Here is a 55,541-nt window from a genome sequence, read left to right as displayed (position 1 = left end):
AATCCTTCATGGCGGCTCCGGGAAGATGCTCCAGGATCGCATGAACTCGGGTTTACGGCTCTGGACGGAGTCGTGCCGCCAGGGCCAGGAATCCGCCCAGGGTCTTGTCCACGGAGGCGGCACTGCGGGGATCCGTCGGTGCTCCGTGCTCATCGAGCTGCTGGTCCGCATGAGGGACCGTGATCGCCCCGGGATAAGCCAGCGCGCCCATGTTCGCCAGGGTCGCCCGCCATGCCACGAGGCCGCGGGCACCACCGAAGGCGCCCGGGCTGGCCGCGCACAGCAGGACCGGCAGGCCTTGCCAGGGGCTGGGCCCCATGGTGCTGATCCAGTCCACCGCGTTCTTCAGGTGACCCGGGATGCCCGAGTTGTATTCCGGCGAAACGATCACCAGACCCTGGGCCTGTCGAAGAGCCTCATGAAGGACCTGGGCCCCCTCCGGAGCTGCCAGGCCTTCCTCATAGAGGGGCAAGCGCAAGGCCTCGCCCACGAAAGTGGAGACCTCCCGACCCTGGGCCTCCAGCAAGCCGGCCAGATGGTGAAGCAGACGGGCATTCAGGGAAGCGGGACGGAGGCTTCCGCCCATCAGGGCCACGTGCATGACTCCTCCTCATGATCGTGAATTGTGACCTGGATCAATCTTTACTTAATCGGTAAACTTTAAGGCCCGAGGAGGAAGTCGTGTCGAACTATCCCGAATACATGGTCGCCCCGATGCGTGAGGAACTGGTCCGGGAAGGCTTCCAACAGCTCCTGACCCCCGGCCAGGTGGATGAAGCGCTTCAGCGCCCAGGCACCACCCTGCTGGTGGTGAACAGCGTCTGCGGCTGCGCTGCGGCGGGTGCCCGGCCTGGTGTCACCGAAGCTCTGCGGTCCCAGGGCCTGCGTTTCGACAATCTGGTTACGGTCTTCGCGGGTATGGAGAAGGAGGCCACCGCCCAGGCGCGGGAGTACTTCGAGGGCGCCATGCCCACCAGCCCCCAGGCCGCCATCTTCAAGGACGGCCAGCTGGTCCACCTCATGCAGCGCCAGGATTTCCTGGCCCACACTCCCGAGGAGATCGCCACCACACTGACCACGGCCTACCGCCGGACCGTGGCCGCCAGCTGATCCCCCGCGGGCACATGAAGTAGGCTGGGTGGCGGAGAACCCGATGCCCAAGCCCTTGTCCCACTTCAGGATCGTGGATCTGTCCTGCGTACTCGCAGGCCCATTTTCGACCCAGCTGCTGGCGGACTTCGGCGCCGAGGTGCAGAAACTGGAACCCCCGGAGGGGGACCCCACCCGCGGCTGGGGCCCCCCCTTCGAGGATGGCGACAGCGGGGAGAGCGCCTACTTCCGCTGTGCCAACCGGGGCAAACGGAGCGGCACCATCGATCTGCACACCGAGGAAGGCAGGGCCGGCCTCTTCGACCTGCTGAAGGACGCGGATGTGCTGGTGGAGAATTTCCGCGCCGATTCCGCGGATCGCCTGGGTCTGGGCTGGAAGCGCCTCCACGCGAAGTTCCCCAAGCTCATCCTGGCCTCCGTGCGCGGCTTCGCCTCAGATGTCACGGCCTCCCGCCGGGCCGGCTACGACTTCATCATCCAGGCAGAAAGTGGCTGGATGGCCATCACCGGGGAACCTGAAGGCCGCCCCATGAAGGTGGGCGTGGCCCTGGTCGACGTATTGGCCGGGCTCTACTGCGCCAATGGCATCCAAGCCGCCCTGCTCCACCGCGAGCGCACCGGCGAGGCCATCCATATCGAGGTCCCCCTCATGGAGGCTGCCCTGGCGGGGCTGGTGAACGTCGCCGCCGGGTCCCTCATGACCGGCAAGGCTCCGCAACGCTGGGGCAATGCCCATGCCCAGATCGTGCCCTACCAGTCGTTCCGCTGCACCGATGGCGATGTGGCCATCGCCGTGGGCAGCGACCGGCAGTTCGAGGTGCTGGCCATGTGGCTGGGCCTGGATCTGGAGAAGCGTCCCGAATGGCGGAAGAACCGGGGCCGCGTGAAGGACCGAGAGGAGCTCGTGGCGCTCATCGAGGCGCGCACCCTCGCCAGCACCGTCGGGGAGGTGCTCGCCTTCTGCGAACCCAACGCCATTCCCGCCAGCCGCGTGCGGAGCGTGGACGAGGTGCTGTTCCGCCATGGCGGCGAGCTCCACAACCTGCTCCAGCCCTTGTTCGAACCCGGGACCAATGCCATGGTCCCCACCCTCGCCACCCCCATTTTGCTTAATGGCGAACGGGCCTGCGCCCCCCTGTCCCCGCCCCGCTGGAAGCCCTGATGACCAACCGCCGTCGCATGCCGCGCCTGGTGCCCCTGGGGGCTCGCCAGCCCGATCAGAAGGCCCTGGCCCGCCTCCGCCAGGCCTGGTCCTTCGTCGTCGGACCCGCCTTGGCCGACCGCACCCGCCCTCTGCGCGTAGAGCGGAACGTGCTCGTGATGGGCTGCTGGGAACTGACCCGCATCGGTCCCCTCCGCGAGGCCGCCACCGCCGTGTGGCCCCAGATCCGCGACCGCATCCAGCGCGCCCTGGGTCTCGGCCTGACCGGCCTCCAGATCGTGCCCTGCGACCCACCCGAGGAAAAGCCGGTCCAACCCGAGGACCCCGATCCCCTCCGCCGCGCCCTGCGCCTCCTTGAAGCCCGCCGCAAAGAGCGCATCCGCCTCGGCCTCGAGCAGGAATAGAGCCAGACTGGACGCCCCCGACCGTTTCCAGTAAAGTCAAACCTTCGTCGGGGCGTGGCTCAGCCTGGTAGAGCGCTCGGTTCGGGACCGAGAGGTCGGAGGTTCGAATCCTCTCGCCCCGACCAGATAGTCAAAGGGGGGTGCCCGCAGGCACCCCCCTTTGACTATCTGGATGAAACGAAAAAATGATTCGAACCTCCGAGTGGGATCGTGGAGGCGCGACTAGATGTCGCGCCGGAGCGAGACCGGCGGCTGGCGCAGCCAGACGCAGTTCGAATCCCGACCGGGTGGGCCAAAACCCTAGAAGGGTAAGCGACCGACCTCCGAGTGGGATTTAGGAGACAGAGCTGGGCACAGCCAGTGCGCGCCCGCGGTCAGACCACCCAAATGCCCCAGACAGGCCACCTGGCCTTTCGTGATCCGCCTTGGCCCCGCTCCCAAGCTACAATGACCGGTTCCGCCCGCCGGGCGGGGAGCCCACCCGATGAGCGACGCCTGCACCATCATGACCACCTGTGGCAGCGAGGAGACAGCCCTGACCATCGCCGCCGCCCTGGTGGATCAGGCCTATGCCGCCTGCGTGAACATCGTCCCCAGCATCAAGAGCTATTACTACTTCAAAGGCGAGACCCACCTGGATGAAGAGGTGATGCTCATCATCAAGACCACCCGGGAACTCTTCCCCCAGGTGTCGGAAGTGATTTCTGACCTGCATACCTACGAAGTCCCGGAGATTCTGATGTTTCCCGTGGAGGCCGGGTCCGAGGGCTTCCTCGAGTGGATTCACCAGAGCGTGAACCGACTCGCCTGACCTTGCCTCGACCAGCCTCCCCGGGAGCCCCCATGGAACAGACCCTGTCCCTCGAATTCCTGCGTGTGGTGGAACAGGCCGCCATCGCCTGTTCCTCCTCCATCGGCCATGGCCGGCGCAAGCACAGCGACAAGCTGGCGGTGGAGGCCATGCGCCACGCCATGGAGACTGTCCGCATGGACGGCACCATCGTCATCGGCGAAGGTGAGCGGGACGAGGCGCCGATGCTCTACATCGGCGAGAAGGTGGGGATGGGGGCAGATCTGGATGGTGACCACCCGGCCGTGGACATCGCGGTGGATCCCCTCGAAGGCACCAACCTCTGCGCTACCGGCGCCCCCAACGCCATCGCGGTGTTGGCGGCCACGGAGAAGGGCGGCCTGCTGCACGCCCCGGATCTCTACATGGAGAAGCTGGTGGTGGGCCCCGCGGCCAAGGGCAAGGTGAGCCTCGACGCCCCCGTGCAGGAGAACCTCGACATCATCGCCAAGTCCCTGGATCGCAAGGTCGAGGAGATCACCGTCACCGTCCTCGACCGGGAGCGCCACGCCCAGCTCATCGCCGACATCCGCAAGGCCGGCGCCCGCATCCAGCTCATCGGTGACGGCGATCTCAGCGCCGCCATCAGCGCCGCCGTCAGCGGCACGGGCATCCACGCGGTCATGGGTACCGGCGGGGCTCCCGAGGGCGTGCTGTCCGCCGCCGCCCTGAAGTGCCTCAACGGCGAGATCCAGGGCCGCCTCAAGGTGGACACCAACACCGCCAGCCGGGAGAAGGCCGAGGCCATGGGCGTGGATTTCAACCGCATCTACTTCACCGATGACCTCTGCCCCGGCAAGCAGATCGTCTTCGCCGCCTGCGGCGTGACCCAAGGCAACCTCCTGAAGGGGGTGTTGCACTTCGGCCATGGCGTCCGGACTTCCAGCCTCATCCTCACCTACGGCGCGCGCCAGGTCCGCTTCATCGACACCGTGCACATGAAGGAAGGCGAGAAGGTCACGGTCCGGTTCTAGCTGCCTCGAATCCCTTGCGCGAATCCTTCCGCACCCGCCTCTACCGCTGGGCGTTCAACGTCTGGCCCTGCTTCCGGGGCACGGGCGCCCGGGTGACCTTCATCGCCTCCGACTGGTCCGAGGTCCGCGTGCGCCTGCCCCTCTCCTGGCGGACCCGGAACTACGTGGGCACCATCTTCGGCGGCAGCCTCTACGCCGCGGTCGATCCCTTCTACATGCTCATGCTGATCCACCGGCTGGGGCCCGAGTACGTCGTATGGGACAAGGCCGCCTCCATCCGCTTCCGCAAGCCGGGCCGCGGCACCCTCTTCGCCACCTTCCGGGTGGATGAGGCCGAGGTGGCCGAGATCCGCCGCCTGCTCGAGGAACAGCCCAAGGTGGACCGCACCTACCCGGTCGAGTTGCGCGACGACCAGGGCGTCGTGCATTCGGAAGTGCAGAAAGTGATCCACATATCCCTTCGCGCACCTTCCTGATAGGCTTTTACCCTCATCTTACGAGGTTGTTCATGGCGTCCCCCCTCCGAGCCTCTCTCTACCTCTGCCTGGGCCTGGCAGCCTTCTCCCTCGTCGCCCAGTCCAAGCTCGGCGTCGACCCCGCCAACCTCGACACCACCGTGAAGCCCTGCGACGACTTCTACCGGTTCGCCAACGGCGGCTGGCTCAAGTCCCACAGCCTCCCCGCGGACAAGTCCCGCTATGGCGCCATGGAGGAACTGAGCGAGCGGAACCGGGCCATCCTCCAGAAGATCCTGAACGAGACCAGCGCGAAGACCGCCTGGGCCAAGGGCAGCGTCCAGCAGAAGGTGGGCGACTTCTACGCCTCCGGCATGAACGAGGGCGCCATCGAGAGGCGCGGCCTGGCGCCCATGAAGCCCATCTTCGCCACCATCGACGGCCTCAAGGACACGAAACAGCTCCCGGCTCTGCTGGCCAAGCTGCACGCCCAGGGCCTGCCCGGCGGCTTCGGCTTCTTCGTGCGCCAGGACGCCAAGGCCTCCACCCAGTACCTGGGCTACCTGGGCCAGGGAGGCACGGGCCTGCCCGACCGCGACTACTACCTGAAGGACGACGCCCGCAGCCGGGACATCCGCGCCAAGTACGAGGCCCACATCGCCAGGATGCTGGAACTGGCCGGCGACGCCCCTGCTCTCGCCCGGGTCCGCGCCAAGGTGGTGCTGGACCTGGAAACCCGCCTGGCCCAAGCCCAGTGGACCCGCGTGGAGCTGCGGAACCCCCAGAAGACCTACAACAAGCGGACCCTCGACCAGATGGTGGCCGAGGCCTCCGGGTTCGACTGGAAGGGCTATTTCGCGGCCCGCGGCGTCAAGCTCGCCGACCTGAACCTCAGCCAGCCCTCCTTCTTCCAGGCCTTCGGCAAGCTGGCCTCCGAGGTGCCCGCCCCCCAGTGGCGCACCTACCTGCGCTGGCATGCCCTCAGCGCCACCGCCAACCTGCTGCCCAAGGCTTTTGGCGAAGAAGCCTTCGCCTTCCACGGCAAGGTGCTGAACGGCACCCCCGAGCGGGAGCCCCACGCCAAGCGCATCGAGGCCATGACGGACGGCACCCTGGGCGAGGCCCTGGGCCAGCTCTACGTGAAGGTGGCCTTCCCCCCCGAAGCCAAGAAGAAGGTTCTCGAGCTGGTGGAGAACCTCCGCGTGGCCCTGCGGGAGCGCATCACGAACCTGGACTGGATGAGCCCCGAGACCAAGCAGCAGGCCCTCACGAAGCTCAATGCCTTCGGGGTGAAGATCGGCTATCCCGACAAGTGGAAGACCTATGCCTTCGACATCAAGCGGGATGACTACTTCGGCAACGTGCGCCGGGCGGCCGCCTTCCGCATCCAGGAAAACCTGGCGAAGCTGGGTAAACCCATCGACCGCACGGAGTGGGGCATGACGCCGCCCACCGTGAATGCCTATTACAGCCCCACCATGAACGAGATCGTGTTCCCGGCCGGCATCCTCCAGCCGCCCTTCTTCGACGCGAAGGCGGATGACGCCGTGAACTACGGGGCCCTGGGCTTTGTCATCGGCCACGAGATGACCCATGGCTTCGACGACAGCGGCAGCCAGTTCGACGCGGAAGGCAACCTCAAGAACTGGTGGACCGAGGCGGACAAGCAGGCCTACCAGTCGCGCACGGACCTGGTGGTGAAGCAGTACGACGCCTACGAACCCCTCAAGGGCGAACACGTGAACGGCAAGCTCACCCTCGGCGAGAACATCGCCGACATCGGCGGCCTGAAGATCGCCTTCGCCGCCTACCAGAACAGCCTGAAGGGCAAGCCCGTTCCCGTCCCCATCGACGGGTTCACCGGGCCCCAGCGCTTCTTCCTGGGTGCCGCGGCGGTGTGGCGCAACCACATCCGCGAGGCCGCGCTCTCCGTGCGCCTCAAGACCGATCCCCACAGCCCCGGCCGGGAGCGTGTGATCGGCCCCCTGTCCAACCTGCCGGAGTTCTACGACGCCTTCGGCTGCACCGACGGCCAGCCCATGAAGCGGGACGTCAAGGTGCGGCCGGCCATCTGGTAGCCCCTGCTCCGGAAGGTTGCGCCTTCCGGAGATCGATAAAAGGAAATGGTGTGAACACTCGATCCGCACTTCTCGCCCTGGCGCTGATGGCACCGCTATCTGCCCAGCTGCCTTACAAGGGCTTCAATCCCGCGAACCTCGATTCCACCGTGAAGCCCTGCCAGGACTTCTTCCAGTACGCCGTGGGTGGTTGGGCGAAACGCACGGCCATCCCCGCCGAATACGAGCGCTACGGCGTGGACCAGGAAATCGACACCCGGACCCACCAGATCCTGCGGGAGATCATGGAAGCCGCGGCAGCCGCCAAGGCCGCTCCGGGTTCCGAAACGCGGAAGGTCGGGGACTTCTACGCCAGCGGCATGGACGAGGCGGGCATCGAGGCCGCGGGGCTCAAGCCCTTGGCTCCGCTGTTCGCGCGCATCGACGGGGTGACGAATGCGATCACCCTGGTGGCCGCGCTGGCGGATCTGCACCGGCAGGGCGCATCTGCGGGTTTCTATTTCGGCGTCGAGCAGGACGACAAGGAGAGCAGCCGTTATTCCATGGTGTTGGCCCAGGGCGGCCTCGGCCTGCCGGATCGGGACTACTACCTGAAAGACGACCCCAAGTCGAAGGAGCTCCTCGCCAGCTACCGGGCCCATGTCGCGAAAATGATGACCATGGCCGGCTTCCAGGCCGGAGACGCCGACCGCATCCTGGCCCTGGAGACGCGTCTCGCCAGAGCGAGCATGACCCGGGTGGAGCAGCGGGACCCCAACGCCATCTACCACGCCATGACGCCCGGGCAGCTCCAGTCCGCCGCGCCGGGCTTCCCCGTGGAGCTCTACCTGAAGGCCCAGGGCGTGATTGCGCCGGACCGGTTCGTGGTGCGGCAGCCCCTCTTCATGGCCGAGCTTGGGCGGATGATGCGGGAGGTGCCAGCGGAGGAGTGGCGCGTCTACCTGCGCTGGACGCTCCTCCACGAAGCGGCCCCAGCCCTGCCCAAGGCCTTCGAGCAGGAGGATTTCACCTTCTTCGGGACGAAGCTCCAGGGCACCACCGCCCAGCACCCCCGCTGGAAGCGCGTGATGTTCGCCGCAGATCGCGGCCTGGGGGAGACCCTGGGCAAGCTCTATGTCCAACGCGCCTTCCCGGCCAGCAGCAAGGCCAAGGTACTGGCGATGGTGGAGAACCTGCGCACGGCCCTGGGAGCCCGCATCGACGGCCTCGAATGGATGAGCGCTCCCACCAAGGCGAGGGCTCGGCAGAAGCTGGCCGCCATGCGCGTGAAAATCGGCTATCCCGATGTCTGGCGCGACTACGCCAGGCTGGAAGTCAAGCGCCAGCCCTACGTCCTCAACTACCTCGAGACGCACCGCTTCGAGTTCCAGCGGCGCCTGGCGAAGCTCGGCCGACCCATCGACCGCAACGAATGGAGCATGACGCCCCAGACCAACAACGCCTACTACAGCCCCACCATGAACGAGATCGTGTTCCCGGCGGGCATCCTCCAGCCGCCCTACTTCGACGCCACGGCCGACGATGCCGTCAACTACGGGAACATCGGCGCCACCATCGGCCATGAAATGACCCACGGCTTCGATGACGAGGGCCGCCAGTACGACGCCGATGGCAATCTGAAGAGCTGGTGGACGCCCGAAGACGAGAAGGCCTACAACACCCGCGCCGAGCTGGTGGTGAAGCAGTTCGACGCCTTCGAGCCCCTGCCCGGTCTCCATCTCAACGGGAAGCTCACGCTGGGCGAGAACATCGCCGATCTGGGCGGCCTCAAGATCGCCTGGGATGCCTGGCAGCTGAGCCAGAAGGGCAAAGCCCCGGTCGGAAAAATCGGGGGCTTCACTCCGGGGCAGCGCTTCTTCCTGGGCTACGCCGAGACCTGGCGCACCCTCACCCGCGAGGAGGCCATCCGCCTCCGAGCCGTCACCGATCCCCACAGCCCCGCCAAATTCCGTGTCAACGGGCCCCTGGCCAATCTTCCCGAGTTCTACGAAGCCTTCGGCTGCAAGGATGGAGATCCCATGAAGCGGCCGGAGAAGGTCCGGCCGGCCATCTGGTAGCCTTCCCACATGAGATTCCCAGCCCTTCCACTCCTGCTTGTCACCGCGGCCCTGGCCCTCCCTGCCCAGGAGAACCCGGGGGGCAACCGCTTCGGCATCGGACTCGCCGTGATCCAGCCCACCAGCGAGTGGGGCTCGTACTTCGACCCCGGATTCCAGGCCGGCATCCAGGTCCACTTCAACCGGGAGAGCCGCTTCCTCAGCCGACTCCGGATCGACTACCTGCGGGCGGATTCCTCCGGATCGATCCAGCGGGGCCTCACCACCGCCTGGAACGGCAGCACCTGGGTCACCGTACCGAACCTGGTGCGCAGCCGCATGGAGGCCTATACCGTCGCCTATGAATGGATGCCCCACCTGGAGGACCATAGCCGGAGCGGGCTCTTCGGCATCCTCGGCGTGGGCGGGACCCTCTGGAACGAAACCCGGCGAGGCGCTGAACCAGGCACGGGGACCGACACCGACACGGAATGGAGCCTGACCTTCTCCGCGGGGGCCGGATGGCGGTTCAATCCCCATGCCACCCTGGAACTCCGCTATGTCCACGGTGACATGTCGTCCTTCTGGGGCCATCGCGTCGACTACGGCCCGACCCGCGCCCTCGTTTCACTCGGCACCAGCCTTCGCTTCTGACCCACCCTCATTTCAAGGATCTCCATGCGTCTCCGCCCCATCGTCCTACTCGCCACCCTCCTGACCGCCGGCGCGGCCCTGGAGGCCTGCACCAACCTGTTGATCACCAAGGGCGCGAGCAAGGACGGCTCGACCATGATCACCTACGCCGCCGACAGCCACACCCTCTACGGCGAGCTCTATTTCAAGCCCGGCGCGAAGCACAGCCCAGGCGAAGTCCGCGTGATCCGGGAGTGGGACAGCGGCTTCACCTTCGACACGGGCAAGGTGCTGGGCAGCATTCCTGAAGCCCCCGTGACCTACACCCGTGTCGGCAACATGAACGAGCACCAGGTCACCATCGCCGAGACCACCTTCGGCGGGCGGAAGGAGCTGCAGGTGCCCAGCGGCATCGTGGACTACGGCAGCCTCATCTACATCGGCCTGGAACGCGCCAAGACCGCCCGCGAGGCCATCCAGGTCATGACCAGTCTGGCCGAGACCTATGGCTACGCCTCAGAGGGCGAGAGCTTCTCCATCGCCGACCCCAACGAAGTCTGGATCCTCGAGATGATCGGCAAGGGCAAGGGCCAGAAGGGGGCCCTGTGGGTCGCCTACAAGCTGCCCGACGGCACCATCAGCGCCCATGCCAACCAGGCCCGCATCCGCCAGTTCCCCCTGAATGATCCCAACGCCGCCCTCTACAGCAAGGACCTCATCCCCTTCGCCCGGGAGAAGGGCTACTTCAAGGGCGAGGACAAGGATTTCAGCTTCGCCGACACCTACGCGCCCCTGAGCTTCGGCGCCCTGCGCGCCTGCGAGGCCCGCGTGTGGAGCCTGTTCCGCCGCGCCGCGCCCAGCCTGAACCTCTCCATCGACTACGTGAAGGCGGTGAAGGGCGCCAAACCCATGCCGCTCTTCATCAAGCCGGACCAGAAGCTGGATGTGCATGACGCCATGCAGCTCATGCGCGACCACTTCGAAGGCACCGAGTTCGACATGACCAAGGACGTGGGCGCCGGGCCCTACAAGCTGCCCTACCGCTGGCGTCCCATGACCTGGAAGGTGGATGGCCAGGAGTACCTCCACGAGCGCGCCATCAGCACGCAGCAGACCGGCTTCTCCTTCGTGAGCCAGGCCCGCGGCTGGATGCCCGGCCCCGTGGGCGGCATCCTCTGGTTCGGCGTGGACGACACCTACACCACGGTCTACCAGCCCATCTCCTGCGGCATCACCGCTCCCCCCAAGGCCTTCGCCATCGGCACGGGCAACTTCGACGCCTTCAGCTGGGACAGCGCCTTCTGGACCTTCAACTTCGTGAGCAACTACACCTACACCCGCTGGAGCGACATGATCGTGGATGTCCAGAAGGTGCAGCGCGAATTCGAAGGCCGCTATCTGACCGAGCAGGCGGACGTGGACCGCAAGGCCCTGGACCTCTACAAGCAGGACCCCGCCCAGGCTCAGGCCTACCTCACTCAGCGCGCCGCCAACCAGTCCGAGGAGCTCATGGGCCGGTGGAAGAAGCTGGGCGAATCCCTCATCTGGAAATACCTCGACGGCAACGTGCGCAACGGGAAGGGCGAGGTCACCCATCCCAAGGCCCCCGAGGACTGGCTGCGCTGCATCGTCCAGGATCACGGCGATGTCATCAAGATGAAGAAGGTGGAAGGACTGGCGCCGGACGAGGAATAGGGCTCAAATCAACGCATGGGGAAAGACACCTCCCATTTCGCCACGGGCATCTGGGGATCTCCACCTCCTCTGAAACTCGCCGCCTTCCGCAGGCAGAACAGCATCCTCATCCTGCTCAGCCTGGGGGTGCTGCTCTGCCTGCTTGGCATCCACCTGGTCTTCCGCCCCCTCCTCGGGTCCCTGCCCTTCGCCATCGCACTGGCGCTCTGCCTTCGGTTCCTGCTCCTCCTCGGCGAGCTCTGGCTCATGTCCGGTCGGGAGTGGCTGCGGCCAGGCACCTTCGCGCGAGTTTCGGTGGCCGTGCATCTCCTGTTCGCGGTCATCCTCGCGAGGATCAACTCTGGGCAGGAGAGCCACTATGTGGTCCTGCTCGTCATCCCGGTCCTGGCCTCGGCGTTTTGGTTATCCCTGGCCGGTTTGGCAGCCACGGTGCTGGTGGCCAGCGGCCTCACCATCTTCCAAGTTTGGACTCCCGCGGGGTCCACGCCAGCGGGGGCGCTCGTCGAATACTTCGAGGCCACCACCGTGGCGCTCATCTTCCTTCTGTTCGCCATCATCGTCCGCCTGCTCGTGGTCCAGCAGTGGCACCAGGAAGCCGAAGTGCGCGCCGGCATGGCCGAGCTGGCCCGGACCCGGGACCGCCTGGTCCAGGAGGAGAAGCTGGCGGCGATCGGCCGGCTGTCCGGGGCCATCGCCCATGAGATCCGCAACCCAGTCGCCATGATCCGCACGGCGCTCACGGCGACCAGCCGCCCCGACGCCTCGCCGGAGAACCGGGATGAATTCTTCTCGATCCTGGCCCAGGAATCCCTGCGCCTGGAGCGGCTCACGGAGGATTTCCTGGCATATGCCCGGCAGCGGCCGCCTGAGCGAAGGAGCGTGGAGATCGCCACGGCCCTCGGTTCGGCCGCTGGGCTGGCCAGGGCCAGGGCCGAGGAGGCGGGGCTGCAACTGGAGGTCGCTCCCTCCGAAGACCGGTTGGCCAATCTGGACCCGTTCCAGGTCCAGCAGGCCCTGCTCAACCTGCTCCTCAATGCCATCGACGCCACGCCCCGCGGGCGCCGGATCCGCATGGGCGTCCGGCAGGAGGCGGAATGCTCGGTCTTCTTCGTGGAAAACGAAGGCGATGCGATCCCTCCTGCCGTGGCCGCCCGGCTGGGAGAGCCCTTCTTCACCACCAAGCCGCGGGGAACCGGGCTCGGCCTGGCGATCGCCCGTTCCATGGCACGTGGACATGGGGGGGATCTGCTCCTGGAGGAGAACCGGGTGGGCTGCGTCCGTTTCGGCCTGCGGATCCCTGAGGAGGACGCCCCATGGGCACCATCCTGATCGTGGACGACGAGGCCAACCTGCGCCGACTCCTGCGGATGGTGCTGCAGGAAGCAGGGCACCGGGTGGTGGAGGCGGCGTCGGTTGCCGAGGCCAGGCAGCGCCTGGAGGACGAGGCACCGGACCTGGTGATCACCGACCAGAAGCTCGGCGATGGCGAGGGCCTCGACGTCATGGCGGCCGCCTGGCAGGGAGAGGACGCCGTCCCCATCGTCTTCCTCACGGCCTACGCCACCGTCGAACTGGCCGTGGCGGCCATGCGTCAAGGGGCCTTCGACGTGGTGCAGAAACCCTTCGATCCCGAGGGGATCAAAGCCGCCGTGCACCGGGCGCTTGAGCATGGTGGGCTCCTGAAGGAGAACCGCCGCCTGCGTCGGCAGGCGGGCCACCCGGAAGGGCTCCGCGGCCTGCTGGGCCTCAGCGCCCCCATGACCCAGCTCCGGGACACCCTCCAGCGTGTAGCCCCCACCCAGGCGACGGCGCTGATCACCGGTGAGACGGGGACGGGCAAAGAACTCGTGGCGCGGGCGCTCCATGCGCTGAGCCCGCGGGCCCCGAAACCCTTCGTCGCCGTGAACTGCGCCGCGATGCCCGAAACGCTCCTCGAGAGCGAACTCTTTGGCCATGAGCGGGGGGCCTTCACCGGGGCCGACCGGGCCCGCGAGGGGCTCTTCGAGGCTGCCCACGGCGGGACTCTGTTCCTGGACGAGGCCGGGGAGATGCCGTCTTCTCTCCAGGCCAAGCTGCTCCGGGTGATGATGGACGGGATGGTCCAGCGCGTGGGCAGCCGGACCCCCCGCCATGTGGATGTCCGGTTGATCGCGGCCACCCACCGCGATCTGCCGGCGCGGGTGCGGGAGGGCTTGTTCCGCGAGGACCTTTACTTCCGCCTCGCCGTGGTGCCCATCCGGGTCCCTCCCTTGCGCGAGCACATGGAGGATCTCCCGGATTTGTGCACCCACTTCCTCAGCCATGCGATCCGGGACATGGGCCTGCCGCGCCGTTCCCTGACCACCGGGGCCCTGGCCCGGCTGCAGGCCTATCCGTTCCCCGGCAACATCCGGGAACTCCGGAACCTCATCGAGCGGGCCTGCATTCTGGCGAAGGGCCCCGACATCGGGGCGGAGGATTTCCCCCTCGAGTCCAGTCTGGGCGCGGCGAACCCGCCCGACCTCGAGACCTTCGCGGGGGGGCTCCCCCTGCCGACGGACATGCCGGCGCTGGTTTCAGCCCTGGAGGAACAGCTGGTCGACCGGGCCCTTCACGAAAGCCGGGGTGTGCAGGCCGAAGCCGCCCGGCGCTTGGGCATCTCGCGGAGCGATCTGCACTACCGGCTGAAGCGCCGCAGCGTTCAAGAATCCTGACAATCGTTCGAAGATTGGTACGGGTACCGGGGTAGATCCTCGTGGGCATCGGTACGTAAATCTTGGAATTTCGAAGCATCCAGGCCTCTGGGACTTCTGGCACGCGCCCTGCACAATCCGGTCCGGGCCGTGCCCCACACCGGAGGACCTCCATGATCCGATTCCGATCCGCTTTTCTTAGCCCCCTGGCCTTGGGCGCCACCCTCCTGTCGGCCGCCGGCCCCGCCAACCCCACTCCCCAGACCGGCACCTTGAACGACCTGCAGGCGGCCTACAACGGCGAGTCCAATGCCCGTGCCACCTACCTGGCCTACGCGACGAAGGCCCAGAAGGAGGGCTACGCCAAGGCCGCTGCGCTCTTCCGGGCTGCCGCGAAGGCCGAGGAGATCCACGCCGCCAACCACGCCCAGGTGATCAAGACTCTGGGTGCCGAACCGAAGGCCGACATCAAAGCACCCGAGGTCAAGTCCACCCGCGAGAACCTCCAGGCCGCCATCAAGGGGGAGACCTACGAACGGGATGTGATGTACCCGGGATTCCTCACCCAGGCCCGCAAGGAGGGCAAGGTGGACGCCATCCGAACCTTCAACTACGCCAAGACAGCGGAGGCGGAGCACGCCCGGCTCTACCAGGAGGCCCTTAACAACCTGGATGGCTGGAAGACCCAGAACGCCAGCTTCTATGTCTGCCCGGTCTGCGGGTACACGAGCACCACCCGCCCGCAGGAGAAGTGCCCGTCCTCCTTCACCGCGAGCGCCCGTTTCCTCACCATCGGCTGAGGTGGTCACCATGCCTCCCTTGCCCACCTGGACCAGCCTCCATCCCCTGATCATCCATTTCCCGATCGCACTGCTCTACGTCGCCCCCCTCTTCATCCTGGCGGCGATCTTCTGGCGCCGGGCCCGGGAGGGCTGGTCCCTGGCGGCGCTGGTCTTGATGGGGCTCGGGACCCTCAGCCTGTTCCTGGCCGTGGCCACGGGGGAGGCCGCCGGCCGGCTTGCGGAACGCACGCCGCAGATCACCGCCGCCCTGGAGCGCCACGAGTCCCTGGCGGAGACTGGGCAGGTCGTGTTCAGTTTCCTCACCCTGGCCTTCGCGATCCTGGTGCTCGTCCCTCTCGTGCTCAAGTGGGAGCCCAGGGCCTGGCTCCGGCAGACCGTGTCGGTGGTGTTCCTGTTCGCCTACCTCGTCGGCCTGGGCCAACTCACCCGAGTGGCCCACGAAGGAGGGCGGCTCGTCCACGAATTCGGCGTCCATTCGATCGTGACCGCCACGGGCCCGGATGCGACGACGCCGAGCCCGGAAGCACCCCGGGAGGAGCCCCACGAGCGTGACGATCACTGAATCGTCCACCGCCACCTTTTTCTTACAGAGGCCCCGCTCGCGGGGCCTCCTAGTTGTGACGCTTGCCAATCGGGGCCCCGTGGGATGATGGCGGGTCTCCCGAGGTCCCCATGCACCGCCCTGATCCGCATTCCTACTACGATGCTGCCCAGCCCAAGGCCCGGCGCCTGCGTCTGAAGCTGGGGGTGGACTTCGCCGCCAAGCGCATCGACGGGGAGGTGGTGCTGGAGTTCGGCGAGGCGGTGTCGGGTCCGCTGGACCTGGATACCAAGGGCCTCGAGATCCGCGCCGTGCAGGTACCCGGCCACGGCCCCATCGCCTGGGTGCTGGGGGAGGTGGACGCGATCCTGGGCCAGCGTCTGCGGCTGGAGGTGCCCGCGGGCACCCGGGAAGTGGCCATCACCTACCGGACGGGCGCGGACGCCATGGCCCTCCAGTGGCTGGATCCCGAGCAGACCGAGGGCAAGGTCGCGCCCTACCTGTTCAGCCAGTGCCAGCAGATCCACGCCCGCACCATGGTGCCCTGCCAGGACACGCCCATCGCACGCATCGCCTACCAGGCGGAGGTGACGGTGCCCGAGGGCCTCACCGCCGTGATGTCCGCTGGGCCCACGGGGAATGAAGCCACCGGCGACGGCCGCCACAGCTTCCGTTTCACGATGCCCCAACCCATCCCCTCCTACCTCCTGGCCCTGGCCGTGGGACGACTGGAATCTCGCGATCTCAGCCCCCGGGCCCGGGTGTGGGCCGAGCCGGAAACGGTGGCCGCGGCCGCCTGGGAGTTCGAGGGTGTGGAGGCCATGATCCTGAAGGCCGAGGGGCTCTTCGGGCCCTACCCCTGGGACCGCTACGACATGCTGGTGCTGCCGCCCTCCTTCCCCTACGGCGGGATGGAGAACCCCCGCATGACCTTCCTCACGCCCACGCTGCTGGCGGGGGACCGCAGCCTGGTGGACGTGGTGGCCCATGAGCTGGCCCACAGCTGGACCGGCAACCTCGTCACCAACGCCAGCATGGAGCACTTCTGGCTGAACGAGGGCTTCACCGTCTGGGCCGAGCGCAAGATCCTCCGCACCCTCCACGGCGACGACGCTGCCGCCCTGGGCTGGGCCATGGGTCAGAAGGCCCTGGAGGACAGCCTCGAGCGGTTCAAGAACGAACCCCACCTCACCGTTCTGCGCCTGCATCTCGAAGGCATCGATCCCGACGATGCCTTCTCCAGCATCCCCTACGAGAAGGGCGCCCGCATGGTGGCGGCCTTGGAACATCAGGTGGGCGAGGCGGACTTCCAGCGCTTCCTCCGCGACTACATGGACGCCTTCCGCTTCACCTCCATCACCACCGAGCAGTTCTGCGCCTTCGTGGACCAGAAGCTGCCCGGCGCCCTGGCGGCCGTGAACGCCAAGGCCTACCTGGACGAACCCGGGATCCCGGCCACCGCGCCCCAGTTCCGCAGCGCCCAACTGGACAACCTCACGGCCCTGGCGGAAAGCTGGGCTGCGGGCGGGCGGCCCGCCCCCCAGCAGATCGTCGCCTGGACACCCGCGGAACTGCAGGTCTACCTCCAGAAGCTGCCACGTCAGCTCTCCGTGGCCGACTGCGCCTGGCTGGATGAGCATTTCCAGCTCATGGGCCGGGGCAACCACGAAATCCTGGTGGAGTGGCTCACGCTGGCCGCCGCCGCCGACTACGAACCCGCCTTCCCCCGCATCCGCGAGGTGCTGATCCGGGTGGGCCGCATGAAGTACCTGCGGCCGCTCTACGGCGCCCTGGGCCAGCATCCCCGCACCCGCGCCCTGGCCCGCGAGATCTTCGCCGCCGCCAGCCCCGGCTACCACGGCCTGTCGCGCCGCGTGGTGGCGTCCGTTCTCGAAGCCTATCCCGCCTAGCCGGCCAGGAGTCAGCGATGTCCCACGGATCTGAACCCCAGGAGATCAAGGGCCTGCCCTTGAATGCGCGACGGCCGCTGAACCCCGGTGAAGCCTACGTGCCCCTCGTTCCCCAGGACGGGGTGCCGGAAACCACCCCCCGCGCCATCACCATGGGCCTCATCTTCTGCGCCATCTTCAGCATGGCCGCCGCCTACCTCGCATTGAAGCTGGGCCAGGGCATCGAGGCCGCCATCCCCATCGCCATCCTCGCCGTGGGCCTCAGCCGCTTCTTCCCCCGCAAGAACACGATTCTCGAGAACGTCATCGTCCAGAGCATCGGCGCCAACAGCAGCCACGTGGTGAGCGGCGCCGCCTTCACCATCCCCGCCCTCTACATCCTGGCCCAGACGCCCGGCAGCGGCGTGCCCACACCCACGCTGTGGCAGGTGGTGCTGGTGAGCTTCCTGGGCGGCTGCATCGGCATCCTGTTCGTGGTGCCCCTGCGCCATCACTTCATGGTGGAAAACCACGGCATCTTTCCCTGGCCCGAAGCCACCGCCACGGCCGAGATCCTGGTGACGGGTGAGAAGGCGGGCAATCAGGCCAAGGAGCTGGCCGTGGCCGCCGGCATCGGCGCCGCCTACGACGGCATCACCTCGATCTTCCGCGGCATGGGCGAATACCTCCGCCTGGAGCACGTCTGGGTGGGCCGGGCCCTGCGCGACAAGTTCATGTCCTTCAATTTCCTGAACAGCGCGGCCACGCTCGGCATCGGCTACATCATCGGCCTGCGCTACTCCGCCGTCATCGCCGCGGGCTCCTTCTTCAGCATGTTCGTGCTGGTGCCCCTCTTCCACGCCATCGGCCAGCATGTGCCGGTGATCGTGCCGCCGGGCGCCAAGCTCATCGCGGACATGACGCCGGAGCAGGTCTTCTTCGCCTACGTGCGCATCATCGGCGTGGGCGCCATCGCGGGCGCGGGCGTCATGGGCGTGCTGGCCTCCATGCCCAACATGATCCGCAGCATCATCAGCAACATGAAGGCCCTCATGAACCGCGATGCGGCCGCCGAATCCCCCAAGGTGGCCGTCCGCACGGAGCGCAGCCTAGCCGGCTCCATGATCGCCGTGGGTCTCGTCACCAGCATGGTGGGCACGATGGCCTTCCTCAGCTTCGGTCTCGGCATCCAGCAGGCCCTGATGCCCGCTCTGGTCGCCACGGTCGTGGTCATGATCATTTCCTTCTTCTTCGCCCCCGTGGCGGCCCGCGCCATCGCCACCATCGGCACCAACCCCATCAGCGGCATGACCATGCTGACGCTCGTCATCACGGGCGTGCTCATGCTCAAGCTGAACTTCACCGGCGGCTACGGCATGTTCCTCACCATGATGGTGGGTGGCATCGTGTGCACGGCCCTGGCGGCCTCCGGCGCCTTCAGCACCGACCTCAAGATCGGCCACTGGATCGGCTCGACCCCCGCCCGGCAGATCGGCTGGAAGTTCGTGGGCACCTTCGTGGCGGCGCTCTTCACCGGCATCGCCATGTGGCTCATGGCCAAGCAGCTGAACCTGGACGGCACCATGGCCCTGGGCACCTCCATCCCTGCGCCCCAGGCCAGCGCCATGAAGGCCATCCTCGAAGGCATCTTCGGCACCGTGTCCATGCCCCTGCGCTGGTATGCCTTCGGCCTCGGCGTCATGCTCTCCCTCGTGCTGCGCATGGTGGAGCTGCCCGCCCTGGGTTTCGCCCTGGGCATGTACCTGCCCATCGAGCTGAACACGCCCCTCTTCCTGGGCGGCATCCTGGCGCACCTGGTGAACCGGGCCAAGCCCGGCACCAGCGAAGCCGACGCCAAGGCCCGGGAGAACCGCGGCGTCCTCATCGCCAGCGGCCTCATGGCCGGCGGCGCCATCATGGGCGTGGTGGCCAGCTTCGTGAAGCTCAAGTGGACCGAGGGTTTCCCCATCCTCTCGGTACACCAAGCCGAAGGCGCCCTGGGCGAATGGCTGGGTCTCGCAGCCCTGGTGGCGCTCTGCCTCTACGTCGTCGTCTACAGCCGGCGGGCCAAGGGCGAGGCGTAGTCGTCCACCAGACAAAAGGAATCTGATAAGCGGAGGAGAGCAGAGAGGCTAAGGAAAGCGGAGAAAAGATTTCTGGATTTCTTTTCCTCCGCTCTCCTCCGCACTTCAAATTCCGTTCATTCGTTCAGGTCTTTTCAAGCCTTCAGGCATTCGAGCAGCTCCGGCTGCACACCCCGGGTTCCCGTCACCAGGCTTCCGCTCTGGAACCACCCCTGGCCGCCCTCCCAGTCGGTGATGACGCCGCCGGCTTCCTGCACCAGGAGGGCGCCGGCGGCGATGTCCCAGGGCTTTAGACCCAGCTCGAAGTAGCCGTCGAAGATGCCGCAGGCGACATGGGCCAGGTCCAGGGCGGCGCTGCCGGCGCGGCGGATGCCCTTGGCCCTCGGAAACACTCGGCCCAGGGCGGCGTTGAAGGCCGGCCAGCGCTCGCCCAGCTGGAAGGCGAAGCCCGTGGCCAGGAAGGCGCCATCCAGGCCTGCCTGCTGCGATACGTGCATGGGCTTGCCGTTCCAGGTGGCGCCCATGCCCCGCACGGCCAGGAAGCAGTCCTCCCGCAGGGGATCCAGCACGCAGCCCACCACGGGGCCCTCGGCGTCCCACAGGGCCACGGACACGCACCAGTGGGGGAAGCCCTGGACGAAGTTCAGGGTGCCGTCCAGGGGATCGACAATCCAGCGGCGCTCGGTGTCTCCGGAAGCGCCACCCTCTTCACCCACAAAACCGTACTGCGGGAAGCGGAAGTCCAGTTCCGCCTGAATGGCCGCTTCGGCGGCGCGATCGGCATCGCTCACGAAGTCGTTCTTGGTCTTCTCGGTGATGGCGGCCAGATCGAGCTTGCGGAAATACCCGAAGAGCACCTTCCCGCCGGCCTGGGCTGCGGCCAGGCAGGCATCCCGTTGTGCGTCATACATGTCAGGCTCCCGGAGAGGTCATAGCAAGGCCCCACGGGGCCGCGCGAGAGGCGCCGGGCGAGCGAGGCGAGGAATGCGAGGAGACGCGTAGCAGGTACTACGCGCGACGAGCATGACGCTGCATGGAGACGCCCGCCGTCCCTCGCCCGTGGGGATGAACCCAGGCAGGCGCCCCGCGGCGTCAGGGCCCTTGAACAACGAGCCACGTTGCCCTGCGGGCCCTTCCTTGCGGTGCATCCTGCCTGGGTTCATCGCGGCTCCGTCGGGCCATGTTATGACCTCTCAGATTCTGCCATGGCCGCCTCGGCCCGCTTCTTCAGCGCCCGGATCATGCCGGGAAAGACAAAGAGGTGGAAGGGGAGCATCGAGTACCAGTAGATCAGGCCGAGCACCCCGTGGGGCTCGAAGAAGGCCATCTGTTCCAGGCGCGAGCCCTCCCCTTCCGGCCGCACCGTGAACTGGAGCCAGGCATGGCCGTCCAGTTTCATCTCGGACCGGAGCCGGAGGAGGCGGTCCTCCTCCAGGGCCTCCACCCGCCAGAAGTCCACGGGATCGCCCACCCGGAGCTGCCGTGGATGTCGTCGGCCCCGGCGCATGCCCATGCCCCGGAAAGCCCGGTCCAGGAGGCCCCGGATCTGCCACAGCCAGTTGCCGGCGGGCCAGCCGTTCTCCCCGCCCAGGGCGCAGAAGGTGTCGAATACCACCGACGGCGGGGCCTTGACGTGCCGGTGGTGGCGCTCCAGGAACATGCCCTCGTGGGAGCCGAGGACCTGCTCCTCCTGCTCGCTGGAGAGGCTCGTGGCCCAGGTGGTCTCCACCGCATCCTCATCCAGGCGCTCCAGGGCCAAGGCCAGAGCCTCCCTGTAGGCCATGGGCCGCACCCGGAAGACCTCCAGGGCCCGGGGATCCCGGACCACCACCTCCGTGGTCATCCCTTCGATCAGGGGCTTCACGAGCTCCAGCGGGATCGGGGTGACCAGATCCACCCACAGCGCTGAGAGGATCGGCAGCGGCACCCGCATGGGGACGATGAGGCGGCGCAGGCCCCGGGCCTCGGCGTAGCCCAGCATCATCCGCCGGTAGTCGAGGACGTCCCGGCCTCCGATCTCGAAGATGCCCGACACGTCCGGGTGCTCCAGGGCCTCGGTGAGGTAGCCCAGCACGTTGCGCACGCCGATGGGCTGGCAGCGGGTATTGACCCAGCGCGGGGTGATCATGATGGGCAGGCGCTCCGTCAGGTGGCGGATCATCTCGAAGCTGGCGCTGCCACTGCCCACGATGACGGCCGCCCGGAACTCCAGCACCGGCACGCCCGTGGAGCCTAGGGCAGCCCCCACCTCCTGTCGGCTGGCCAGGTGCTCGCTGCGCTGGCGGGCGGGATCCCCCAGGCCGCCCAGGTAGATGATCCGCTGCACGCCAGCCTTGGCGCAGGCCGCCGCGAAGATCAGGGCGTGGCCCAGATCCCGGTCGCGGAAATCAGGCCGATCCTCCCCCATGGCGTGGACCAGGTAGTAGGCCTGGGACACGCCCTTCAGGGCCACCTCCAGCGAGGCTGGATCGCCCACGTCCCCCTTCACCGCCTCCACCCCCACCCAGGGACGGCCGGCCAGCCGGTCGGGGTTGCGGGCGAGGCAACGGATTCGCTGGCCCGCGGCGAGCAGGCGGGGCACCAGGCGCCCCCCGATGTAGCCCGTGGCGCCCGTCACAAGGATGAGCGGCCTGCCGGGATCCATCAGGCTCGCCCCCGTGGCCTGCGGCGTCATGCGGGCACCAGATCGGCGAAGACGAACCCGTCCCGTTCCACGACTTCGCCCCGCCGGATCAGCACCGGATGGCGGAACATGGGGCCATCCCAGGCGAAGGTGTGGAATTCCCCCCGCTCGCCGCAGGGATCCACCGAGGCGGGCAGGTCCGCCAGCAAGGGGGCGTCGAAGTCGCGCCCGGCAAAGGAGGCATCCAGGGTTCGGGGATCCACGCAGGTGAGGGTGGCCCTCAGGCCGGCGGCCACCATGTCCTGGGCCAGGGCGGCCGTGCCCAGGCCCCAGATGGGGAAGAGGGGCCTCAGGCCCGTGCCCGCCAGTTTCTGGATGCGGTAGTCCCTCACCTCCTCCAGGAAGAGATCGCCGAAGGCCATGACCTCGATCCCCTCGGATACGGCCTGGGCGCAGGCTTGGGCCATGAGGGCTTCGTAGGCCTCGTTCGGGCAGGGCCAAGGGAGGGGCACCGTCCGGAGGGGCAGCCCGGCGGCTTCGGCCTGGGTCTCCAGCAGGGACTCCCGCACTCCATGCATGGCCACCCGGTCGAAGGCGGCGTTCGTGGTGGTGAGCAGGCCCACCACGTCCACCTCGGCCCTCTGCCGGAGGACGTGGAGGGCCCAGGCGGCGTCCTTGCCGCTGGACCAGCTCAGGAGAGCCTTGGGTCGGATCATGCCCAAAGGATACGGCTCGAAAATCCTGACGAATTTGGTAAACTTTGTTGGGAGCCGTCCATGCCCAAGGTCATCAACATCGAGCCCACCCCCAATCCAGACGCCCTGAAGTTCCTGGTGCATCCGGCGATCCTCAAGGCCGGCTCCCGGTCCTTCAAGGATTTCGGTGCGGCCGTGGGCGATCCGTTGGGCTCGGCCCTCTTCGCCCTGGGCAAGGTGACCTCCGTGTTCTACATGGACCGCTTCGTGACGGTGAACAAGGAACCCTCGGCCGAGTGGACCGACCTCATCGACCCCATCTGCGAATCCATCGAGGATCTGAAGCTGCCGGAGAACGACACGGGCGATGCGGCAGGACTGACGCCCGGCGGCGACGCCGATGCCACCCTGGAGCGCATCAACCAGCTGCTGGACAGCCGCATCCGCCCCGGCCTGGCCGGTGATGGCGGCGGGTTGGAAGTCATCTCCTTCGACGGGCAGACCCTCCAAATCAGCTACCACGGCGCCTGCGGCTCCTGCCCCTCCTCCACCAGCGGCACCTTGCGCTACATCGAGGGGCTGCTCCAGGAGGAGATCAGTCCCAGCATCCGGGTGGTGAGCTGGTAGACCGGCTTTGTACCTCCGCCCTTGCGCTGTGGGAAAAGTCCGGCACCCTAGGGTTACCTTCTGGAGACATGTGTGAGCCCTGGGAAGGCGGTCAAGCGTCGCAGTGCCAAGGGAAACCATCTCGCCGCGCTGGCGGATCTGCTCAATGCCAGCCGGACGGACCCGGCGCGCCTCTTCGAACATGGGCTCGCCCTGCTGGTGGACCGCCTGGGCGTGGACCGGGCTCTGCTCACCCGCATAACGGGGCTGGGCTACGAGGTCTTCTGGTGGGCCGTGGCGGACGGCGCCAACATGAACGGCGTGTTCGAGGCCCCCGAAAAAGGGTTCTGCCCCTGGGTCATGGCCCATCCGGACCGCCCGCTCACCATCCGCGACGCCTCCCTGGAACCGCGCTGGCGGAAGAGCGATGGCTATCTGGAACTCGGCATCCGGGCCTACTCCGGCGTGGCCCTGAAGGAAGGCGAGAACGTGGTGGGGACGCTGTGCGTGCAGCACCACGGCCCCAAGCCCTTCGACCGCAGCGAGACCGAACTGATCCGCGCCATGGGCCATCTCATGGCTCGCACCCTGGAATCCGAGAGCATGAAGCAGGAGCTGCACGGGGCCCTGGATGCGCTGGAGCTCAGTGGCGCCATCGTGGAGGACAGCGCCCTGCAGAGCGCCCGCTCCGGCCTGCCCAACCGCCGCTACCTCGACATCTGGCTCCGGGCCTCGCTGTTCATGGCCCGGCGGCGCAAGGAGCCTATCGCCTTGGCGCTCTGGTCCCAGCCCCTGGTCACGGGCACGCGGGGCCGCCTGGCCGCGGCCGCGGCCCGGCTGCGCGGCGAGGATCTGCTCATCGAGCTGTCGGCGGATCAGTACCTGCTGATCATGCCGCACACCAGCGAGGAGGGTGCGGAAGTCCTGATCACGCGGCTTCGCGGGATCCTTGGAGAGCACCCCACCGGCGCCACACTGTGGTTTCCGGGAGAGGACGACATGACCTTGAAGTCAGCTTTGACGCGCGCCGCCAAAGCCTTCACAGAGGCCAATCGAGAGGGCGCAGCGCTGATCTGGACCCATCACCGGGGCTGATCCGCGGCCTGCGCGCTGGCCCGTCAGACAGGTCCATGGGATGATGAAAGGCTCTGGTACAGCCGGTGGAAGCTGGCTTCGTGGAGGTGGATGTTGGAAACTCCGACCCTGGTGAAAGCGGCCCTGAACGCGCTGGATGGTGGATCCGCCCCCAGCCATGAGGAGCTCTGCCACTGGTATGAACTGATGCAGCTCGGACGCCTGTTGGATGACAAGGCCCCGAACTACCTGAAGCAGGCCATCGGCTGGTCGTATCACGCGCCCTGCGCGGGCCACGACGGCATCCAGCTGGCCGCGGGCCTGGCTTTCCGCGCCGGCCAGGATTTCCTGTTCCCGTACTACCGCGACATGATGACCTGCCTCGCCGCCGGCCTCACGCCCGAGGAGATCATCCTCAACGGCATCTCCAAGGCCACGGATGTCGCCAGCGGCGGCCGCCACATGAGCAACCACTTCGCGAAGCCGTCCATCGGCATCCAGAACGTGTCCAGCCTCACGGGCAACCACACCCAGCACGCCGTGGGCCTGGCCCGCGCCGTCAAGTACTACGGCCGCGACAGCGTAGTGTTCTGCAGCCAGGGCGAATCCTCACTGTCCGAAGGCTACTGCTCCGAGAGCATCAACGGCGCCGACCGCGAGCAGCTGCCCGTGGTCTTCATCGTCCAGGACAACGGCTACGGCATCTCCGTGCCCAAGCATGACCAGAGCGCCAATGACCAGATCTGCGACAACTTCAGCGGCTACTCGAACCTGAAGATCATCAAGTGCGATGGGCTCGACCTCCTGGATTCCATGCGCGCCATGGCGGAAGCCATCGCCTACATCCGCACCGGCAATGGCCCGGCCATGGTCTACGCCATGTGCGTGCGCATCGGCAGCCACTCGAACTCGGACCGCCACGAGCTCTACCGGGACGATGCCGAGCGGGCCGCGGCGAAGGCGAAGGACCCCCTGCCCCGGTTCCGCGCCTACTGCCTGGCGCACGGGCTGAGCGAGGATGAACTCAAGGCCATCGAGACGGAGAACCAGGCCCGCTACCTGGCCGCCCACGACAAAGCCATGGCCGCCCCGAGCCCCGATCCCGCCACCATCCATGACTTCGTCATCCCCGAGGGCTGGATCTCCGCGCAGTATCCGGACGGCACGCACCAGGCCGAGGGCACGCCCGTCAGCGTGATCACGGCTCTGAACCAAACCCTGAGAGAGGAGTTCCGGCTCAACCCCGACACCTTCATCTGGGGCCAGGACATGGCCAACAAGGAGAAGGGCGGCATCTTCAACGTCTCGAAGGGCCTGCAGCAGGAGTTCGGTGAGAAGCGCGTCTTCAACGCCCCCATCGCCGAGGACTTCATCGTCGGCACCGCCAACGGCTTCTCCCGCCTCGACGACAAGATCCGCGTGGTGGTGGAGGGCGCCGAGTTCGCCGACTACATCTGGCCCGCCGCCGAGCAGATCGTGGAATGCAGCCACGACTACTGGCGCAGCAACGGCCAGTTCTCGCCCAATGTCACCATCCGCCTGGCCTCCGGCGGCTACATCGGCGGCGGCCTCTACCACTCGCAGAACGTCGAAGGCTGGCTCACCACCCTGCCCGGCATCCGCGTGGTGGTGCCCGCCTTCGCGGATGACGCCGCGGGCCTTCTGCGCACGGCCCTGCGCAGTCGCGGGACCACCCTCTACCTCGAACCGAAGTTCCTCTACAACGCGAAGATGGCCCAGACCGCGGTACCGCCGGACTTCGCCGTGCCCTTCGGCAAGGCCCGCGTCCGCCGCGAGGGCACGGATCTCACCATCCTCGCCTACGGCACGCCGGTGCACTTCGCCCTCGAGGCCGCCGCCAAGCTGGAGAAGGAAGGCAAGTCCGCCGAGGTGATCGACCTCCGCAGCCTCAGCCCCCTGGACACGCCCGCCATCCTGAAGTCCGTGAAGAAGACCCACCGCGTGCTCATCGCCCACGAGGACAAGGTCTTCGGCGGCTTCGGCGGCGAGCTGGCGGCCATCTGCGCCTCCGAGTGCTTCGTCTGGCTGGATGCGCCGGTAGAGCGCGTGGGCTCCGAGTTCACACCCGTGGGCTTCAACCGCATCCTCGAGCGCGCCGTCCTCCCCAACGCCGACAAGGTGCTGGCCGCCGCGCGCAAGGTCCTCGCCTTCTAGGAAGCAGTAACCGCGAAAAACGCGAAGCCCTGCGGGCACGCGAAAAGCATCCAAGGCATGGGCCTTTGCCCTTTCTTTCTTTTGCGCCCATTCGCGTCTTTCGCGGTTCCAGTCCCTTCCCCTGAGGAGTCACCCATGCAGTTCGGTCCCTGGGATGTCCAGATCGTCAGCGGCGGCACCTTCCGGTTGGATGGCGGCGCCATGTTCGGCACCGTTCCTAAAGTCGTGTGGAACAAGCTCTACCCCGCCGACGAGGAGAACCAGATCCTCATGGCCACCAACTGCCTGCTGATCCGCGGCGAGGTGGACGGGAGGAGGCACGTCATCCTCGTGGACAACGGCAACGGTGACAAGGAGAGCGACGACTTCATGGCCCGCTTCAAGTTCGAGGGCCGAGGCGTGCTGGACGCCAACCTCGCGAAGCACGGCGTGCAGCCGACTGACATCACCCTCGCCATCCTCACTCACCTGCACTTCGACCATGCGGGCGGCAGCACGCGCTTCGGCTCTGACGGCAAGCCCGTCCCCAGCTTCCCCAATGCCCGCTACGTGGTGCAGGCCAAGGACCTCGCCGACGCGAAGCATCCCCACTTGCGCGTGAAGGCCAGCTACCTGCCCCAGAACTGGGAACCCCTGGAGGCCGCGGGCCTCCTCGATACCGTCAACGGCATCGCGGAGCTCCTGCCCGGCATTTCCGTGCGTCCCGCTCCCGGCCACATCGAAGGCCTTCAGAACGTCATCGTCGAGGGCGGCGGCAACCGCCTGGTCTATCTGGCCGACCTCATCCCCACCGCCCGCCACATCCAGCCCGCCTGGGTCATGGGCTACGATCTCGACGTGGTCACCTGCGTGAATGAGCGTCAGAAGCTGCTCGACGAAGTGACCGGCACCGGCACCGTCTGCGTCTTCGAGCACGATCCCGACTTCCCCGCCGGCACCGTCAGCCGCGATGCGAAGGGGAAGTACGCCGTGGTGCCGGTCCAGGTCTAGCAGGCGCACCCAGGTCTGGCTTGGCCGGCGACCAGGAAAAATCGTCATTCCTGACGGTTATCCGATGGCGATTGATACCGGAATGGCACACACTCCTGCCATCCGCCATGACCACTACCACCGCCACGACCCCTTTGACGCTCCTCCTCCCGGGGCGCCCGCCTCTGCTCCTCCGGGGAGAGGAGGGCCAAGCCTGGCATTTCGGGCGCTCCCACGAGAACGAACTGGTCTTCCTGGACGGGGGGCTCAGCCGCAGGCACGCCCGCATCGCGCTCCAGGACGGCGTCCCCTGGCTGGAGGACCTCGGCTCCCGGAATGGCACCTTCGTCAACGATGAGCAGATCCAGGCCCCGCGCCCGCTCCGGGGCGGGGACGAGCTGCGGATGGGTTCGGTGCGGATCCGCGTGACCCAGGGTTCCCAGGGGCCCGATGTGCGGATCCAGGCCGGGGACCAGTCGGATTCCCAGCAGAGCCTCATCCTGCCCCTGGACCAGGCCCGGAAGGCCTGGATGCACGGCGTCCACGACCCTGATCGGACGGGCGCCGTCATCCGGGCGCTCCAGGAGCTGAGCCTCGAGCTCATCAAGGACGTGCCCGCGGATGCCCTGCTGGCGCAGGTACTCGATCACCTGTGGGTGCTGCTGCGCCCCTGGCGGGCGGCGATCCTGATGAAGGAAGCCTCCGGCGAGCTCCGCCTGGCCGTGTCCCGCGCGGACGAGGGCCAGGCCCCCATCCTGCTCTCCCGGAACCTGGTGGAATCCGCCCTCGGGCGCAAGGAGGCGGTCCTGTTCCGGGAATTTGGCCTGGACCTGGCCAGTCCCTCGATCCTGCTCAGCGGCATCACCACCGCCATCGTGACGCCCCTGGAATACGAAGGGGCCGTGCTGGGGCTGCTCTACCTCGATGCCCGGCCGCCGCGGGGTCCCTTCAACGAGCAGGACCTGGGCCTCGCCTCCACCTTTGCCCACATGGCCTCCGCCAAGCTCGAGCAGGCCCGCCTGCGCGAAGCGGAACTGGGGCGGCGAAAGCTGGATCACGAACTGGATCTCGCCCGCCACATCCAGCAGGGACTCCTGCCGGGCCTCCCCCCGGTGATCCCGGGCTACCAGCTCTACGGCAACAACCTCCCGAGCCGCCAGGTCAGCGGCGACCTGTTCGGGTGGTGGCCCCGCGGGGACGGTCGCTGGCTCCTCGCGCTCGCGGACGTGAGCGGGAAGGGCCTGGGACCTGGGCTCGTGATGGCCAGCCTCGCCGCGTTCCTGGAGGCCTGGGCCGGGCGGGATGTCTCGACGGAGACGCTGGCATTCCACCTCTCCAAGGCCCTGGCGCGCCATACGGACGGCCGGCGTTTCGTGACCGCCTTCCTCGCCCTGCTGGACCCGGCCACGGGGGCCGTGACCTACACCAATGCCGGCCACAATCCCGGGTTCCTGCTGCTCCCCGATGGGTCCTGCCTCGAACTGGAATCCCAGGGCCTCCCCCTGGCCATGCTGCCCGGCCAGGCCTATGGTTCCGCCACCATTTCCCTCCCACCCGGCGGGCTCCTCGCGCTCTACACGGACGGCATCACCGAGGCGGCCAATCCCAAGGATGAGGAATACACCCCGGAACGGCTCAAGGCCTTCCTCATGGCGAGGGCAATGGCGCCCGTCGAGGCCGTGGACGCCGAGCTCATGGCCGAGCTGGAAGCCCATGCCCAGGGCACGCCCTTCGCGGACGACCGCACGCTACTGCTGCTGCGGCGGTCCTGAACAGGACGGTGGGAACGCGCTCTGCGCGTCGGGCCGAGCGGATCCGCCGCCGAGAGAATAAAAGAACTCTTTTAATAAACAATTGCGGTTTATTCCATGATTGATCTAGGCTAGGCGCCGATCCTCCAAGCGCCCTTGTCCATGAACCTGGACCGCCGGCCCTCCACCCACCCTCTCTTTCCGGAGGCCACATGGCCACCAAGACGATCACCGTCAACGCCTCGACGTGCAATCCGTCCCTGACGCAGGGCAACCGATCCGTGGATTCCATCCACTTCATCCAGGCCGGTTCCAGCGCCCCCACCACCGTGACCATCACCGCCGCACCCGGGTCCACGGTGGATCCCTCCACCCTCTTCGGGACCACGACCTGCACCGTGGACGCGAATGCCAACGGACCCAACGTCTACGCCATCCAGGCCACCGCCAACCTGGGCAGCTACTCGGTGGACACCCCCTCCGGCCTCAGGGCGGTCCCCAACGCCGGCACCATTACCGTCAACGGCTGAGGGCGACCGGGACTCCCGCCCGCCGGAGCCGGGCCACCCAGGGGGCGAGGGACGGCGCCAGATGCCGGTTCCCACCCTCTGCGGCGGCCAGGTCCTCCAGGACCGAGCGGGTGCCACCGGCGGCCGGCGCCCCGCCTTCCGCCTCGAGAAGCCGCAGGGTGGCCCCCAGGGCCAGGGCCGAGGCCCAGCGGGGCCGGGCCCTGAGCAGGGCCTCGACCTGCACCTTGCCCTCGGCCAGGAAGGCGGAGGGCTCCTCACCCCGCCCCCGCGCCCAGGCCGCCTGATCCCGCAGGAGCGTCCCGAGCGCGAGCCGGGTTTCCTGGGACCTGGGGTCGATGGCCAGGGCCCGGTCGAAGGCCTCCCGAGCGGCGGCGAAATCCGCCGCCGAGGCCACGGACCGGGCCACCTTCCACCGGGTCTGCGCCGCCCGGAGCTCCCCCAGGTACCGCCAGGTATCGGGAGCTTTTGGATCCATGGCCAGGGCCCGCGCCAGGGCAACCTCGCCCGTCCGCGCCTGGGCCGCGGGATCCTGCCCGGTGGACACCGCCTGCTCGACCCGGATAGCAGCACAGCGCCCCGCTTCGGTAAGGAGCTCCTGGTTGCCCGGTGCGGCGTGCAGGCCCTTCCGCAGCGCGGCTTCGGCTTCGGCCAGGGGCCGGGGATCAAGGGACCAGCGGCCTTCGGTGATCAGCACATCGGCGAGGTTCTGGTAGCCGTAGGACTGGCCCGGAGCCGCCTGGATCGCCCGCCGGTAGCAGGCCTTGGCTTCCCTGTTCAGGGGAGCTGGGTCCTCGCCGCGGTCCCAGGCTTCCTGCGCCAGCTCGGACAGCGCCATCCCCTCAAGGTTGTGGAGGTTGGGGATGGCGGCATTGATGGCCAGCCCCTGGCGGCAGCGCTCCCGGGCGCGCAGGAGGGCCGGGCGGGGATCCCCGCCTTCGGCCCGGCTGCGCAGGGCCTGGTCCAGGTGGACCTTGCCGAGCACGAAGTAGGGCACGAAGTGATTGGGGTTCAGGGTGCGGGCCCGCTCCAGCACGTCCTCCGCCTCCCGCAGGTCCGCCTCGGCCCGGGCGGCGCCGGGCCTTGTGGCCCGCTGCTCGAGGCACACCCCCAGGTTGATCCAGGCCGGGAGGAGGTGGGGTTCCATGCCAGCCGCGGTGCGGAAGCCCTCGATGGCCGCGCCCAGGTGGGTCGAGGAGTCCTGGCCGCGGCCGTCCTCGTACTGGGCCAGCTTCTGGTTCAGGAGGCCCAGGTGGTTCCAGACCGTATAGTCGCGCTTCTCCGTCGAGAGAGCCCCGAAGGCCGAGAGCCCCCGGACCAGGGCCTCCGTGGGATCGAGGCCCCGCTGGAACCGGGCGTTGCCCAGCACGTAGCAGGTCTGGCCCAGGGCGATCCGCGCATCCGCCCGTGCGGGGCCGGCCACCACGGCCTTCTCGGCGGCGGCCAACGCCGAGCCAGCGAGGACTTGGGCGTCCTGGCCCTGGAGGACCTGCGCATCCGCGAGGTTTCGCTCCAGCGCCGACACGAGAATCAGGGAAGGCACGTGATCCGGCTGGAGGCGCAGCGCGGTATCCAGAGCCCCCATGCCGCGGTCAAAGGGCCCCTGGACATCCCCCTGCCCGTACTTCTCCATGAAGAACGCGTTGTTCTCCAGGTCGGCGGCCGCGGCGTACACCGCGGGCACGCTGCGCCCCGTGGTGGCGGCGGCTTGCAGGGCCTGGCGTCCCTCCTCGAAATCCCGGCGGGCGCCCTCACGATCGCCCTGGTTCCACTTCTGCCAGGCCCGGGCCTGCAGGAGGGAACCGCGCAGCAGGGGCGCCTCGTAGAACCAGGGCAGCTCGGTGCCCAGGGCCTTGAGCCGGACCAGGGCCTCGTCCAGTCGCCCCTCGTAGAAAGCCAGGAGGGCCTCCACGTAGGCGGGTGAGGGCACATCCGCGCCCTTGGCCTGCCGGAGGTAGGCGAGAGCCGGATCGCGCAGGGTGCGCTCCACTTCCCGCAGGCGGGCCTCCCGCTGATCCTTGGAGACGATGCGCTCCGCCTCCAGGAACCGGTCCCGGAACTGCTGGCCCAGGGCGAGGCTCAGGGCGTAGGCCACGCGCGGCTCGCGGTAGCCGGCGTCCCAGGCCATCTGCAGGTGCTCGCGGGCCTTCTCCGTGTCGTCCAGGGTCCAGTGACCCCGGCCCAGGGCGTAGTGGCCGGGCCCGTTGGCGATGGCGCCGGCCCGGGCCATGTCGGCCTGGAGCTGGGTCATCTGCTCCCGCACGGCCTGGAGGTCGGGCCGGATGTCGTGGGGGGGCGACAGCGCGGAGTACCGGGCCAGGGAGTCGATGCGGCCCGTGGCCTCGGTGAACTGCTGGGCGAGCCGCTCCCGGCGCCCCGCATCGCGCCGCGTCTTCACCGCCACGCCCAGGGCCACCAGCACCGCCAGCATCGCCACGGCGGCCACGACCGTGAGCTGCCGGTGCTTGCGGGCCTTGCGCTGGAGGCGGTACCAGAGCCCCGTGGGCCGGGCCAGCACCGGATCCGCCGCCAGGAACCGGTCGAGGTCATCGGCCAGGGCGCGCGCCGATTCGTAGCGCCGCGCCCGGTCCTTCTCGAGGCACTTGAGCGTGATGGCCTCCAGATCCCGGGGGATGTCCAGGCCAGGCCCGCGCATGGGCTGGATGTCCTCGGAGGCGATGGCGCCCAGGATCTCCAGGGCGTTGGCGCCGGAGACCGGCGGGCGGCCCGTGGCCATGTGGTAGAGCGTGGCGCCCAGGCTGTAGATGTCCGTGCGGCGGTCCAGGCGCGAGACCTCGCCCCGGGCCTGCTCCGGCGACATGTAGGCGGGCGTGCCCAGCACCGAACCCGTCTCCGTGAGGTCCTGGTTCCACTCCCGCGCCAGGCCGAAATCCATGACGAAGGTGCGCAGGGAGCCGTCCGCCACGCGCTCCACCATGATGTTGGAGGGCTTGATATCCCGGTGGATGATCCCCACGCGATGCGCTTCCTGGACGCCCAGCGCCGCGTCCCGCAGCACCAGCACCTTTTGTTCCAGCGACAGATCCTGCGCCGCGGCGTCGAAGGGCAGCCCCGCCACATACTGCATGGCGATGAAGACCCGGCCCTCCACCTCGCCCACCTCGAAGACCTTGCACACGTGGTCGTGGTCCACGCGGGCCTGGGCCCGGGCCTCCAGCATGAAACGGGCGACGTAGCGATCGTCATCGAGGCGCACGAACTTGATGGCCACCTCGCGGCCCAGGCGCCGGTCGCGGCAGTGGAACACCTTGCCCATGCCGCCCTGCCCCAGGAAGCCCAGGCATTCGTAGCGGTCCCAGGCCGGCACCGGGAAATCCGGATCGCCGGACCTGGCCGTGATTCCAAGAGGTGCGCCGAGGGTGGGCCCGCTGCCATGGGCGGCTGCGGCACCGTCCAGCGTCTCCGCCCGGGACAGCCCGGGATCCACGCCGCGCACCTTCGGATCTGCTTCCATCTGCTCAGCTCCCACGGCGAGAGGTTGGCTTCGAAGACCGCTATTCAGAAATGAATCATGGCACGGTAGATCCATTGATCGTCATCAGTCAACTTGTTAATTTAAGATCAATTAGTAGGCTACGGTGTTTTTACGAGGCGGGCCGGTGGCAGGGAAGAAAAGCTCCGCCCGGAGCATCCAAGACCTCGTTCCCCGGAGGCCCCCATGCATGGCTGGATCTCCTTCCTGACATTGGCCACCCTCCTCGCCTGCGGACATGGCGGCGGCAGCTCCTCTCAGCCCCTGCCGCCGGCGGGCGGGGCCTTCACCACCGCCACGGTGGTTTTGGGCCTCACCCGGCCCACCGCCATGACCCTGGTCCCGGATGGTCGCGTCTTCGTCTGCGAGCAGGGCGGGACCTTGCGGGTCGTCAAGGCGGGCCTCCTGCTGGCCGCCCCCTTCTTGAGCGTGCCCGTGGACGCCACCGGCGAGCGCGGGCTGATCGGCGTGACGCTGGATCCCGCCTTCGCGGCCAACGGTTTCGTGTATGTCCACTACACCGCCACCTCGCCGAGCCCACACAACCGGGTGAGCCGGTTCACGGCCGCGGGGGACCTGGCAGCACCTGGCAGCGAAACGGTGCTCCTGGACCTGGATGACCTGAGCACCGCCACCAACCACAACGGGGGGGCCCTGCACTTCGGCCCCGACGGGAAGCTCTACGTGGCCGTGGGCGACAACGCCAATGGCAGCAACGCCCAGAGCCTCACCAACCTCCTGGGGAAACTGCTCCGGCTCAACCCGGATGGCAGTGTTCCCGCGGACAACCCCCTGCTCGCGCAGACTTCGGGGAAGAACCAGCTCATCTGGGCCCTGGGGCTGCGGAACCCGTTCACCTTCGCCTTTCAGCCCGGCACCGGCCGGCTGCTGATCAACGACGTGGGCCAGAACACCTGGGAGGAGATCAACGGCGGCCAGGCTGGCGCCAACTACGGGTGGCCCGCCACGGAGGGCGCCACCTCCAACCCGGCCTACACGACCCCGATCTACACCTATCCCCACAGCGGTGGCCCGGTGACCGGCTGCTCCATCGTGGGCGCCGCGTTCTACGACCCGGGGACGCCGACCTTCCCGGCCACCTTCCTGCACAAGTACCTCTTCATGGATTACTGCGGGGGGTGGATCCGGACCCTGGATCCCGCCACCGGGACCGTGGGCGACTGGCTGACGGGTTTCTCCAGTCCCGTGGATCTCAGGGTTTCCGAGGATGGCTCGGTCCTGGTCCTGTGCCGTGGCGGCGCTGGAACCCTCCAGCGCGTGACCTACACAGCCCCCTAAGCCCCTCCGGCCTTCCCCGCGCGTGCACGCGCTAAACTGGAAGCTCTTCGTTCGAGGTGCCCGTGTCATTCACTCCAGGCAGCAGGCGCGGCGCCATGGCCGACATCAACATGACGCCGCTCATCGACGTGATGCTGGTGCTGCTGATCATCTTCATGATCGCGGCCCCCATGATGATGACCGGCGTGGACGTGAAGCTGCCGGAGAGCCGGACGGGCCGGAACCTGGAGAGTGAAGCCCTCACGGTGTCGATCACCTTCGACGGCCGCCTGCAGTTCGACAAGGCTTTCCTGGCCCTGCCCGTCCTCGCGAACCAGCTGAAGGCCAAGGCCCAGAGCGGCGGCAAGCGGCCCGTGCTGGTGCGGGCCGACCACAACGTGCCCTACGGCCGCGTCATCCAGGTGGTGGATGCCATCCGCGAGGCGGGCTTCACCCAGGTGGGCTTCGTCACCGCCGCGGCGCCCATCGCCGCGCCAGCTGCCGAAGCGAAATGAGCCAGGACCTCCAGGCCTACCTCCGCACGCGCGCCCACCTGGGCGAGCTCCGCTGGGGGCCGGGCCTGGCCCTGAGCCTGGCCCTGCACCTGACCGTCGGCGTGGCCTTCTTCTGGCCCAGGGGCGGCGGTTCCGGGCAGGCCGAAGAGGTCAAGGTCACCTGGGTAAACCTGCCCGCGGCCATGGGCGGCAGCTCCGGCGGGTCCGACGCCATGGAGGTGGGCAAGACCGGCGAGCGCCTGCGGCGGGTGGAGGAGGTGGCTCCCGTCCGAGACACCTCCCCTTCGGCCACGGCCCCGGATCCCTTCGCCACGAAGACGACCAAGTCCGCAGCCAAGGGCGACAGCAAGGACACGGCGAGCCAGGGCACGGGCACCACCGCCGCCAAGGGCAAGACCGCCTCGCCCAACCCCGTGGCTGGCGCCGTGGGCTCCGGCAACGGGGCGGCCTTCGGCGCGGGCTCGGGCATCCCGGGCCTGAACCCCACCTCCGGCGTCCAGGGCGGCGTGGGCCTGGTGGGCGGAGTGGACGGCAACTTCCCCTTCGTGTGGTACCTGCAGCAGGTGCAGGCCCGCATCACGTCGAACTGGAACCGGGTGTCCAGCACCCAGGGCCGCGTGCAGATCTACTTCCGCATCGCCCGGGACGGCAGCCTCGACCGCGTGCGGGTGGAGATCCCCAGCGGCAACGCCGCCATGGACGAAAGCGCCCGCATGGCCGTCCTGCGCGCCGCGCCCCTCCAGCGGCTGCCCGAGGGGTATGACGGCGCGTACCTGGGCGTGCGGTTCTGGTTCACCTACCTGGGGAACTGACCGTCACGTATGCACGAGCGTCCCGCCCCCGGGATCCGGATCAATGATCATCCTGGACAGGGAAGTGGGGGACTTGGCCGTGAAGGAGAGCTTGTACTCGCCCTTCGGCTCCTTCCGGGTACTCCCGTCCGGGCCAGTCAGCGTCCATTCGCCCTCGACCTGGAGGGTGATGGTGATGGATTTGTCGGGATTCCATTTCCAGGTCCGGTGGGACATGGTTCCTCCTCACGTCAGGATGGAGCTGGTTAAAAGCCGGCTCACCATCCATCCAAGAATGGCCTCTGTCAAGGCCGCTTCCGCCAGGCGGTGATCAGGGCGCGGATCTCCCCGCGGTGCTCGGGATCCTCCTTCCGGGGGTCCTCCAGGGCGCGGGACAGGCAGTCCAGGGCCTCTTTCGCCCGGCCCCGCTGGTGCATGACCCAGGCCCGGGCCCGCCAGATCTGCGGCCCCTCCCCGGCGATGCGCTGCGCTTCCTCGACCAGACGCTCGGCTTCCGCGGGATTGGACTGGCGCGCCCGGCATTCCGCGAGCGCGGCCAGGGCCTCGGCCTGATTCCCTGGCGTCCCCTTCGTCCGCAGCAGCACCAGGGCCTCCTCCAGGCGCAGGGCCGCCGGGGCCAGCTTCCCCTGGACCCTCAGGACATCCCCGAGCCGGTAGAGGCAGCGGCCCTGGACCAGCAGCAGGTCGTGCTTCCGCGCCCCGCCCAGGGCCTCCTCGTAGCGTTCCGACGCCCGCTCGTAGGCCCCCTGCATGTAGGCCGCGATGCCCAGGTTCATCAGCACCCGGCATTCGCCCTCCACATCGCCGAACTCCCGCCGCAGGGCCAGGACCCTCTGGAAAGCCTGCTCGGCCGATCCCAGCCGCCCCTCCTCTAGGTCCAGGATGGCCAGGTTGTTCCGATTGACCGCCTCGAGCCTGGGGTCTTCCAGCACGGTGGCCTCGGCGATGATCTGGAGATACAGCTCCCGCGCCTCGCCGCTCAGCCCCCGGTACTTGGCCACGTTGGCAAGGTTCACCAGGATATGGGCACGCAGCCGGCGGTTGCCCATCTCGGTGGCCATCTGGAGAGCGGGATTGAGCGCGAGTTCTGCCGCGCGATGGTCCCCTCGGTTGATCTGATGGACTCCGATCTCATCCAGGACCTGCGCCTGGAGATCCCGGTCCGCGGAGGCCTGGGCAAGAGTCAGGGCCTCTTCCAGCAGCGATTCCTCCGCATCGGGCCGGTCGTTCCGCCGGGCGAGGAGAGCCAGGTTGATCAGCGCCTGGGCCTCGGAGAAACGGTCTCCCGATTCCCGGGCCACCGTCCTCGCCCACATGAGGGTGGGAAACGTCCTGGGGTCCCCTTTGACCAGCAGCGTCCAGCCGTACCGGGTCAGGGCCGGCGCGTAGTTCGGCGCCTGGAAGACTGCCTTCTCCAGCCAGGGCAGGGCCCGGGCCGCATCGCCCTGCTGGGCCAGATCGAGGCCCAGGCCGTAGGCGTCGAGAGCTTCCTTCGAGGGCATGGCCGGAAAGGCCGGGGAGCGGCCCAACGGCGACAGACTCCGGTTCAGCCCCTGGAGGACGGCCGGCACCGCCTGGTTGGGTTCGTACTCCAAGGCCCGGGACAGCACCTCACGGCTCGCCCTCAGGCGGCCCTGGCGGTCCAGCAGCCTCACCCGCAGCGAGGTCTGCGCCGAACCGGGCGGCCGCAGGATCTCGCCCAGCACCACCAGGTCCGCGCCCGTGCGGTTCACGAGCCGCCGCACGAACTCGCGCTCGGCCGCCTCGGCGGTCTCTCCCGCGGGCGCCTCGAGCCGGGGCGGGGTCTGCCCCCGGTCCCGGTCCTGGACCACCTTCACCTGGGGGAAGGTGCGGAGGATGTGTTCAAGGAGGTCGGTGGTGGCCACCTCCGTGGCGGCGGTGAGACCGGGGGCCGAGGTAAGGCTCCGGACCGGCACCACCACCAGCCGGGCGTGGTGCGAGGCCGAGAACTCCGGGATGGCGCCCCGACCATAGGCCCAGACGCCGAACCCGGCCACGCCCAGCGTGATCACGGCCGTGGCGGCCGCCCACCACACCGGCGAAGTCGGCGCCTGGATCTGATCCAACACCTGCACCACCTCCTGGGCCCGGGGGCGGGTTTCCGGATCCAGCGACAGCAGGCGATCCACCAGCATCCGGAGGGCATGGGGCCCGTGTGGAGGCCCCGGGGCATGCGGCCCCTGGCCGGATCGCCACTTGAGCACGCGCCGGGTCCAGGGAACCGGGGTCCCCGCCTTGGCCGGGGGTGGGTCACCCGCCAGGGCCAGGGAGGCGATCACCCCGAGCGCGTACATGTCCGTCGCCAGCGTGGCGGGTTCCCCCAGCAGCAGCTCCGGGGCGATGAACCCCCGCGTCCCCATGACCGCGCCGGGCCGGGTGAGCGGGATCTTCGCGCCCGAGCTGGTCGCGGTCGTGGCGGCTTCCTCCGGCGGCGTGGACTGGGTGTCCCACAGGGCCTCCGGGGCGGCTCCCACATCATCCTTGGCCAGCCCGAAATCGAGCAGCTTGGCCGAGCCCTCCGGCGTGATCAGGATGTTCGACGGCTTCAGATCCCGATGGATGACGCCCTTGGCGTGGGCGGCCGCCAGGGCGAGGGCCACCTCCCGGAGCATCCGGAGCGCCTTCGGCAGCGGCAGAGGGCCCTGTTCCAGCAGCGTCGAGAGAGGGGTTCCCTCCACCCACTCCATGGCCATGACCAGGGTTCCGTGGTGATCCAGCCAGTCGTACACATGGCAGATCCCCGCGTGGTCGAGCTTGGCGAGGATCTGGGCCTCCCGCTGGAATCGCGCCAGAGCGGCGGTCTGGCGCGCATGATCCGCCCGGATGATCTTGAGGGCGACGTGACGCTCCAGGCTGAGGTCCCAGCCCCGGAACACCTGGCCCATGCCGCCTTCCGCGACGAAGGCCTCCACCCGGTAGCGGCCGACCACATCACCGGGCTGGAGTGGACTGGCAGTCTGAGTCGCCATGGGAGTCGCCGGAACAGGACACCATCAGGAGCCGACCATCCACTCGGGCCGCACGTCCATCCTTCGAGGAAGCCGGGATATTCGCAAAAAGTCTACATCGCCTGTCCACTATCTCTGATTTCAACCGGTCCCCAGCCCGGCCACCCCGGCGACCCTTCCGGCGGTACACTCGCAGCATGCTTCCGCTTCTGCCCCTGGTGGCCCTTTACGCTCAGGCCCCGGCCTCGTCCCCCGTCGTGGTCGTCATCGCCGAGCCGAACGAGGTGCGTCCCGGCGAATCGGTGCTGCTGACGTGGGTCTGCCCCAGGTCCCCCCAGGTGCGGCTGGAGCCCGGCGGCATGATCCTGCCGGGCCGTTCCCAGGTGACGCTGCGACCCGCCTACACGACGACCTACCGCCTCTTCGATGCGGGCCCCGGCACCGAACCTGGCGGCGCTGAACTCGGCCACGCGGAAGTGCGCGTCACCCCCGGCCTGCCCCTGGGCGAGGCCGCCCGCATCTGCGCCTTCGACGCCAGCGCCAAGGCCGTGCTGCCGGGCGATCCCGTGGTGTTGAAGTGGGAATGCGCGGGCAGCGCCAAGGTACGTCTGGAGCCTGGCGGGCTCGAGCTCGACGGCAAGAGTGAAGTCACCGTCACGCCTCTGGAGAGCACCCGCTACACCATCACCGCCAACAACGCCGCCGGCGGTCAGAGCCGCACCGTGGAGGTGGCGGTGCTGGGTCACCAGGCCCTGGCCCTCGCCAAGGCCGCTAAGAGTTCCACAGCCAGCGTCTGCAGCTTCGAGGCGAGCCGCCTGGTGGTGAAGCCCGGCGAGCAGGTGGACCTGAAGTGGATCTGCCAGGGCGATGCCAAGGTGCGCCTGGAGCCCGGCGGCCTCGAGCTGGACGGCCAGTCCAGCATCGCCGTGGTCCCGGACAAGACCACGGTCTACACCCTCAGCGTGAGCAACATCCTGGGCGGCTCCTCGCGCAGCCTCGAAATCCAGGTGGAGGCGCCCCGCCGGGTGCTCACGGAAAAAGATCTGGCCGATCCCGACGAGGCCGTGAAGCCCCTGGAGCACATGGATCTCCAGGAGGCCCTGCACCGGGGCGCCACCCAGCGGGCCGCCGCGCCCCAGGGCTCCTGGACGCTCCGGCTGGTGGTCTCCGGCCGCGCCGACGGCCTCAAGCAGGTGGCCCGGGCCGCTGGTCCCAAGGCGCCCGACGTGCTGGTGCTGCCCTACGTGCGCCCCGACGGCTTCCGCTGGTGGCAGGCCTGCTATGGCGCCTTCTCCACCCGCGCCGCGGCCATGAAAGCCTGGCGGAGCGCGCCGGAAGCCCTGAAGAAGGCCTTCCACGACGCCCTGCCCCTCCGCCTCCAGCGCCTGCCCGGCGACCCGCCGAAGGCGCTGTAGATCCACGAGCGCATCTGGAAAAGCGGAATCCAGTCATCGGCGAGCTTCAAGGAAAAAGATCTCCACGAAGAACACGAAAGCACCCTGCGGGTGCACGAAGGGCGCGAATGGAGCTCGACCCATCGCGGACACCCCTTTTCGGGGCGGCGGCTAGGGGCGGCCTCCAGGTGCTGCGTTGGCCGCCGCCCAGGCCCGGATGTCCTGGACCGGATGCCGGGGCCCGCATTCGTGCCTTCGGCCTTCCTCTTCGTGCCCTTCGTGGAGGCTGTTGAAAGCCGTGAAGGCTGACCCCACTGGGACCGGAGAAACCCCCGCTCGTCGGAGGATCCCTCAGCCGCAGGTCACGTCGATGGTAAAGGGCTCGCCGGTCATGTTGGCGTCCTTCGTGTCCACGATGAAGTAGATGGTGCGCGTCTCCTTCGTGGGATTCTCGTAGGTGGCCTGGGGTTCGCCGGTGGGAATCCGATTCTGGAGCAGACCGGGTTCCTCCTGCCCCCAGGCGTTCACCGCCAGCACCCGGAACCAGGCCTTGCGGCCCTCCACCACCTGGACCTTCACCTTGCCGCCTGCGGGCACCTCGATGGCATAGGCCCGTCGGCCGCTCATGTCGGGGATCTTGTCCGTCACCCGGACACTGCCTGCCGGCAGCTGCAGCGCCGGGATGGACGGCCCCTTGCGGGCCCCCTGCCGGGTCTCGCCCAGGATGCCCGCCTCCGCCCCAGGATCCCGGCGATGGGGCACCATGGGACCCCGCGGGGCCTTGGGCAGATCCTTGGCCTCCACCACCGGCAGGGGCGCCGGGGCCTGGAGGACCACCATGGGAAGCATCAGCAGACTGGGCAGCATGGGCACCTCCGCGCACATCCATCTCTTGGATGCTCCAAGCCCGGAATGGGTTTAGAGGTTTTGACAATACCCTACGCCGGGCCGGAAAGTGGCCTTTGCCCCAGGGCGAACTGCTTGTTGCGACAGGCGTGGCAGGAGCCTATTGTCTGTCTGCCCGGTGCGGGCTTTCTACAAGGAGGAGGCCATGCGGATCCCACGTTCCAGGTCCTTCGCACTTCCCTCGGTCATGATCGTCGGCCTGCTGGCCCTCGCGCCCTTCGCCCAAGGCGGCGAGGCCCCTGGCAAGGCGGTGGCCCTCGCCGCCGACAAGCTCTCCTGGGAGGAGCTTTCCGCCAAGAGGCCCGGCGTCCTGGTTTCGGAAATCCAGGGCCACCATGCCTCGGGGGCCTGGCGAGGTTTCCTCAAGTTCCCCGTGGGCAGCACGAGCGACGTCCGCACCCATTCCAGCGACCTGAGGCTCGTGGTGGTTTCGGGCACCTTCCGCTACGGGGCCGATCCGGCCCACGAGCAGCCCTTCGGGCCCGGCTCCTACATCTTCATCCCGGCGAACCACCCGCATTCCAACAGCCAGCCGGACGGGTCCACGGTCTACGTCGAGCAACCCGGCAAGTACGACAGACAGGGGGGCGGCCAGTAGGGCCGGCCCGTCAGCGGAGCACCTCGTACTCGCTCTGGACCAGCCCGCTCGGGAAGGACCGGGTGGCGATGTGGCGCAGGTGCACATCGTGAGGCAGGGTGCTGAAGAGCGGGATGCCTTCACCGATCAGCACAGGGACCCGGGTGATGATGAGGCGGTCCACCAGCCCCGCCCGCAGGAACCGCTGGATGGTGATGCCGCCATCCACGTAGAGTTTCGTGGCGCCGCGCTCCGCCAGCCGAGCTACGATCTCGGCTGGCGAGCCGGCCATCTGCTCGACATTGCTGCCGATGGAGCTCGGCAGCTGGAGCGGACGGCCGCTCAACACCACTACCCGCTTGGATCCATAGGGCCAGGGATCGAAGGTCAGCACCTTCTTGAAGGTCTTCCGACCAATCACCAGGGCATCAATGCCCGCCATGAATTCCTCGTACCCATGCGGCTCCCCGCCCCCCTCCGGCAGCCAATCCAGGTCATGATTCGGGCGCGCCATGAACCCGTCCACGCTCACACCCACAAAGACGGAAACGGTCATCAGGCCCTCCTCATCCTTGGGTGGCGCGGGGTGGGTGAAAGTGACCGAGTTCTGCTTCGGTGGACCGCCGAGCCCAGAAGCAGTTCTCCAGAGGCGATGCAGGCGGGTCCGAGTTGAGCGGAGGGTCAGGTGTGGTGGCAAGGTTAAGTGCTGCTTTTGGGCGGTGTAGACTACCAGGTTTCCCGTAGACCTCTGATTACAGGGAGGGCTTCTTCTTTTGAGTGCTGATGGAGAACAACAGAAAAATCCTTGTTAAAACCCGTTTCTATGTGGAATTCGAGGTACGAGGTTTCTCCAGGTTTGAGCTCAAGCTCGAATATTGCAGGTCTAGAGGGCAGTTTAGAAGTACTTGAGTAAAGTGGGTCTATGGTGAAGGTATACTTGCCAGCATCTAATTCAACTGGCAAATAGGTTTTCTTCCTCACTTGGCCAAGCAAAGCCCCATTTAACAGTATTCCAGGCCATGGATCGCCGATAATTTTAATATGTTTAATACAGTAGAAATATACCAAGCTGCGGTTCGCAGGTGCTTCTCTGGTTATAAAATCGACCCGGGGCTCTTTCACTGTTAAGCCCACTGACTTTGCCCAATGAATAGATGCACCGACCCAAGTTCTATGAATATCAGCCTCTCCCACTCGCCAAAGGATTGCTCGATCCGACTCGTCGAATGCGATAAACAGTGCTTCACGCTCTGTGATGGGAACGGTAAATCCACCTGCATAAGCCACCGCCACAAACAAATGGGATCGAACAAAGGTTGCACCATAGACAGCTATGCGCTGCGTCGGTAGCCATATGGTTGGAGCACCTAATTTATCAAATATTTCAGACCTCAATGTTTTATGTTTTTGGATAAAGGATACGTCCAAGGTAGTGCTGCGTTGCCCTTGGATCACATTTTCATGGGTAGGAACTGGAAGAACCAAACAACCAAAACTGCAGAGTAAGAGGAGGGTAACCAATCGGCATCGCATACTGGTAACTCCTTAAAACCATCCAGTTGATTCGCTCTGTCCAATGAAGGCACCTATCTTTGAATTTGAATTTGCCGACCAGACCCGTACTGAGCCCGTCGTCTGAAATGGATGGTGGAACGATACTCGCATTGCAGATCAACGGGTCATTTCCCCACCGAACGGAGTCGAAATCTGGCGCGAATGGGAGGGGCCGGCCTGAAACGAGAGACCGAAACAGCTGAACGGCGGCGGGTCCGTCCCGCTCCCTTACGCAAAGGGTTCTACCTCATAGATAACCACCCACAAAGAACACATAGCTCACAAAGAAAAGCGTCCTTTTGTGCCCTTTGCGTTCTTTGTGACCGGTTCTTTCTTTTGCGGTCACTCCCCCAGCTTGCGGAGCAGATCCTCGGCCACGCGCCCCGCAGCGCCGGGTTCCCCCAAGTGCCCGCGCACTTCTCCCAGCTCGGCGCGGATGCGCCGAGCTACCTCGGGGTCCAGCAGGCGTGCCAGCTCCACGCCCAGCCGCTCGGGGTTGACCTCGCCCTGCAGCAGCTCGGGGGCCACTTCGCGGCGGGCGACGACGTTGGCGAGGCCGAAGTGCGGGACCTTCACGATGCGCTTGGCCATCTCGTAGGTGAGGGCGTTCAGCTTGTAGACGATGGCGAAGGGGGTGCCCAGCAGGGCGGTCTCCAGGGTGGCGGTGCCGGAGGCCACCAGGGCCGCGTCCGCGTGGGCACGGGCCGCGTAGGGGTGATCCCGCACCAGCGTCACGGGAGCATCCCCGAGGTGGGCGGCCACGAAGGCCGAATCCAGCGTGGGCGCCACGGGCAGCACCCACTGGACCTCGGGGCGGGCCGTGCGCCAGCGCCGGGCCAGCTCCGCCATGGGCGGCAGCAGGCGCTCGATCTCGCCCTTGCGGCTGCCGGGCAGCAGGGCCACCAGGGGCCGCGCGGGGTCGAGGCCCGTCTCGGCGAAGAAGGCGGCGCGGTCGCACTCGGCCTGCACCACCTCCACCAGGGGATGGCCCACGAAGCGGGCATCCACGGGGTAGCCGCGGAACAGCTCCGGCTCGAAATCGAAGAGGCAGTAAAGCGTGTTGAGCACCGTGCCCAGCTCGGGGATGCGCCCCTTCTTCCAGGCCCACACCTGGGGGCACACGTACTGGTGCAGTGTCACGGCGGGCAGCTGCTTCCGCAGCGCCCTGGCCATGCGCAGGTTGAAGCCCGGGTAGTCGATGAACAGGGCGCCGGCGATGTGCTCTTCCTGGGCGGCGGCCAGGATCTGCTTGAAGAGGCGGTTGAGGCGCGGCAGGTGCTTGATGACCTCCACGAAGCCCACCACGGCCAGGTCCTTCACGTCCGCCAGCTTGCGGTCGAGGAAGGGCGTCATGCGCGGGCCGCCCACGCCGATGATCCGCAGCTCGGGACGCCGGGCCTTCAGCTCGCGCAGCAGTTCCGCGCCATGCAGGTCGCCGGAATCCTCGCCCGCGAGGACGAGCAGGGTCTGCGTCATGAACGACCCCGCGGTTCGCCACCGATCAGGTGCCGGCCGAACACTACGCTGTCATCCGGGACCACGGGCCGTCCCAGGGCCGTGGCGGGCATCTCGGCGGGGAAGAGCACCGGCGGATGGGCGGCCTCCAACGCCGCGGCCTGGGCGCGAAAGGTGGCGGGCTCCGTCGCGGGCAGCGCCATGTCCCAGCGGTAGCCCAGTTTCTGGAGGGGGCGCAGGTCCGAGCCGGGCTCGCAGATGCCGCACCAGAGGCGGTCCGCCAGCAGCTCGGCGTCAGCGGTGCCCGGATGCCAGCAGTAGCCCACGGCCTCGGCCCGGGCCTGCCGCAGCAGCTCCACCACCTCGGCCTCGGCGCCGCCCTCGACCCGCAGGGCGAGCTTCACGCCCCGGCCGCTGGTGGCCTCCAGCAGCGCTTCCAGCGTGCCCAGCAGGCGGAAGCCCGCCTCGCGATTCTGCGGCCGGGCCGCGGGCAGGATGAGGAAATCCGGGCCCAGGGCCGCCTGGAGGGCCGCCAGGGCCTCTTCCAGCGGGGCCTGGCCCGGCACGTGGATGGCATGGACCGCCAGCCCGCGCCGAATGGCCTGGGGCCAGTCGGGATGCACTCGGCCATCCCACGACAAGGTCAGGGGGGCGAAGGGGAACCAGGACCCGGGATCAAAACTGGAGGGAATCTGGGGCACGAACCGCATCGGCTTATCATGGAGCAATGGAGGCGCCATGGGCCGCATTTTCACCCTGGACGAAGCGCGGGCCCTGCTGCCGCAAGTGAAGGCGGTCACGGAACCTGTCTACACACTGGCCGCCAGTCTGGCCGAGGAACTCACCCAGGCCGAGGAGGCGAAGGACGAAGCCCGCGCCGAGCAGCTCCGCGACCGCCTGCAGACCCTGGTCCAGACCTGGCAGCAGAGCATGCAGGACCTGGAAGCCGATGTGAAGGGCCTCTGGCTCGTGGATTTCGATTCCGGCGACGGCTACTGGTGCTGGGCCTACCCCGAGGAATCCCTCGACCACTGGCACAGCTACGAAGGCGGCTTCCGCTCCCGCATGCCCGCGGACCAGCGGCCGGGCGTGCAGGCCTAGGGGATGCCGAAGCCCCGACCCGCGAAGCGCATCGAACCCGCGGCGCCGCCCGGGGATTTCCGCGCGGCCGTGCTGGCCGTGGTGGCGCGCATCCCCGAGGGCAGCCTGGCCTCGTACGGCCAGGTGGCTCTGCTGGCGGGCTTCCCCCAGCGCCCGCGCCAGGTGGGCATGGTGCTGTCGGGCCTGCCCGAGGGTACCGACCTGCCCTGGCACCGCGTGGTGAACACCCAGGGCTACGTGCCCAGCCGCGGCCGCTGGTGGGGCGCCTTCGAGCAGATCGCGCGCCTGCGCGACGAAGGCATCGCCGTGGACGACCAGGGCAACCTGGACCTGGAGGCCCACCGGTGGGATGGCGCCGACCGGGCGCCGAAGACCGCCGCCAAACGCCTCGGTACGAAGAAAAAAGCCTGATTCCAACCCCCTCCGGGCCGCCCTTCCCCGCCGGGCCCGGGGCCGCTCAGGTACACTGGGGGGGCGGAGGGCTCCATGAAGGTGCGCGTGTCGGTGCAGTTGAAGCCGGGGATCCTGGATCCCCAGGGCAAAGCGGTGGAGCAGGGCCTGCACGGTTTCGGCTTCGAAGTGGAACACGTCCGCATCGGCCGCCTCATCGAGCTGGAGGTCCCGGGCACGGATCCGGCCGAGGTGAAGGCCAAGGCCCAGGCCATGTGCGACAAGCTGCTGGTCAATCCTGTGATGGAGAAGGCCTCCATCGAGGTGTTGTGATGCGCGTGGCCGTCCCGGTCTTCCCGGGCTCCAACTGCGATCACGACGCGCTCCACGCCTGCGGCACGGTGATGGGCTGGGAGACGCTCCCCGTCTGGCACCAGGAGACGCGCCTGCCCGAGAACACCGACCTGGTCTTCATCCCCGGCGGCTTCAGCTACGGCGACTACCTGCGCTGCGGCGCAATCGCGGCCCTGGCGCCCATCATGGCCGACGTGAAGCGCCACGCGGACCAGGGCGGCCTGGTGCTGGGCGTGTGCAACGGCTTCCAGATCCTCTGCGAGGCCCAGCTGCTGCCCGGCGCCCTGCTGCGCAACGAATCCCTGCGCTTCATCCACGCGGACGTGCACCTGCGCGTCGAGCGCACCGACCTGCCCTTCACTCGCGCCATGAAGGCCGGCGAAGTGTTCCGGGTGCCCATGGCCCACGCCGAGGGCAACTTCACGCTGGACCCCGCGGACCTGACGGACCTGGAGGCCCGGGGCGGCGTGGCCTTCCGCTACTGCTCGTCCCGGGGTGAGATCGGTGCGGACCACGTGCCCAACGGCGCCATGAACGGCATCGCCGGCATCGTGAACATCCGGGGCAACGTGCTGGGCATGATGCCCCACCCCGAGCGGGCCGTGGACCCGAAGCTGGGCCCCACGGGCGGTCTGGGCGTGTTCCGGAGCCTGGAAGCGGCATTCGCCAGGGTTTGAAACGGGCCTTCCGGGTGTCCTGGAAAAAAATCAGCCTGGGCTTGTGAAAATTTCACGCCTTGTGAAAAGTTTTCCTGTCATCCTTCCGGATAGCCCCGATGGGCATGCCTGTTTATTCCTGAGCCATGAGCGAACCTGAAGCCAAAAACCTCCAAACCTATACCAGCGGCCCCCTGCGGTTGGCCGTCCTCAAACGGGACCCCGTCCCCGCGAAGCTGCTGCCGGCGCGGGATGCGTGGACGTTGCTCCAGCCCACGCACGCGGTGCGCGTGTGCACCAACGAGGACCGCGAAGAGGGCGTCATCCGCTCTGGCGACCTGGCCCTGCTGCTGCCGGGCTTCGGCCACACCCTGAAGCGCCACCACGCGAACGCGCCCTTCGGCTTCACGGCGCTGTTCATGGAGGGCCCCTTCCCCGAGCCGCTGCTCTCCGCGCTCCAGAATCCACCGCGGAAGTGGCAGGAATCCAGCTTCGCCGTGCTGCGCAGCCTCAGCCTCAAGCAGCTGTTCAGCATCTTTTCCCAGGAGCTGGCGAATCCGGATGGTGTGCAGCTCATGACCCGCGAGCTCTTCCTCATCCTGCTGGGTGCCGAACTGGCCCGCCTGACGGAGAAGGAGGACCGGGGCCGCTTCCCCTACCGCCTGAACCGCTCGACTCTGCAGCTGGTGCTGGATCACATGGAAGTCCAGATCGGCGCCAAGAACAGCGTGCCGGAGCTGGCCACCATGGCCCGCTGCACGCCGGACCACTTCATCCGCCTGTTCCGCGAAGCCACCAGCACCACGCCGCACCAGTACCTCATCGAACGCCGCCTCCAGCGCGCCGTCACCCTGCTGGCCAACGGCGAACGCCCCAGCGATGTGGCAAAGATCCTCGGCTTCTACGACGCCAGCGCCTTCACCCGCGCCTTCAAGCGCCGCTTCGGGGTTCCCCCCAGCGAATACGCCCAGGAAGCCTACGATCGGCAGTTCCCCAAGAAGTAGGGGGCAGCTCCTAATCAGAAAAGGGCGCCGGTTGGCGCCCTTTTCTGAGCCTGGCCAGAAGCCTACTTGGCGACCTTTTCGGTTACGGTCTTGGCTTTCTGGGCGCCTTTGGTGGTGCCCTTCCTGGACTTGGCCTTGGCCTTGTCGGTGCCGGTCTTGGCGGCGCCCTCGCCCTTGGCGGTGGCGGCCTTCACCTGATCCCCGGCCACGGGAACCGCGCCGGCCTTGGCATCCGCCTTGGCCTTGGCGTCCGCAGCCTTCTTGTCAGCCTTGGCCTTGGCTTCATCAGCCTTGGTGTCCACCTTGGTCTGGCCCTTGTCCACCGCCGCATTCGCGGCGCCCTTCAGATCATCCTTGCTGGGAACCTGCGCCACGAGCGCCAGCGAAGCACCCAGCATCAAAGACAGCAGCACCTTCATTGGAACCTCCTAGACATATGGGGCGGGGTGGAATCGTTTCACAGGATCTCGTTCAGCCATTCAACGGTCCGTGGCATGACCTCCTCGCCGGATCCTCGCTTCGAGGCCTGTCCCGCAGGCCTCTTCGCGATCCGGCGGTCGGTCAGGGCTTGCACACCTTGCAGGCCTTGTAGCCGGCCTTCTCGGCTTCCGCTGCGGAGGCGAAGGAGGTCTTGTTTGCTTCCTTCATCTTCGAGGCCAGCTTGCAGTCGGCGCGGTGGTAGATCTTGGAATCCTTGTTGGCGATGATGGCGGTCGAGGTCGCCGCGGTCTTGGGGGTCGCGGACTTTGCAGCGGCGGCCGCAGCGGCGGGGGCCGCAGCGGCGGGGGCGGCCATGGGAGCGGGCATGGGAGCGGGCTTCGCGGCAGGGGCCGGCACGGGTGCGGGAGCCGGCTTCGCAGCCGCCGCCGGTGCAGGCATGGGCTTCGCGGCAGGCGCGGGAGCGGGCTTCGCGACAGCGGCCTTGGCCTCCGTGGCCTTCTTCTCGGCTTCCGCCTTCTTGGCGTCCTTCTCAGCCTTCTTCTCCGCTTTCTTCTCGGCCTTCAGTTCGGCGGCGGTCTTGGGAGCGGCGGGCTTCGCGGCGGTGGCCTTGGTCTCCGCGACCTTCTTCTCCGCTTCCGCCTTCTTGGCTTTCTTCTCTGCTTTCTTCTCGGCCTTCAGTTCAGCGGCGGTCTTGGGTTCGGCCGGCTTGGTCTTGGGTTCCTGTGCCACCGCCACCAGGGAGGCAGCCAACAGGAGGGCGAACAGGGCGCGGTTCATGAGTTCTCCTTGAAAGGGAACACAAGCGTGGTCCCCAGGCCTCGGCGCTGTCAACGGGATACGCTGCAGGAAGCGGCGAAGCGGGGCGGGCGGCGGGCCTTGGAGGCCTGCTCGTAGGCGTAGGCCAGCTTCAGGAGGGTTCCCTCCTGCCAGGGGGCGCCCATGAAGGACAGGCCCACGGGCAGGCCGGAGGCGAACCCCGCCGGCACGGTGATGTGCGGGCAGCCCGCCACGGCCGCAGGGCTGGAGAAGCTGAGGCTGGAACTGTCCCCGTTGAGGTGGTCGATGAGCCAGGCCGGGCCGCCCGTGGGCGCCACGATGGCCTGGGCCGCGTGCTTCTCCAGCAGGCCCAGGATGTCCTTCCGGGCCTGGGCGCAGGTTTCGAGGGCCTTGAGGTAGGCGGCCTCCGTGAGCGGTCCCTTGGCCTGCGCCTGCGCGACGATCTCCTGCCCGAAGAAGGGCATCTCCCGGGCCTTCTCGCGCTCGTCGAAGGCCATGAGGCCCACCAGATCCTTCACGGCACCACCCCGCCCGCCGAGGTAGGCATTGAGGCCCGCCTTGAACTCGTAGAGCAGCACCTCGAATTCAGCGTCGTCATAGGCCGCGGACTTCAGCTCCACCTCCACCAGCACCGCACCGCGGGCCTTGAGCAGAGCCAGGGCGGGTTGGATGACGGCGTCCACATGTGCGTGGACGCCCAGGAGGTTCTTCACCACCAGCAGCCGCGCTCCCCGGAGGCCTTCTGCGGCGAGGAACTGGGTGTAGTCCTTTTCGCGCCGGGCCGCGAGATCCCCGGTCGCCGCATCCTTCGGATCACCGGCCGCGAGGGCATTCAACAGGATCGCCGCGTCGCGCACGGTCCGCGCCATGGGCCCGGCGGTGTCCTGGGTGCTGGAGATGGGGATGATGCCGCTGCGGCTCACCAGGCCCACCGTGGGTTTCAGCCCCACGAGGCCGTTCGCGTTGCTGGGGCTCACGACGGAGCCGTCGGTCTCGGTGCCCACGGCTACGGCGCAGAGGCTCGCCGCCGCCGCCACGCCCGAGCCTGAGCTGGAGCCGCTGGGACTGCGGTCCAGGGCATAGGGGTTGCGGACCTGCCCGCCGCGTCCGCTCCAGCCGCTGCTGCTGCGGGTCGAGCGGAAGTTGGCCCACTCGCTGAGGTTGGTCTTGCCCAGGAGCACGGCGCCGGCCTCCCGCAGCCGCTTCACCACGAAGGCGTCCTCCTTCGGCGCCGGGGCATCGGCCAGGGCCAGGGAGCCCGCCGTGGTCTTCATGCGATCCGCGGTATCGATGTTGTCCTTGATGAGCACGGGGATGCCGTGGAGGGGCCCGCGCACCTGCCCGGCCTGCCGCTCGGCATCCAGCGCCTTCGCGATGGCCAGGGCGTCTGGATTCAGCTCGATGACCGAGTGCAGTCGGGGCCCCGCCTGGTCCAGGGCCCGGATGCGCGCCTGGTACCGCCTCACCAGGTCCGCCGAGGTCCACCGTCCCGCGGCCATACCCGCCTGGAGGCCATCCACCGTGGCCTCCTCCAGCACCAGCCCTTTGGCCGTGGTCGTCGCCTTCACCTCGCCCCCCACGAGCGCCGCCGCGCCCGTGGCCAGGCCCGCGCCCAGGAAGGCGCGACGGTCGAAAGTCATGGGTTCGTCTCGGTGCGACATGGTGATTCCTTGGAGGTGTGTGGAAGGATCTTACCCCCTGTCAGCCACCGACCCCGGAGGCACACTCGCCGATCTGCGCCAGCGCCGGGTGCGGGGCGATCCCATCCTGGCCCGTGGGAGGCTTCCATGGCCGCGTTCTTGCTCTGGCTCATCCTGCTGGTGGTCTGCTGGCCCCTGGCGCTCCTGGCCCTGCTCCTCTACCCGCTGGTCTGGTTGCTGCTGCTGCCCTTCCGACTCCTCGGCTTCGCGGTGGAGGGCGCTTTCGGGATCGTGAAGGGGCTGTTCCTGTTGCCCGCCCGGCTCCTGGGTGGGAGAGGTTAAGCGCCGCTGGAGACTGGCGGAAAGGCCTCCGGGACCTGATATTGGCTGCGAACGCGGCCTCCCTGGAGTGGTGACCGCGCCGGTGGGAGGGACCGATGGAACTCTACCTGGACGCCAAAGAAACCGATCTCCTCATGCGGCTCGTGAATCGCAGCCTCGAAGATATCCAGCGGGAGATCAACCACACGGACCACGCTGCCTTCAAGGCCCGCCTGAAAGTGGATCAGAACCTGATGCTGGGCCTCCTCGCCAAGCTGAAGGCTCCGGCCGCCATGGGGATCTAGCTCCGGCAGGCCTTTGCGGGGCAGCAGCCTTCAGGCCAAGCCGACCGCTTCGGCTTCCTGAACGTGGAAGGTGAGGGAGGGTTCCTGGATCAGCGGCGCTGGTGGCCAGGGAAAGCTCACTTGGGGACGTTTTCCGGCTCTGGCTTCGGGGCCGGTTCGGGCTTGGATGCAGGCTCGGCCTTGGCTTTCGGCGCAGGCTCGGTCTTGGCTTTCGGCGTCGGCTCGGCCTTGGGGGCAGGCACGGCCTTGGTTGCGGGCGCGGTTTCCGGCTTGGCGGCCGGCTTGGCCGGCTTGGCCTTGGCCCCCTTGAGGTTGGCCACCCGTTGCTGGGCCTCGCGGGCCTTCACGCGGGCCTCGCTGGCCTTGTCGGAAGCGGCCTTCGCCTCGGCCTCGGCGGCTTTGGCGCGAGCTTCCGAGGCCCGGATCTGAAGGTCCGCCGCCCGGGTTTCCGCCTCTTTGGCTTTGGCCGCGGCGGTCTTCGCCTGTGTTTCCGCCTTGACCGCGCCCGCCTTCAGCCGGTCCGCGGAGATTCGGGCACGCTTCGCTTCCGATTCCAGGCGGGAGGCCTCGGCCCCAGCGGCCGAGGGCCGGGCTTTCCCGGTTTTCTGGGTGACGCCGGTGGCGACGAGTGATGAGGCCAGGAGCAGCAGGACCGGCAGACGCATGGAAACCTCGGGGTATGCCTCAGGGTTCCCCGGCCGCTCCCGTCTGTCAACCCAGCGCGCGTTCCAGGGCCCCGGCGTGCAGGTCCTTCAAGTCGGCGGCGTCCGCATCCAGCAGGGGCTGGCCATCCACGGCGAGGGTGATCCGGGAACCGCCCGTGGCGCCGATCTTGGCGCAGGGCACGCGATGGGTGGCGCAGAGGGTGGCCAGGCTGCCTTCGGCCTCGGGGCTCACGCTCACCACGATGCGACCCGCCGTTTCGCCGAAGAGCAGACTGTCCAGGCGCAGGGCGCCCCTGGTCAGCAGGAGCTGGCAGCCCATGCCCTCGCCATCATTCGCGCCAAAGGCACTCTCCAGCGCGGCGACCACCAGGCCGCCCTCGCTGGCGTCGTGGGCGCTGCGGATGAGCCCGAGGCGGATGCCTTCGCGCACACAGGCCTGGAGCCGGAGCTCCTCGTCCAGGCGCAGCTCGGGGCAGGCCCCCTGCACCTTGCCGGTTCGGAGCTTGAGATACTCGCTGCCGCCCAGCTCGTCGCGCGTCTCGCCCAGCAGGAAGATGCCGTCGTGGGCGGCGCGGAAGGCCGAGCCGCAGATGCGATTGCCGACCTTCGACAGCGCCGTGGCGTCCGGCGCGTCCACGGCCACCTGGCCCGCGCAATCCTCCACCAGGCCCACCGCCGCGATCATGGGCGTGGGGAAGATACTCTGGCCTTCGGTGTCGTTGTAGAGGCTCACGTTGCCGCTGACGATGGGCACATCAAGAGCCAGGCAGGCCTGGCGGATGCCCAGGCAGCCCTGCTCGAAGGTCCACATGTTCTCGGGCTTCTCGGGGTTGCCGTAGTTCAGGCAGTCCGTGAGGCCGATGGGTTCGGCGCCCACGCAGGCGAGATTGCGGCAGGCCTCGGCCACGGCGTGGGCCGCGCCCCAGAAGGGGTCCAGGTAGCAGAAGCGGCTGTTGCAGTCGCTGCTCATGGCCACGGCCTTGCCCGTGTCCTGGCCCGCCTCGTCCTTCACGCGGATGATCCCCGCATCGCCACGGCCCATGCCCAGCAGCGTGTTGCTGCGGACGGTGCCGTCGTACTGCTCGAAGATCCACCGCTTGCTGGCCACCGTGGGCTGCTGGATGAGCTGGCGCAGGGTGCGCTCCACCTCGGTGGGTTTCAGGTCTGTCGGCAGTGGCGCGGCGGCCACGGCATCCAGGTAACCGGGTCGCTGGCGGGGCCGGTCGTACTTCGGCGCGGCGTCCACCAGGGGCTGGATGGGCAGGTTGATGACGGGCTCCCCGTGCCAGCTGCCGATGAAGCGGCCGCTGTCGGTGACCTCGCCCACCACGCAGGCGTCGAGGCCCCACTTGTGGAGCACGGCGATGATCTTGTCCTCGCAGCCGGGGCGGGCCACCAGCAGCATGCGCTCCTGGCTTTCGCTGAGCATGAGCTCGAAGGGCGTCATGCCCTCCTCGCGCATGGGCACCTGGTCCAGGCGGATCTCCAGGCCCGTGCCCGCGCGGCTGGCCATTTCGAAGCTGCTGGAGGTGAGGCCCGCGGCGCCCATGTCCTGGATGCCGATGACCCAATCGGTCTGGAAAATCTCGAGGCAGGCCTCGAGCAGCAGCTTCTCCGTGAAGGGATCGCCCACCTGCACCGTGGGCCGCTTCTCCTCGCTGCCTTCGCCGAATTCCGCCGAGGCCATGCTGGCGCCGTGGATTCCGTCACGGCCGGTCTTGGAGCCGATGTACATCATCTTGTTGCCGATGCCGGAGGCGAAGCCCTTGAAGATCTTGTCGCTGCGCAGCACGCCCAGGGTAAAGGCGTTCACGAGGATGTTGCCGTTGTAGCTGGCGTCGAAGGCGCAGTCGCCGCCCAGCATGGGGATGCCCATGCAGTTGCCGTAGCCCGCGATGCCCGCGGCCACGCCCTTCACCAGGCCCTTCATGCGCGGGGCGTCGAGCTCGCCGAAGCGCAGGCTGTTCAGGTTGGCCAGGGGCCGGGCGCCCATGGTGAACACATCGCGCAGGATGCCGCCCACGCCGGTGGCCGCGCCCTGGTAGGGCTCGATGAAGCTGGGGTGGTTGTGGCTCTCCATCTTGAAGGCCACGGCCCAGCCGTCGCCGAGGTCCACCACGCCCGCGTTCTCGCCGGGGCCCTGGATCACGCGGGGGCCTTCCGTGGGCAGGTTCTTCAGGTGGATACGGCTGGACTTGTAGGAGCAGTGCTCGCTCCACATGGCGCTGAACACGCCCAGCTCGGGGTAGGTGGGCAGGCGGCCATCGAGGAGGCGCAGGAGGACCTGCCACTCATCCTTGGACAGGCCCAGCTCCAGAGCCAGGGATTCGGTGACGGCCGGTTCGTGGGCAACGGACATGGAGGCTCCGGAAGCCTTGATTCTAGCGGTTCCGGGCCATCTAGACGAGGCTTGACATCCGCCCGCCCCCCTTCGGCAGAATGTCCGCTTCCCTCGGGAATCCCTTTCCGTACACTGGAAAGTCACGCCTCCGGAGCCCATGACCCCTCCCCGCACCCTGCTCACCTACAGCGCCCCCCGCAGCGGCTTCGGGGACGAGTGGATGACCTTCCTGCCCATCGGCCTGGGCTACCTCCAGGCCATGCTCAAGGCCCGCCACTTCCCCTGCCGGGTGGCGAACCTGAGCGGCAAGGGGCGCAAGGAGGTCCTGGCCTACCTGAGGGCGCAGAACCCCGCGGTGCTGGGCGTGTCCATGTTCACCTTCAACCGGAAACGCTCCTACGAGCTGCTGGCCTGGGCCCGAGAGGCCTGCCCCGGTGCCATTCTGCTGGCGGGCGGCCCCCATCCGACGCACCTGGCCGAGGAGGTCTTCGAGGACTGCCCGGCCCTGGACGCCATCGTGCAGGGCGAGGGCGAGGCGGTGCTCCTGGGCATCGCGGAGCGCCTGAAGACGGCCCCCGACTCGGACCTCTGGCAGCACACGCCAGGCCTCATCCTCCGCGAGGGTCGCACCCTGCCCCAGCCGCCCCTGGAGGACCTTGATGCCGTGGGCATCCCCGCCGAGCACCTGGAGGCGGACTTCCTGAACGACGTGGGCCAGCTGGCCTACCTGAGCACCAGCCGCGGCTGCCCCGCCACCTGCAACTTCTGCAACACGCCGGAATTCTGG

At 67.9% G+C, this 55,541-nt stretch carries 53 protein-coding genes and 1 tRNA gene (2 of these 54 only partly in view); 36 read left to right on the top strand and 18 right to left on the bottom strand.

The window, feature by feature from the left end:
* Together sppA and NOV65_RS11430 are read right to left on the bottom strand one after the other, a co-directional pair.
* Positions 1-10, bottom strand: the start of a protein-coding gene (gene sppA / locus NOV65_RS11435; protein ID WP_257306587.1) for a signal peptide peptidase SppA. It extends 1,763 nt beyond the left edge of the window; 10 of the gene's 1,773 nt are visible here — the first part of the coding sequence; its start codon is at positions 8-10; its stop codon lies off the left edge, out of view.
* Positions 11-52: 42 nt separating this feature from the next.
* Positions 53-601 (bottom strand): NADPH-dependent FMN reductase, encoded by a 549-nt coding sequence (locus NOV65_RS11430; protein ID WP_257306586.1) that lies wholly within the window; start codon positions 599-601, stop codon positions 53-55.
* Between the two features lie 101 nt (positions 602-702).
* Between NOV65_RS11430 and NOV65_RS11425 the strand changes: the two genes are divergently transcribed.
* The 17 genes from NOV65_RS11425 (at position 703) to NOV65_RS11345 (ending at position 19,386) form a co-directional block, all read left to right on the top strand.
* Positions 703-1,110 (top strand): BrxA/BrxB family bacilliredoxin, encoded by a 408-nt coding sequence (locus NOV65_RS11425; protein ID WP_306672121.1) that lies wholly within the window; start codon positions 703-705, stop codon positions 1,108-1,110.
* Positions 1,111-1,153: 43 nt separating this feature from the next.
* On the top strand, positions 1,154-2,272 hold the full coding sequence (locus NOV65_RS11420) for a CaiB/BaiF CoA transferase family protein (protein WP_257306584.1): 1,119 nt from the start codon (positions 1,154-1,156) through the stop codon (positions 2,270-2,272).
* The gene (locus NOV65_RS11415) at positions 2,272-2,676 is read left to right on the top strand and encodes a DUF721 domain-containing protein (protein ID WP_257306583.1); all 405 of its coding nucleotides are present in this window, start codon (positions 2,272-2,274) and stop codon (positions 2,674-2,676) included. Before NOV65_RS11420 ends, NOV65_RS11415 begins: the two co-directional genes overlap by 1 nt.
* Before the next feature lie 48 nt (positions 2,677-2,724).
* Positions 2,725-2,801: transfer RNA gene (locus NOV65_RS11410), tRNA-Pro, on the top strand.
* A 359-nt stretch (positions 2,802-3,160) separates the two neighbouring features.
* Positions 3,161-3,487: a divalent-cation tolerance protein CutA gene (gene cutA / locus NOV65_RS11405; RefSeq protein WP_257306582.1), complete on the top strand. Its 327-nt coding sequence runs from the start codon at positions 3,161-3,163 to the stop codon at positions 3,485-3,487.
* 32 nt (positions 3,488-3,519) lie between these two features.
* Positions 3,520-4,500, top strand: a complete 981-nt coding sequence (glpX, locus tag NOV65_RS11400; RefSeq protein WP_257306581.1) for a class II fructose-bisphosphatase — start codon at positions 3,520-3,522, stop codon at positions 4,498-4,500.
* Positions 4,501-4,514: 14 nt separating this feature from the next.
* On the top strand, positions 4,515-4,976 hold the full coding sequence (locus NOV65_RS11395) for a DUF4442 domain-containing protein (protein WP_257306580.1): 462 nt from the start codon (positions 4,515-4,517) through the stop codon (positions 4,974-4,976).
* Between the two features lie 32 nt (positions 4,977-5,008).
* Positions 5,009-7,033 (top strand): M13 family metallopeptidase, encoded by a 2,025-nt coding sequence (locus NOV65_RS11390; protein WP_257306579.1) that lies wholly within the window; start codon positions 5,009-5,011, stop codon positions 7,031-7,033.
* Between the two features lie 50 nt (positions 7,034-7,083).
* On the top strand, positions 7,084-9,090 hold the full coding sequence (locus tag NOV65_RS11385) for a M13 family metallopeptidase (RefSeq protein ID WP_257306578.1): 2,007 nt from the start codon (positions 7,084-7,086) through the stop codon (positions 9,088-9,090).
* 9 nt (positions 9,091-9,099) lie between these two features.
* Positions 9,100-9,723 carry an outer membrane protein gene (locus NOV65_RS11380; RefSeq protein WP_257306577.1) on the top strand — a complete coding sequence of 208 codons (624 nt, stop codon included), beginning with the start codon at positions 9,100-9,102 and terminating at the stop codon, positions 9,721-9,723.
* A 24-nt stretch (positions 9,724-9,747) separates the two neighbouring features.
* Positions 9,748-11,397 carry a dipeptidase gene (locus NOV65_RS11375; protein WP_257306576.1) on the top strand — a complete coding sequence of 550 codons (1,650 nt, stop codon included), beginning with the start codon at positions 9,748-9,750 and terminating at the stop codon, positions 11,395-11,397.
* Positions 11,398-11,412: 15 nt separating this feature from the next.
* Positions 11,413-12,726, top strand: a complete 1,314-nt coding sequence (locus tag NOV65_RS11370; protein ID WP_257306575.1) for a sensor histidine kinase — start codon at positions 11,413-11,415, stop codon at positions 12,724-12,726.
* Complete coding sequence (locus NOV65_RS11365) at positions 12,711-14,090, top strand: sigma-54-dependent transcriptional regulator (RefSeq protein ID WP_257306574.1); 1,380 nt, start codon at positions 12,711-12,713, stop codon at positions 14,088-14,090. The genes NOV65_RS11370 and NOV65_RS11365 overlap by 16 nt, the downstream gene beginning before the upstream one ends.
* Positions 14,091-14,242: 152 nt before the next feature.
* Positions 14,243-14,869, top strand: coding sequence for a rubrerythrin family protein (locus tag NOV65_RS11360; RefSeq protein WP_257306573.1), 627 nt, complete (start codon positions 14,243-14,245; stop codon positions 14,867-14,869).
* Between the two features lie 10 nt (positions 14,870-14,879).
* Positions 14,880-15,434, top strand: coding sequence for a DUF2231 domain-containing protein (locus NOV65_RS11355; protein ID WP_257306572.1), 555 nt, complete (start codon positions 14,880-14,882; stop codon positions 15,432-15,434).
* Positions 15,435-15,544: 110 nt separating this feature from the next.
* Positions 15,545-17,323: a M1 family metallopeptidase gene (locus tag NOV65_RS11350; RefSeq protein ID WP_257306571.1), complete on the top strand. Its 1,779-nt coding sequence runs from the start codon at positions 15,545-15,547 to the stop codon at positions 17,321-17,323.
* A gap of 17 nt (positions 17,324-17,340) precedes the next feature.
* Entirely contained in the window at positions 17,341-19,386 is a 2,046-nt protein-coding gene (locus tag NOV65_RS11345) for an OPT family oligopeptide transporter (protein WP_257306570.1), read from the top strand.
* Positions 19,387-19,520: 134 nt separating this feature from the next.
* Here NOV65_RS11345 and NOV65_RS11340 read toward each other — a convergent pair whose 3' ends face one another.
* From NOV65_RS11340 to NOV65_RS11330, 3 genes are all read right to left on the bottom strand, one after another.
* On the bottom strand, positions 19,521-20,297 hold the full coding sequence (locus NOV65_RS11340; protein WP_257306569.1) for an inositol monophosphatase family protein: 777 nt from the start codon (positions 20,295-20,297) through the stop codon (positions 19,521-19,523).
* A 272-nt stretch (positions 20,298-20,569) separates the two neighbouring features.
* Entirely contained in the window at positions 20,570-22,060 is a 1,491-nt protein-coding gene (locus NOV65_RS11335; RefSeq protein ID WP_257306568.1) for an SDR family oxidoreductase, read from the bottom strand.
* The gene (locus NOV65_RS11330) at positions 22,057-22,725 is read right to left on the bottom strand and encodes an adenine nucleotide alpha hydrolase (RefSeq protein ID WP_257306567.1); all 669 of its coding nucleotides are present in this window, start codon (positions 22,723-22,725) and stop codon (positions 22,057-22,059) included. The genes NOV65_RS11335 and NOV65_RS11330 overlap by 4 nt, the downstream gene beginning before the upstream one ends.
* Before the next feature lie 60 nt (positions 22,726-22,785).
* On the opposite strand from NOV65_RS11330, the gene NOV65_RS11325 reads away from it, so the two are divergent.
* The 6 genes from NOV65_RS11325 (at position 22,786) to NOV65_RS11300 (ending at position 29,809) form a co-directional block, all read left to right on the top strand.
* Positions 22,786-23,331, top strand: a complete 546-nt coding sequence (locus NOV65_RS11325) for a NifU family protein (protein ID WP_257306566.1) — start codon at positions 22,786-22,788, stop codon at positions 23,329-23,331.
* A gap of 72 nt (positions 23,332-23,403) precedes the next feature.
* Positions 23,404-24,405 carry a GAF domain-containing protein gene (locus NOV65_RS11320; protein WP_257306565.1) on the top strand — a complete coding sequence of 334 codons (1,002 nt, stop codon included), beginning with the start codon at positions 23,404-23,406 and terminating at the stop codon, positions 24,403-24,405.
* Between the two features lie 186 nt (positions 24,406-24,591).
* Complete coding sequence (locus NOV65_RS11315) at positions 24,592-26,559, top strand: alpha-ketoacid dehydrogenase subunit alpha/beta (protein ID WP_425250857.1); 1,968 nt, start codon at positions 24,592-24,594, stop codon at positions 26,557-26,559.
* Between the two features lie 135 nt (positions 26,560-26,694).
* Positions 26,695-27,549 (top strand): MBL fold metallo-hydrolase, encoded by an 855-nt coding sequence (locus NOV65_RS11310; RefSeq protein WP_257306563.1) that lies wholly within the window; start codon positions 26,695-26,697, stop codon positions 27,547-27,549.
* Positions 27,550-27,656: 107 nt separating this feature from the next.
* Positions 27,657-29,300: a SpoIIE family protein phosphatase gene (locus tag NOV65_RS11305; protein ID WP_257306562.1), complete on the top strand. Its 1,644-nt coding sequence runs from the start codon at positions 27,657-27,659 to the stop codon at positions 29,298-29,300.
* A 191-nt stretch (positions 29,301-29,491) separates the two neighbouring features.
* Positions 29,492-29,809, top strand: a complete 318-nt coding sequence (locus tag NOV65_RS11300; RefSeq protein ID WP_257306561.1) for a hypothetical protein — start codon at positions 29,492-29,494, stop codon at positions 29,807-29,809.
* Here the strand turns inward: NOV65_RS11300 and NOV65_RS11295 are convergent.
* Complete coding sequence (locus tag NOV65_RS11295) at positions 29,799-33,281, bottom strand: serine/threonine-protein kinase (protein WP_257306560.1); 3,483 nt, start codon at positions 33,279-33,281, stop codon at positions 29,799-29,801. The two genes, NOV65_RS11300 and NOV65_RS11295, sit on opposite strands and share 11 nt — an antisense overlap.
* A gap of 204 nt (positions 33,282-33,485) precedes the next feature.
* On the opposite strand from NOV65_RS11295, the gene NOV65_RS11290 reads away from it, so the two are divergent.
* The 3 genes from NOV65_RS11290 (at position 33,486) to NOV65_RS11280 (ending at position 35,904) form a co-directional block, all read left to right on the top strand.
* Positions 33,486-34,598: a PQQ-dependent sugar dehydrogenase gene (locus NOV65_RS11290; RefSeq protein WP_257306559.1), complete on the top strand. Its 1,113-nt coding sequence runs from the start codon at positions 33,486-33,488 to the stop codon at positions 34,596-34,598.
* A gap of 62 nt (positions 34,599-34,660) precedes the next feature.
* Complete coding sequence (locus tag NOV65_RS11285) at positions 34,661-35,092, top strand: ExbD/TolR family protein (protein WP_257306558.1); 432 nt, start codon at positions 34,661-34,663, stop codon at positions 35,090-35,092.
* Positions 35,089-35,904, top strand: coding sequence for an energy transducer TonB (locus tag NOV65_RS11280; protein WP_257306557.1), 816 nt, complete (start codon positions 35,089-35,091; stop codon positions 35,902-35,904). The genes NOV65_RS11285 and NOV65_RS11280 overlap by 4 nt, the downstream gene beginning before the upstream one ends.
* A gap of 3 nt (positions 35,905-35,907) precedes the next feature.
* On the opposite strand, the gene NOV65_RS11275 is transcribed toward NOV65_RS11280, so the two are convergent.
* Positions 35,908-36,120, bottom strand: coding sequence for a hypothetical protein (locus NOV65_RS11275; RefSeq protein ID WP_257306556.1), 213 nt, complete (start codon positions 36,118-36,120; stop codon positions 35,908-35,910).
* Positions 36,121-36,188: 68 nt separating this feature from the next.
* Positions 36,189-38,894, bottom strand: coding sequence for a protein kinase domain-containing protein (locus tag NOV65_RS11270; RefSeq protein ID WP_257306555.1), 2,706 nt, complete (start codon positions 38,892-38,894; stop codon positions 36,189-36,191).
* A gap of 176 nt (positions 38,895-39,070) precedes the next feature.
* On the opposite strand from NOV65_RS11270, the gene NOV65_RS11265 reads away from it, so the two are divergent.
* Complete coding sequence (locus tag NOV65_RS11265; protein ID WP_257306554.1) at positions 39,071-40,288, top strand: hypothetical protein; 1,218 nt, start codon at positions 39,071-39,073, stop codon at positions 40,286-40,288.
* 330 nt (positions 40,289-40,618) lie between these two features.
* Here the strand turns inward: NOV65_RS11265 and NOV65_RS11260 are convergent, their stop codons facing one another.
* Entirely contained in the window at positions 40,619-41,134 is a 516-nt protein-coding gene (locus NOV65_RS11260; protein WP_257306553.1) for a hypothetical protein, read from the bottom strand.
* Between the two features lie 184 nt (positions 41,135-41,318).
* On the opposite strand from NOV65_RS11260, the gene NOV65_RS11255 reads away from it, so the two are divergent.
* Entirely contained in the window at positions 41,319-41,771 is a 453-nt protein-coding gene (locus tag NOV65_RS11255; RefSeq protein ID WP_257306552.1) for a DUF4437 domain-containing protein, read from the top strand.
* A 10-nt stretch (positions 41,772-41,781) separates the two neighbouring features.
* Here NOV65_RS11255 and NOV65_RS11250 read toward each other — a convergent pair whose 3' ends face one another.
* From NOV65_RS11250 to NOV65_RS11235, 4 genes are all read right to left on the bottom strand, one after another.
* Entirely contained in the window at positions 41,782-42,306 is a 525-nt protein-coding gene (locus tag NOV65_RS11250; RefSeq protein WP_257306551.1) for a dihydrofolate reductase family protein, read from the bottom strand.
* A 170-nt stretch (positions 42,307-42,476) separates the two neighbouring features.
* Positions 42,477-43,271 (bottom strand): DUF2846 domain-containing protein, encoded by a 795-nt coding sequence (locus NOV65_RS11245; RefSeq protein ID WP_257306550.1) that lies wholly within the window; start codon positions 43,269-43,271, stop codon positions 42,477-42,479.
* A gap of 375 nt (positions 43,272-43,646) precedes the next feature.
* On the bottom strand, positions 43,647-44,780 hold the full coding sequence (gene lpxB, locus NOV65_RS11240; protein WP_257306549.1) for a lipid-A-disaccharide synthase: 1,134 nt from the start codon (positions 44,778-44,780) through the stop codon (positions 43,647-43,649).
* Complete coding sequence (locus NOV65_RS11235) at positions 44,777-45,469, bottom strand: hypothetical protein (protein ID WP_257306548.1); 693 nt, start codon at positions 45,467-45,469, stop codon at positions 44,777-44,779. The genes lpxB and NOV65_RS11235 overlap by 4 nt, the downstream gene beginning before the upstream one ends.
* A gap of 28 nt (positions 45,470-45,497) precedes the next feature.
* Here NOV65_RS11235 and NOV65_RS11230 point away from each other — a divergent pair, with 28 nt between their 5' ends.
* The 5 genes from NOV65_RS11230 (at position 45,498) to NOV65_RS11210 (ending at position 48,264) form a co-directional block, all read left to right on the top strand.
* The gene (locus tag NOV65_RS11230) at positions 45,498-45,860 is read left to right on the top strand and encodes a DUF2203 domain-containing protein (protein ID WP_257306547.1); all 363 of its coding nucleotides are present in this window, start codon (positions 45,498-45,500) and stop codon (positions 45,858-45,860) included.
* A 3-nt stretch (positions 45,861-45,863) separates the two neighbouring features.
* Complete coding sequence (locus NOV65_RS11225; protein WP_257306546.1) at positions 45,864-46,271, top strand: MGMT family protein; 408 nt, start codon at positions 45,864-45,866, stop codon at positions 46,269-46,271.
* A 75-nt stretch (positions 46,272-46,346) separates the two neighbouring features.
* Positions 46,347-46,583: a phosphoribosylformylglycinamidine synthase subunit PurS gene (purS, locus tag NOV65_RS11220; protein ID WP_257306545.1), complete on the top strand. Its 237-nt coding sequence runs from the start codon at positions 46,347-46,349 to the stop codon at positions 46,581-46,583.
* Positions 46,583-47,281, top strand: a complete 699-nt coding sequence (gene purQ, locus NOV65_RS11215) for a phosphoribosylformylglycinamidine synthase subunit PurQ (protein WP_257306544.1) — start codon at positions 46,583-46,585, stop codon at positions 47,279-47,281. Before purS ends, purQ begins: the two co-directional genes overlap by 1 nt.
* 125 nt (positions 47,282-47,406) lie before the next feature.
* The gene (locus tag NOV65_RS11210; protein WP_257306543.1) at positions 47,407-48,264 is read left to right on the top strand and encodes a helix-turn-helix domain-containing protein; all 858 of its coding nucleotides are present in this window, start codon (positions 47,407-47,409) and stop codon (positions 48,262-48,264) included.
* A gap of 62 nt (positions 48,265-48,326) precedes the next feature.
* On the opposite strand, the gene NOV65_RS11205 is transcribed toward NOV65_RS11210, so the two are convergent.
* The 3 genes from NOV65_RS11205 to NOV65_RS11195 all read right to left on the bottom strand — a co-directional run bounded on the left by NOV65_RS11205 (position 48,327) and on the right by NOV65_RS11195 (position 51,143).
* Positions 48,327-48,683 carry a hypothetical protein gene (locus tag NOV65_RS11205; RefSeq protein WP_257306542.1) on the bottom strand — a complete coding sequence of 119 codons (357 nt, stop codon included), beginning with the start codon at positions 48,681-48,683 and terminating at the stop codon, positions 48,327-48,329.
* Positions 48,684-48,825: 142 nt separating this feature from the next.
* On the bottom strand, positions 48,826-49,482 hold the full coding sequence (locus NOV65_RS11200; RefSeq protein WP_257306541.1) for an Ada metal-binding domain-containing protein: 657 nt from the start codon (positions 49,480-49,482) through the stop codon (positions 48,826-48,828).
* A gap of 50 nt (positions 49,483-49,532) precedes the next feature.
* Positions 49,533-51,143 carry an amidase gene (locus NOV65_RS11195; RefSeq protein WP_306672090.1) on the bottom strand — a complete coding sequence of 537 codons (1,611 nt, stop codon included), beginning with the start codon at positions 51,141-51,143 and terminating at the stop codon, positions 49,533-49,535.
* Positions 51,144-51,269: 126 nt separating this feature from the next.
* Between NOV65_RS11195 and NOV65_RS11190 the strand changes: the two genes are divergently transcribed.
* Complete coding sequence (locus tag NOV65_RS11190; protein ID WP_257306540.1) at positions 51,270-51,464, top strand: hypothetical protein; 195 nt, start codon at positions 51,270-51,272, stop codon at positions 51,462-51,464.
* Positions 51,465-51,559: 95 nt separating this feature from the next.
* A complete protein-coding gene (locus NOV65_RS11185) occupies positions 51,560-51,748 on the top strand; it encodes a hypothetical protein (RefSeq protein ID WP_257306539.1) in 189 nt (62 codons plus the stop codon).
* Between the two features lie 116 nt (positions 51,749-51,864).
* On the opposite strand, the gene NOV65_RS11180 is transcribed toward NOV65_RS11185, so the two are convergent.
* Complete coding sequence (locus NOV65_RS11180) at positions 51,865-52,413, bottom strand: hypothetical protein (protein WP_257306670.1); 549 nt, start codon at positions 52,411-52,413, stop codon at positions 51,865-51,867.
* A gap of 46 nt (positions 52,414-52,459) precedes the next feature.
* Positions 52,460-54,772 carry a phosphoribosylformylglycinamidine synthase subunit PurL gene (gene purL, locus NOV65_RS11175; RefSeq protein WP_257306538.1) on the bottom strand — a complete coding sequence of 771 codons (2,313 nt, stop codon included), beginning with the start codon at positions 54,770-54,772 and terminating at the stop codon, positions 52,460-52,462.
* A 139-nt stretch (positions 54,773-54,911) separates the two neighbouring features.
* On the opposite strand from purL, the gene NOV65_RS11170 reads away from it, so the two are divergent.
* Positions 54,912-55,541, top strand: the 5' end (the start) of a protein-coding gene (locus NOV65_RS11170; protein ID WP_257306537.1) for a B12-binding domain-containing radical SAM protein. Its footprint extends 1,026 nt past the window's final position; only the first 630 of its 1,656 coding nucleotides appear in the window; it begins with the start codon at positions 54,912-54,914; its stop codon lies off the right edge, out of view.

The organism is Geothrix campi (assembly GCF_024609265.1).
Lineage (GTDB): Bacteria > Acidobacteriota > Holophagae > Holophagales > Holophagaceae > Geothrix > Geothrix campi.
This window is presented reverse-complemented; position numbering and strand designations above follow the sequence as displayed.

What these genes read in the sequence shown, in the direction of transcription:
- NOV65_RS11190 (WP_257306540.1), top strand. Translation starts at nt 51,270, where the DNA reads ATGGCCGCGTTCTTGCTCTGGCTCATCCTGCTGGTGGTCTGCTGGCCC.
- NOV65_RS11425 (WP_306672121.1), top strand. Translation starts at nt 703, where the DNA reads ATGGTCGCCCCGATGCGTGAGGAACTGGTCCGGGAAGGCTTCCAACAG.
- NOV65_RS11180 (WP_257306670.1), bottom strand. Translation starts at nt 52,413, where the DNA reads ATGCGTCTGCCGGTCCTGCTGCTCCTGGCCTCATCACTCGTCGCCACC.
- NOV65_RS11290 (WP_257306559.1), top strand. Translation starts at nt 33,486, where the DNA reads ATGCATGGCTGGATCTCCTTCCTGACATTGGCCACCCTCCTCGCCTGC.
- NOV65_RS11360 (WP_257306573.1), top strand. Translation starts at nt 14,243, where the DNA reads ATGATCCGATTCCGATCCGCTTTTCTTAGCCCCCTGGCCTTGGGCGCC.
- purQ (WP_257306544.1), top strand. Translation starts at nt 46,583, where the DNA reads ATGCGCGTGGCCGTCCCGGTCTTCCCGGGCTCCAACTGCGATCACGAC.
- NOV65_RS11330 (WP_257306567.1), bottom strand. Translation starts at nt 22,725, where the DNA reads ATGATCCGACCCAAGGCTCTCCTGAGCTGGTCCAGCGGCAAGGACGCC.
- NOV65_RS11430 (WP_257306586.1), bottom strand. Translation starts at nt 601, where the DNA reads ATGCACGTGGCCCTGATGGGCGGAAGCCTCCGTCCCGCTTCCCTGAAT.
- NOV65_RS11235 (WP_257306548.1), bottom strand. Translation starts at nt 45,469, where the DNA reads ATGCGGTTCGTGCCCCAGATTCCCTCCAGTTTTGATCCCGGGTCCTGG.
- NOV65_RS11325 (WP_257306566.1), top strand. Translation starts at nt 22,786, where the DNA reads ATGCCCAAGGTCATCAACATCGAGCCCACCCCCAATCCAGACGCCCTG.
- NOV65_RS11185 (WP_257306539.1), top strand. Translation starts at nt 51,560, where the DNA reads ATGGAACTCTACCTGGACGCCAAAGAAACCGATCTCCTCATGCGGCTC.
- NOV65_RS11335 (WP_257306568.1), bottom strand. Translation starts at nt 22,060, where the DNA reads ATGACGCCGCAGGCCACGGGGGCGAGCCTGATGGATCCCGGCAGGCCG.
- NOV65_RS11350 (WP_257306571.1), top strand. Translation starts at nt 15,545, where the DNA reads ATGCACCGCCCTGATCCGCATTCCTACTACGATGCTGCCCAGCCCAAG.
- NOV65_RS11280 (WP_257306557.1), top strand. Translation starts at nt 35,089, where the DNA reads ATGAGCCAGGACCTCCAGGCCTACCTCCGCACGCGCGCCCACCTGGGC.
- purL (WP_257306538.1), bottom strand. Translation starts at nt 54,772, where the DNA reads ATGTCCGTTGCCCACGAACCGGCCGTCACCGAATCCCTGGCTCTGGAG.
- NOV65_RS11210 (WP_257306543.1), top strand. Translation starts at nt 47,407, where the DNA reads ATGAGCGAACCTGAAGCCAAAAACCTCCAAACCTATACCAGCGGCCCC.
- lpxB (WP_257306549.1), bottom strand. Translation starts at nt 44,780, where the DNA reads ATGACGCAGACCCTGCTCGTCCTCGCGGGCGAGGATTCCGGCGACCTG.
- NOV65_RS11420 (WP_257306584.1), top strand. Translation starts at nt 1,154, where the DNA reads ATGCCCAAGCCCTTGTCCCACTTCAGGATCGTGGATCTGTCCTGCGTA.
- NOV65_RS11300 (WP_257306561.1), top strand. Translation starts at nt 29,492, where the DNA reads ATGGCCACCAAGACGATCACCGTCAACGCCTCGACGTGCAATCCGTCC.
- NOV65_RS11375 (WP_257306576.1), top strand. Translation starts at nt 9,748, where the DNA reads ATGCGTCTCCGCCCCATCGTCCTACTCGCCACCCTCCTGACCGCCGGC.
- NOV65_RS11260 (WP_257306553.1), bottom strand. Translation starts at nt 41,134, where the DNA reads ATGCTGCCCAGTCTGCTGATGCTTCCCATGGTGGTCCTCCAGGCCCCG.
- NOV65_RS11355 (WP_257306572.1), top strand. Translation starts at nt 14,880, where the DNA reads ATGCCTCCCTTGCCCACCTGGACCAGCCTCCATCCCCTGATCATCCAT.
- NOV65_RS11345 (WP_257306570.1), top strand. Translation starts at nt 17,341, where the DNA reads ATGTCCCACGGATCTGAACCCCAGGAGATCAAGGGCCTGCCCTTGAAT.
- NOV65_RS11250 (WP_257306551.1), bottom strand. Translation starts at nt 42,306, where the DNA reads ATGACCGTTTCCGTCTTTGTGGGTGTGAGCGTGGACGGGTTCATGGCG.
- NOV65_RS11295 (WP_257306560.1), bottom strand. Translation starts at nt 33,281, where the DNA reads ATGGAAGCAGATCCGAAGGTGCGCGGCGTGGATCCCGGGCTGTCCCGG.
- NOV65_RS11275 (WP_257306556.1), bottom strand. Translation starts at nt 36,120, where the DNA reads ATGTCCCACCGGACCTGGAAATGGAATCCCGACAAATCCATCACCATC.
- NOV65_RS11340 (WP_257306569.1), bottom strand. Translation starts at nt 20,297, where the DNA reads ATGTATGACGCACAACGGGATGCCTGCCTGGCCGCAGCCCAGGCCGGC.
- NOV65_RS11195 (WP_306672090.1), bottom strand. Translation starts at nt 51,143, where the DNA reads ATGTCGCACCGAGACGAACCCATGACTTTCGACCGTCGCGCCTTCCTG.
- NOV65_RS11270 (WP_257306555.1), bottom strand. Translation starts at nt 38,894, where the DNA reads ATGGCGACTCAGACTGCCAGTCCACTCCAGCCCGGTGATGTGGTCGGC.
- purS (WP_257306545.1), top strand. Translation starts at nt 46,347, where the DNA reads ATGAAGGTGCGCGTGTCGGTGCAGTTGAAGCCGGGGATCCTGGATCCC.
- NOV65_RS11365 (WP_257306574.1), top strand. Translation starts at nt 12,711, where the DNA reads ATGGGCACCATCCTGATCGTGGACGACGAGGCCAACCTGCGCCGACTC.
- NOV65_RS11305 (WP_257306562.1), top strand. Translation starts at nt 27,657, where the DNA reads ATGACCACTACCACCGCCACGACCCCTTTGACGCTCCTCCTCCCGGGG.
- NOV65_RS11370 (WP_257306575.1), top strand. Translation starts at nt 11,413, where the DNA reads ATGGGGAAAGACACCTCCCATTTCGCCACGGGCATCTGGGGATCTCCA.
- NOV65_RS11205 (WP_257306542.1), bottom strand. Translation starts at nt 48,683, where the DNA reads ATGAAGGTGCTGCTGTCTTTGATGCTGGGTGCTTCGCTGGCGCTCGTG.
- glpX (WP_257306581.1), top strand. Translation starts at nt 3,520, where the DNA reads ATGGAACAGACCCTGTCCCTCGAATTCCTGCGTGTGGTGGAACAGGCC.
- NOV65_RS11200 (WP_257306541.1), bottom strand. Translation starts at nt 49,482, where the DNA reads ATGAACCGCGCCCTGTTCGCCCTCCTGTTGGCTGCCTCCCTGGTGGCG.
- NOV65_RS11415 (WP_257306583.1), top strand. Translation starts at nt 2,272, where the DNA reads ATGACCAACCGCCGTCGCATGCCGCGCCTGGTGCCCCTGGGGGCTCGC.
- NOV65_RS11255 (WP_257306552.1), top strand. Translation starts at nt 41,319, where the DNA reads ATGCGGATCCCACGTTCCAGGTCCTTCGCACTTCCCTCGGTCATGATC.
- NOV65_RS11380 (WP_257306577.1), top strand. Translation starts at nt 9,100, where the DNA reads ATGAGATTCCCAGCCCTTCCACTCCTGCTTGTCACCGCGGCCCTGGCC.
- NOV65_RS11225 (WP_257306546.1), top strand. Translation starts at nt 45,864, where the DNA reads ATGCCGAAGCCCCGACCCGCGAAGCGCATCGAACCCGCGGCGCCGCCC.
- NOV65_RS11265 (WP_257306554.1), top strand. Translation starts at nt 39,071, where the DNA reads ATGCTTCCGCTTCTGCCCCTGGTGGCCCTTTACGCTCAGGCCCCGGCC.
- NOV65_RS11310 (WP_257306563.1), top strand. Translation starts at nt 26,695, where the DNA reads ATGCAGTTCGGTCCCTGGGATGTCCAGATCGTCAGCGGCGGCACCTTC.
- NOV65_RS11230 (WP_257306547.1), top strand. Translation starts at nt 45,498, where the DNA reads ATGGGCCGCATTTTCACCCTGGACGAAGCGCGGGCCCTGCTGCCGCAA.
- NOV65_RS11315 (WP_425250857.1), top strand. Translation starts at nt 24,592, where the DNA reads ATGCAGCTCGGACGCCTGTTGGATGACAAGGCCCCGAACTACCTGAAG.
- cutA (WP_257306582.1), top strand. Translation starts at nt 3,161, where the DNA reads ATGAGCGACGCCTGCACCATCATGACCACCTGTGGCAGCGAGGAGACA.
- NOV65_RS11390 (WP_257306579.1), top strand. Translation starts at nt 5,009, where the DNA reads ATGGCGTCCCCCCTCCGAGCCTCTCTCTACCTCTGCCTGGGCCTGGCA.